The following is a 57,502-nucleotide window of genomic DNA, read 5'->3' on the forward strand; positions in this document are numbered from 1 at the left end:
TGCTGCGCGCCACCGTCGAGACGTTCCGGCTCGTCCCCGTCGTGGTCACGTTCGCCATCGGGGTGGCCGTTCTGCTGTCCGTCCAAGCCGTGGTGCTGACCGCCGGCTGGATCTGGGCCGCGCTGGCCACCGGGGTTATCCTGCTGGCCGCCGGGGCGGTGGCCGGCGGCATCGCGGTGGCTGCCAAATGGATTGTGGTGGGCCGGATCACCGCCATCGAACATCCGCTGTGGTCGTCGTTCGTGTGGCGCAACGAGGTGTCGGACACATTCGTCGAGACCGTGGCGGCGCCGTGGTTCGCCCGTGGGGCAGCGGGTACACCGGTGATGAATCTGTGGCTGCGGGCGCTGGGCGCGAAGATCGGACGGTGGTGTGAGAGCTACTGGCTCCCAGGCCGACCTGGTGACGCTCGAGGACGGCTGCACTGTCAACCGTGGGTGCGTGGTGCAGACCCATCTGTTCCACGATCGCATCATGCGGATGGACACCGTCGTGCTCGAGCAGGGCGCGACGCTGGGACCACTGCGTGGCGTTGCCCGCGGCGCGCATCGGGTCAGGAGCCACGGTCGGACCGGCATCGCTGGTGATGCGCGGCGACGTGGTTCCACCGTCGACTCGATGGCAGGGCAACCCGATCGCCTCGTGGAACCCGCCACGCAAGAAGCGTGACTCGTCGAGTCCCAAGCCCAAGAAGCCGGCGGCCGTGAGCGCAAACGAAGTGGCCAAGAAGAACGGGTCACCGGTCATCGACCCGTACCTTCCCGGCTCCGGCAACTTCGGCTACCGGGTGTCGCGCTACGAACTCGAACTCGAATACAAGGTGGCGATCAACCGGCTCGCGGGGGCGGCCACCATCACCGCCGTCACACTGGCCGAACTCGCCACGTTCACCCTGGACCTGTCGGATGCGCTCGCGGTGTCCAAGGTGACGGTGAACGGCAGGCGGCCCTCGCAGTTCCGCACCCAGGCAGGCAAATTGCACGTCACCCTGGCGGAGCGGCTACCCGCCGGCGCGGCGATGGTGGTCGTCGGTGCGTTACGGCGGCACCCCGCGTCCGATCCGGTCCCATTGGGGCGAAGTCGGTTTCGAGGAACTGACCGAAGGCGTGCTGGTCGCGGGCCAGCCCAACGGTGCCGTCGTGGTTCCCGTGTGACGACCACCCCAGCGCCAAGGCCAGCTTCCGGGTCCAGATCAGCACGGAGAGCCCGTATTTCGCGCTCTCCAACGGCTGCTGTCCCGGCGCGCCCGTGCCGGCATGACCACCTGGGTCTACGAGCAGGCCGAGCCCACCTCGACCTATCTGGTCACGCTGCAGATCGGCGTCTACAGCAGGCAGCGGATGTCGAAGAACGGCGTCGAGATCTTCTCGGTCCTGCCCGACCGGCTACGCACGAACTTCGAAACCGACTTCGGCCGTCAGTCGCAGATGATGAAGCTGTTCGTGAAGCTGTTCGGTCCCTATCCTCTGGCCGGCGGATACACCGTGGTGGTGACCGACGACGACCTCGAGATCCCCCTCGAGGCGCAGGGAATCTCCATCTTCGGCGCCAACCACTGTGACGGGCAGCGGAATTCGGAACGGCTGATCGCACACGAGCTGGCGCACCAGTGGTTCGGCAACTCCGTCACCGTCCAGCGCTGGCGCCACATCTGGCTGCACGAAGGTTTCGCCTGCTACGCGGAGTGGCTGTGGTCCGAGCACTGCGGAGAGCGCACCGCAGACGAGCACGCCCGCCACCCACCAGAAACTGCTCAACTCGGCGCAGGACCTGGTCCTCGCCGACCCCGGCCCGCGCGACATGTTCGACGACCGGGTGTACAAGCGCAGGCGCTCACGCTGCACGCCCTGCGCAGCCAGATCGACACAACTTCTTTGCGCTGCTCAAGGATTGGACGGACCGCTACCGGCACAGCAGCGCGGTGACCGACGATTTCACCGACCTGGCGGCCCACCACAGCGAGGATTCGCTGCGGGAGCTGTGGGCCGCGTGGCTCTACACCGAAGGTGCCATCGCTGGACGTGTGGGTGTGACAGACGCGGCGGCGGCGCCCTCAGGCGCGGTGACCCGCAGCAGCGTGGTCCGCGTCGGCGCGGCGACAGCGCTGACCGCGCGCGTTGCGGGTACGCGGTGCTCTACCTGGCCGCGCGGGATCTCGAGCCCGCAGGCTTCTCCGTCTTCGGGGTGTTCTGGGGGGCGTTCGGTCTGGTCAGCGGGGCGGCCTTCGGCCTGCTTCAGGAGACCACCCGGGAGATCCGGTCCGCCGCCGCCGATCCACCGGCCGCGCGCACCCACCCGTTGCGGGTCGGGGCGGGTGTCGGGGTGACCGCCGCGCTGTTGATCGCCGCGACCTCGCCGCTGTGGTCACAGCACGTCTTCGTCGAGGACAGGGCGCTCAGCGTCGCGCTGCTGTGCGGCGGGCTGGCCGGGTTCTGTCTGCACACCACGCTGCTCGGCGCGCTCGCCGGGGTGAACCGGTGGTCGCAGTACGGCGCGCTGATGGTCACCGACGCCGTGCTGCGGGTCGCGGTGGCGGTGGCCACCTTCGCGGTGGGCTGGGGCTCGGCGGCTATCTGTGGGCGACGGTCGCCGGCGCGATCGCGTGGCTGTTGCTGCTTGTCACCTCGCCGACGACCAGGGCGGCCGCCCGGCTCACTGCGGTCGACACCGCCACTTTCCTGCGCGGCACCGGGCACTCGATCGCCGCGGCCGGTGCCAGCGCGGTCCTGGTGATGGGTTTTCCGGTGCTGTTGAAGGCCACCTCGGGTGACGATCTCGGTGCCACGGGCGGCGTGGTCCTCGCGGTGACGTTGACGCGGGCCCCTGCTGGTGCCGCTGACCGCGATGCAGGGCAACCTGATCGCGCACTTCGTCGACCAGCGCACCCACCGGCTCAAAGCGCTGGTGGCGCCCGCGGCGCTGGTCGGTGCGGTGGGCGCGGCGGGGATCGCCCTCGCGGCGGCGTTCGGGCCGTGGCTGCTGCGGGAGGGCTTCGGTGACGAGTACCTCGCCGACGGTGCGCTGCTGGCCTGGTTCACGGCCGCGGCCGTAGCGATCGCACTGTTGACACTGACCGGCGCGGCGACGGTGGCCGCCGCGCTGCACCGGGCATACGCGGTCGGCTGGCTGAGTGCCACGGTGGCCTCCACGCTGCTGTTGCTGCTGCCGTTGGAACTCGAACTGCGCACCGTCATCGCGCTGCTGTGCGGGCCGCTGCTGGGGATGGCGGTGCACCTGGCCTCGCCCGCCTGCACACCGCCGGGTAGCCGACGAATACGCTGCCCGCAGGACGGCGACCGAGAGCAGAGGAGACGACATGGGCTGGCTGGTGACCGGCGGCGCTGGGTACATCGGTTCCCACGTGGTCCGCGCCCTGCTCGAGGCAGTCCTCCCGGTGGTGGTGATCGACGACCTGTCCACCGGATTCGAGCAGTTCGTCCCGAGTCGGCCACCTTCGTCCGCGGCACCCTGCTCGACCGGGACCTGATCCAGGACACCCTGCAGCGCTTCGCGGTCCGCGGTGTCATCCACATCGCGGGCTACAAGTACGCGGGCGAGTCGGTCAAGCGTCCACTACACACCTACGAGCAGAACGTGACGACCACGGTCAACCTGCTGCAGGCGATGGAAGCCGCAGGGGTGGACCGGATCGTGTTCTCGTCGAGCGCCGCGACCTTCGGCACGCCCGATGTCGAGATCGTCGACGAGACCACCCCGACAACCCCCGAATCGCCCTACGGGGAAACAAAGCTGATCGGTGAGTGGCTGCTGCGCGACGCCTCGCCACCGGGCTGCGGCACACCAGCCTGCGGTACTTCAACGTCGTCGGATCGGGTTCGCAGCAGCTGTTCGACGCCAGCCCGCACAACCTGTTCCCGAAAGTGTTCGACATGCTCTACCGCGGGGCGACACCGAGCATCAACGGCGACGACTATCCGACCCCGACGGCACCTGCGTGCGCGACTACATCCACGTCTGCGACCTGGCCGCGGCTCATGTGGCGGCGGCCCGACGACTCGACGACGGGCTGACGGTCGAGCCGGTGTACAACCTGGCAGCGGCGCGGGCACGTCGGTGAGAGATCATGACCGCGGTGCGGACCGTCACCGGCGTCGACTTCGAACCGCAGATCCTGCCCCGTCGGCCGGGTGACCCGGCCCGGATCGTGGCGGCCGGTGATCTCGCCGCGCGGGACCTCGGTTGGCAGATGCGGCATTCGCTCGAGCAGATGGTCGCCTCGGCGTGGAAGGCCCGCCAGAGCGCCGGAGACGCCTACCCGCGCTCGTGAGGTCCTGGTCGCCCGCTCCGCGCTCGCGCTGATCGCACTGCACCTGGTCGTTCGGGCCGTGCTGGCGTTCGGCGGGTACTTCTACTGGGACGACCTGATCCTGGTCGGACGCGCAGGCACCCAGAGCCTGCTGTCTCCGGAGTATCTCTTCGACGACCACGACGGCCACGTCATGCCGGGGCCTTCCTGGTCGCCGGTGCCATCACCCGGCTGTCCCCCTGGACTGGTGGGTCCCGCGATCAGCCTGCTGATCCTGGCGGCGCTCGCGTCGTTGGCGCTGCTGGGCATTGCACGTGATCCTGGGCTGGCGCCCGGTGTTGTTGGCGCCCTTGATGTTCGCGTTGTTCACGCCGCTGGCCGTGCCCGGCTTCGCGTGGTGGGCGGCGGCGTTGAACTCGCTGCCGATGCTGGCCGCGCTGGCCTGGGTGTGCGCGGACGCGATCCTGCTGGTGCGCACCGGTGGCCGGCGCTATGCGCTCACCGGCGCGCTGGCGTACTTCGGCGGGCTGCTGTTCTTCGAGAAGTCGGCGATCATCCCGTTCGTCGCGTTCACCGTGGCCGCGCTCTGCTACGTCACCGGCACCGGCACCGTGCGGGAGGTCTGGCACCGGGGTGCGGCTGTGGACGGTGTGTCTGGCGCTGACGGCCGCCTGGGTCGGGGTCTATCTGCTGGTGGTCGACCAGCAACGCTGGAGTTTCGATCTGGCGATGACGTGGGATCTGTTGTGGCGCTCGGTCACCCACGGCATCGTGCCGGGTCTGGTCGGTGGGCCGTGGGACTGGCAGCGGTGGGCGCCGGCGTCGCCGTGGGCCACCCCGGCGACGACGGTGATGATCCTGGGCTGGGCGGTGCTGGCCGGTGTGGTCGCGGTGACGATGGTCCGGAAGCAGCGGCTCGGACCGGTGTGGCTGGCGGCCCTCGGGTACGCGGTGGCCTGCCAGGTGCCGATCTATCTGATGAGGTCGTCGCGTTTCACCGCGCTGGAGTTGGCCCAGACGTTGCGTTACCTGCCCGACCTCGTCGTCGTGCTTGCGCTGCTGGCCGCCGTCGGGCTGTGCGCACCCAACCGGCCCCGCTCGGGATGGCTTGATGCCTCGGCTGTCAGATCAGCCGCGGCGGTCGTGCTCGCGGTGGCCTTCGCGGCCAGCTCGCTGTACTCGACGGCGACGTTTCTGACCAGTTGGCGCAACAACCCCGCACAGTCTTATCTGCAGAACGCCCGGACCGCGCTGGCGCAGGCGCACGCGTCCTCGGACGCGCCGATGCTCGACCAGGAGGTCGACCCGCTGGTGCTGCAACGGGTGGCGTGGCCGGAGAACTTGGCCAGCCACATGTTCGCACTCCTCGACGACCGGCCCGAATTCTCGCCTGCCACAACCGAGTTACGCATGCTCGATGCCGAAGGCCGCCTCGTCGAGGCGAACGTGAGTTGGGTGCGCTCCATTCGACCCGGCCCGGCGCCGCAGTGCGGGTATCTGGTGCAACCCGACTTCCCGGCGCAGCTGCCGCTGGACGGGCCGCTGCTGCCGGCCGACTGGACCGTCGAGATCAACTATCTGGCCAACAGCAACGGATCGATGATGCTGTCGCTGTCGCAGGGCGACGAGGTCAAGGTGCCGGTCCGCCCCGGCCTCAACCGGGTGTGCGATGCCCGGCGCCGGTGATGCCATCACCGTGCGGGCGGTCACCGCGGCGCTGTCGGTGTGTGTGGCCTCGGGGCCGGTCGGCTTTGTGACACCCCGATAGCGATGCGACGCTGTCCCGATGACCGATATGCGTGCGACGGGTTACCACGTTTTCCGTGAGTTGTTGCCGGGCGTCCTGCCCGACGGTGCCGACAGCATCGGAGACGGCGGGTTCGGCGACGAGTTGCTCGAGATCGGCGTCGAGAGCGTGTTCGGCCGGCTGTGGGGCCGTGACGGCCTGAGCCGCCGCGACCGCAGCCTGGTGACACTGGGGATCCTGATCGCGTTGCGCGCCACCGATGAACTGCAGTTCCACGTCCAGATCGCCCGCAACAACGGGCTGACCGAAGACGAGATCGCCGAAGTGATCTACCACTCCAGCGGTTACGCCGGGTTCCCGGCAGCCAACTCCGCGTGCAAGGTGGCCCGGAAGTGCTGCAGGGGAATGAGCTCCCTGCGCCTGTGGAGCCGCCTGGGGGAATCGAACCCCCGACCTTCTCATTACGAGTGAGACGCTCTACCGACTGAGCTAAGGCGGCGTGCCGTCGGGCGGCCTGAGTCTACGGCAGGGTCCGCCGGCCTCCCAAGTCAGCCGCGCAGCGCCTGCCCGACGGTGCCGACCATGGCGTCGACCGCGAACTTCGGTTTGACGTTCACCGCCAGCGCCTCGCGGCATTCCAGCACCGCCTCGATGCAGCGCAGCAGCTTGTCCGGGGGCGCGTGGGCGGCCATCGCGGCGACCTTCTCGGCCATGTCGGGATGGTAGGGCGCCACCGTCGCCACCCCCGACGACACCAGCAGGGCGTCGCGGAAGTACGTGGCGAGGTCGATCAGCGCCCGGTCGAGCGCATCGCGCGATGCGCGGGTCTGACGTGACTTCTGGCGCCGCTCGAGGTCCTTGATCGCGCCGGTGGCGCCGCGCATGGTCCCGGCCGTGCCCTTTCCGGTGCCTCCGGCGCCCAGCGCCGTGCGCAGCTCTTCCGCCTCGGACTCGTTGCGGTCCCCGGTCAGCGCCTTGGCCTCGGCCTCCGCGGTGGCCACCAGCTCCTCGGCGGCCGCGTACGCCCGTGACGGGGTGGCCGCGTCCCGGGCCAGGCTCAGCGCCCGCAGCCGGCGCTCCCTGGCCGTCGGTGGCCAGCCGGCGGGCCCCGACATGGCCGCCGCTGACCGATGCGGCCCACGCGGCGTCTGCCTCCGGTAGCCCGTCGGACTCCACCAGCACCCGGGCGATCGCATCCACCGGCGGGTGACCAAGGCGATGTGCCGGCACCGCGACCGCAGCGTGATCGCGATGTCCTCGGGGTCCACCGACGGCGCGCACAACAGGAACACCGTCGACGGCGGCGGCTCCTCCACGACCTTCAGCAGTGCGTTGGCCGCGCCCTCGGTGAGCCGGTCGGCGTCTTCGACCACCACGATCTGCCAGCGGCCGGTGCCCGGGCGCCGCGAGGCGATCTGCACGATGTTGCGCATCGCGTCGACACCGATGGACAGCCCTTCCGGGATGATCCGGCGCACGTCGGCGTGGGTGCCCGCCATCGTGGTCGTGCACGCCCGGCACTCCGCCGCCCCCGGGCCACCGGAGGTGCACTGCAGCGCGGCGGCGAAACACAGCGCCGCCACCGAGCGGCCCGAGCCGGGTGGACCGGTGATCAGCCACGCGTGGGTCATCGAGCCGGCTGCGGCGTCCGTCTCGTCACCGGGGGCATCAGCGGGGCGTCATCGGGGCACTGTGAGCCGAATCACCGCGTGCGGCGCGCCGCCGCGATCAGCTCCGACTCCACTGCGTCTTGGCCCACAAGACGCGAAAACACCTGTCATCGCCGATAACAGTAATGCTGCGAACCGACACGTCCGTCCCAGACGCCCCGTCACGGTCAGCTGCGCCCGATACGGTAAGCGGGTGGCCGCCGAACCGATCGAGATCGGACGAATCAGCGCATTCGTCCGTTGGGTCGCGCGTACCCCGTGGCCGGTGTTCACGCTGGGCATGCTGCAGGCCGACATCATCGGCGCCCTGCTGGTCCTCGGGTTCCTGCGGTTCGGTCTGCCGCCCGAGGACCGCATCCAACTGCAGGATCTGCCCGCCTACAACCTGGCGATCTTCCTCGGCTACCTGTTCGTCTCGTTCACCGTCGCGTCGTACCTGACGCTGCGGATGCTCATCCCCGTGATGCGCTGGCAGCGGCGCGACATGCTGCTCGGTGACCGCGACCCGGCTGACACCGCGGTGGCCCGGATCCGGGCGCTGAAGATGCCGTTCTACCGCTCGCTGATCAGCGCCACCAACTGGCTGCTGGGCTCGGTGGTGTTCATCGTCGCCAGCTGGCCGGTGGCCAGCAAATCCGCGCCTGTGGTGGCCGTCGCCACCGGCCTGGGCGCCACGGCGACCGCGATCATCGGGTACCTGCAGTCCGAACGTGTCCTGCGGCCGGTGGCGGTCGCAGCGCTGCGCGGTGGGGTTCCAGAGAGTTTCCACGCCCCGGGCGTCATCCTGCGCCAGGTGCTGACCTGGGTGCTGTCCACCGGGGTGCCCGTGCTGGCGATCGTCCTCGCGCTGGTGGCCAGCAAGTTCGCCATCCTCACCGCCCCGCCGAACGCCTGACCACGACGATCCTTCTGCTGGCGATCGCGGCGCTGGTGATCGGGCTGTCGAGCACCGTGCTGGTGGCGATGTCGATCGCCGACCCGCTGCGTCAGCTGCGCTGGGCGCTGGGTGAGGTACAACGCGGCAACTACAACGCCCACATGCAGATCTACGACGCCAGCGAGCTCGGGCTGCTGCAGGCCGGGTTCAATGACATGGTGCGTGACCTGGCCGAACGGCAACGGCTGCGGGATCTGTTCGGCCGGTACGTCGGCGAGGACGTCGCGCGCCGCGCGCTGGAACGGGGCACCGAACTCGGCGGCCAGGAACGCGACGTGGCCGTGCTCTTCGTCGACCTGGTCGGGTCCACCCAGCTGGCGGCCACCCGCCCGGCCGCCGACGTCGTCAGCCTGCTCAACGACTTCTTCCGGGTGGTCGTCGACACCGTCAACCGCCACGGTGGTTTCGTCAACAAGTTCCAGGGCGACGCGGCGCTGGCCATCTTCGGCGCCCCGATCGAGCATCCCGACGCCTCAGGCGCGGCGCTGGCCGCCTCCCGCGAGCTGCACGACGAGCTCATCGACGTCCTCGGCGAAACGGACTTCGGCATCGGGGTGTCGGCGGGGCGGGCGATCGCCGGCCACATCGGCGCCCAGGCCCGGTTCGAGTACACCGTCATCGGCGACCCGGTCAACGAAGCCGCGAGGCTGACCGAGCTGGCGAAACACGAGAAGGGCCACGTGCTGGCATCGGCGATCGCGGTCAGCGACGCTCTGGACTCCGAGGCGCTGTGCTGGGACGTCGGCGAGATCGTCGAGTTGCGCGGCCGCACCGCGCCGACCCAACTCGCCCGGCCGGCACACCTGGTGTCGGTCGACGGCGCCAGCGCCTCCCGCTAGTACTACGAGTCCGGCTAGCTCTTCTTCGCGGCTTTTTTGGCCGCTTTTTTGGCGGGCGCTTTCTTGGCCGCCCTTGGGGTCTTCTTCGCGGCCTTCTTCACCGGGCCGCGGGCCCGGCGGTCGGCGAGCAGCTCCGAGGCCCGTTCGTCGGTGATCGACAGCACGTCGTCACCCTTGCGCAGGCTCGCGTTGGTCTCCCCGTCGGTCACATACGGGCCGAACCGGCCGTCCTTGATCACCATCGGGTTGCCGCTGGCCGAGTCGTTGCCCAGCTCACGCAGCGGCGGAGCGGCCACGCCCTGCCTGCCGCGCCGCTTGGGCTCGGAATAGATCTTGAGCGCCTCGTCGAGGGTGATGGTGAACATCTGCTCTTCGGTCGCCAGCGAACGAGAGTCGGTGCCGCGCTTGAGGTATGGCCCATATCGGCCGTTCTGCGCGGTGATCTCCTCGTTGGTGGCCGGGTCGACACCGACCACCCGCGGCAACGACAGCAGTTTCAGCGCGTCCTCGAGGGTCACTGTTTCCAGATCCATCGTGCGCAGCAGCGAGCCGGTACGCGGCTTCGGTCCGGTCGGCTTCTTGCCCTTCTTCGCCGGGGTTCCGGCGGAGCCGTCGTCGTCCTCCGGCGGTTCGGGCAATACCTCGGTGACGTACGGGCCGTAGCGCCCGTCCTTGGCGACGATCTCGTGACCGGTCTCCGGATCGACGCCCAGCGATCGGCCCTCTTGCGGTGTGGCGAAAGCCTTTCGGCCAGCTCCAGGGTCAGCTCGTCGGGCGTCAGCTCGTCCTGAGGTTGGCCCGCTGCGGCTTGAGCTCGCCGGGGTTGTCCGGATCGGCGATCATCCGCTCGAGATACGGCCCGTTGCGCCCGACTCGGACGTTGACCGCGCGTCCTCGGCGTCGTCGAAGAGCTTGATGGAGTTGACCAGCCGGGCGTCGATCTCTTCGAGATTGCCACCGACGAGCTTCTTGAGACCACCCGCGCGGGCGATCGAGCCCTCGACGCCGTGGTCACCACCGAAGTAGAAGTTGTTGAGCCAGTTGGACCTTCGCTCGTTTCCGGATGCGATCTCGTCGAGCTCATCTTCCATCGCGGCGGTGAAGTCGTAGTCCACCAGGCGAGCGAAGTGCTGCTCGAGCAGTCCGATGACCGCGAACGCCACCCACGACGGGACCAGCGCACTGCCCTTCTTGTGCACGTAGCCGCGGTCCTGGATGGTTTTGATGATCGACGAGTAGGTCGACGGGCGACCGATGCCGAAGTCTTCCAGCGTCTTGATCAGCGAGGCCTCGGTGTAGCGGGCCGGCGGACTGGTGGTGTGCCCGTCGGCGGTCAGGTCCTTGGCGTCGACCCGCTGGCCCTGGGTGAGGTTGGGCAGCCTGCTCTCGGCATCGTCGGCCTCACCGCCGGCCTGATCGTCGAGGCTCTCCACATAGGCCTTCAGGAAGCCCGCGAACGTGATGGTGCGGCCGCTGGCATTGAACACGACCTGCTCGCCCGAGCTGGCGGCGCCGGCGATGCGCAGCGACAGCGTGGTGCCGCGGGCGTCGGCCATCTGCGAGGCGACGGTGCGCTGCCAGATGAGCTCGTAGAGCCGGAACTCGTCGGTGTCGAGCGAAGCGTGCAACTGGCCCGGCGTCTGGAACACATCGCCGGCAGGGCGGATGGCCTCGTGGGCCTCCTGGGCGTTCTTGACCTTGCGGGTGTACTGCCGCGGCGACGGTGCACGTACTCCTCGCCGTAGAGCTGCCTGGCCTGGTTGCGGGCGGCATCAATGGCCGACTGCGACAGCGTCGTCGAGTCGGTACGCATGTAGGTGATGTAGCCGTTTTCGTAGAGCCGCTGCGCGATGCTCATGGTGCGTTCCGAGGAGAAGCGCAGCTTGCGGCCGGCCTCCTGCTGCAGCGTCGAGGTCATGAACGGCGCGTAGGCCGCGCCGGGTGTAGGGCTTCTGTTCGACCGACGACACGGCCAGCTGCGCGCCGCGCAGCCCCTGGGCCAGCGCGCCGGCACCCGCCTCGTCGAGAACGAGCACCTCGTCGGGCTTCTTGACCGCCCCGAGGGAAGTCGCGGCCACTGGCCACCCGCCGGCCGTCGACTGTGTTGAGCTTGGCGGTGAACCTGGGAGGAGATGCGGCGGCATCGGAAACGCTGGCGTCCAGTTCGGCGGTGACGTCCCAGTAGCCGGCGCTGCGGAACGCCATCCGTTCGCGTTCGCGCTGCACGATGATGCGGGTCGCGACGGACTGGACCCGCCCGGCCGACAGCTTCGGCGCCACCTTCTTCCACAGCACCGGGCTGACCTCGTAGCCGTACAGCCGGTCGAGGATGCGCCGGGTCTCCTGCGCGTCCACCAGGTCGTTGTCCAGGTCCCGGGGATCCTCGGCCGCGGCGCGGATCGCCGGCTCGGTGATCTCGTGGAACACCATCCTCTTGACCGGGATGCGCGGTTTCAGCGTTTCCAGGAGGTGCCAGGCGATGGCCTCGCCCTCCCGGTCACCGTCGGTGGCGAGGTAGAGCTCGTCGACGTTCTTGAGCAGATCCTTCAGCTCGGCGACGGTGCTCTTCTTGTCCGGGCTGACGATGTAGAGCGGCTCGAAGTCGGCGTCGACGTTGACCCCGAGGCGCGCCCACGGCTCGGACTTGTACTTGGCAGGGACGTCGGCGGCGGCCCGGGGCAGGTCGCGGATGTGCCCGCGGGACGACTCGACGACGTAGTTGGACCCCAGGTAGCCGGCTATTTTGCGCGCCTTTGTAGGCGACTCGACAATGACAAGTCGTCGAACAGCACCATTGCGCCCGCTGCTGCGGTCCTCGTCAGCCACCTTTGACTAGCTCCACTTCTCCGTTTGCACGCGAGCATCGCATACATGTGCGACCGCCGCGGCAAGTGACAATTTCGCACCCTCGGCCTGCCGACGCAAACTGGCCCCTGTCCCCCCGCGTGCCCGAAGGCGGCTACGTCCGCGGCCACTGCGACAACGCCTCGGCGTTGTCGGGTGGTTCCCCTACATTCTCTACCAGGCGCGATAGCCGACGGCGCCCGCTGATCCGCAATGCCGGATGCGTCCCGCGGGTGCCGATCAGCGTCGGCGCAATCCCCACCCTCATCATCGCCGACGCGAGCGGCGAATGCGTTTCCGGCGCGTGCGGGTCCAAACCGAGCAGATATCGATCCGAATCGGGGGTCCCCGCCGCCAGCGTCCACGCCCGCAGCTCCCGTGGCCCCGGTAGCCACTGCGGTGGCACCGTCTTCACCGCCCCCCTCGTCCAGTCCACGGCGATCTCGACCAAGCGGTTGTCCACCGCCGTCCGAACCAGCGGGGTGTCCTCATCGGTGCGGGCGATCTCCGCCTCCAATCCGGCCTCGACGATCATCTCGGCCAGCGCTTGCGCCCGCCACAACTCGTCCACCACCACCGACAACCGGGCACCCCGCTGCGGGCCGCCTCCGACCAGCACCACCTGCCCGGGCGCAGCCAGGATCCCCGTCAGGTCGGCGATGGCCGGTGGCACCGACTCCGCCGAGAAGAAGGACAGCTGGCTCACAGAAGTGACACTAGGGCAGCCCGAGCGTCCGGAGGTGTTGCCGGGCCGGGGCCCGGTCGCAGGCTCACTGACAGAAGCACCCCCGCGTCTTCCGTGACGGAGGACGCGGGGGTGATTGGAGGTTTTGGTTGGTCCGCTTCGCTCAGACGGCCCGAACGCCGGTGGCCTGCGGCCCCTTGGGGCTCTGACCGACCTCGAACTCGACCTTCTGATTCTCTTCCAGGGTGCGGAAGCCGCTACCCTGGATCTCCGTGTAGTGGACGAACACATCGGCAGAGCCGTCTTCGGGAGCAATGAAGCCGAAGCCCTTCTCCGCGTTGAACCACTTCACAGTTCCCTGTGGCATCTCTCGTACTTTCCTTCTCTTCTTACCGGGAGCGGTCCACCGACTTCCGGTGTACCGGGCCCGTTCCGACCGCCATACCTTCGTGGAGTGCTCGGAACTCGACCCGACCTACAACCCTCGCAGGAACCGCGGCCGCAACGACGATCCTGCGAGTGCGAATACACGAACACAGAAGCTGCGACCGCAAGTAGTCAATCACGTTCGGGGCTGCTGCGACAGTCACGGAGGAATCACGTAGTGAACAATTCACATGCGGGGGGATTTCGGCGACATCCGGGAGGGGCCGAGGTGACGGATCCGGGGTCGGATTTCGGCCGCGAGCTGCTGGCTTGCGCGGTCGACGGCACGGCGGCCGACGAGCACCCGCTGCGCCACGTCGCCGACCTGCCGCCGCGCCGGGCACGGACCCGACCGTGGCCGCACTGGGCGGATCCGGACCTGGTGCAGGCTTTCCGCGATCGGGGTGTGGTGACCCCGTGGTCGCATCAGGTGGCGGCGGCCGAACTCGCGCGCGACGGCCGCCATGTCGTGCTGAGCACGGGCACCGCGTCGGGCAAGTCGCTGGCCTACCAGCTGCCCATCCTGACGCGGCTGACCGACAATCCGCGGTCCCGGGCGCTGTATCTGTCGCCGACCAAGGCGCTAGGGCACGATCAGTTGCGGTCGGTGGCCGCGCTCACCTCCGCGGTGCCCGGACTCATCGATGTCGCCCCGACCCCCTATGACGGTGACAGTCCCGCCGAGGTGCGGCGCTTCGCCAGGGAACGGTCCCGGTGGATCTTCTCCAACCCCGACATGATCCACCTGTCGATGCTGCGCAACCACGCCCGCTGGGCGGTGTTCCTGCGAAATCTCGACTACCTCGTGGTGGACGAATGTCATTACTACCGGGGCGTTTTCGGATCCAACGTGGCGATGGTGCTGCGTCGGCTGTTGCGGCTGTGCGCCCGCTACTCGGCAACAGGCACTGACTCTTCCGGGCCAACGGTGATCTTCGCCAGTGCGACGACCGCGCAGCCCGCGATCACCGCCTCGGAGTTGATCGGGCAGACGGTGGTGGAGGTGACCGACGACGGGTCGCCCCAGGGGGCGCGCACGGTCGCGCTGTGGGAACCGGCGCTGATGGACGATCTGTTGGGGGAGAACGGCGCTCCGGTGCGTCGGTCGGCCGGTGCCGAGGCGGCACGCGTGATGGCGGACCTGGTCGCCGAGGGCGCGCGCATGCTGACGTTCGTGCGCTCCCGCCGGGGCGCCGAACTCACCGCGCTCGGGGCCCGGGCGCGGCTCGCCGAGACGGCCCCGGATGTGGCCGATCAAGTGGCCTCCTACCGGGCCGGATACCTCGCCGAGGACCGGCGCGGGCTGGAGCGCGCGCTGGCCGACGGCGAACTGCGCGGTGTGGCGACGACGAACGCGCTGGAGCTGGGGGTGGACATCGCGGGCCTCGATGCAGTGGTGCTCGCCGGTTTCCCCGGCACTGTCGCGTCGTTCTGGCAGCAGGCCGGTAGGGCAGGACGGCGCGGCCAGGGGGCACTGGTGGTGATGATCGCCCGCGACGACCCGCTCGACACCTACCTGGTACACCACCCCGCGGCCCTGCTCGACAAGCCCATCGAACGCGTCGTGATCGACCCGGAGAACCCCTATGTCCTTGGGCCCCAGCTCCTCTGCGCTGCCACCGAGCAGCCGCTGACGGATTCGGAGGTGCGGATGTGGAACGCAGAGGCGGTGGCCGGCGACCTCGTCGACGACGGCCTGCTGCGCCGCCGGCCCAGCGGCTACTTCCCCACCCCCGGGGTTGATCCGCATCCGGCCGTGGACATCCGAGGGTCCATAGGTGGACAGATCGCGATCCTGGAGGCCGGTACCGGCCGGATGCTGGGCAGCACCGGGGCCGGGCAGGCGGCGTCGTCGGTCCATCCCGGTGCGGTGTACCTGCATCAGGGCGAGAGCTACGTCGTCGATTCCCTCGACTTCGAAGACGGCGTCGCGTTCGTGCACGCTGAGGATCCCGGTTACACGACGTTCGCCCGGGAGCTGACCGACATCGGTGTCACCGGGCAGGGTGAGCGCCGTGACCACGGACCGGTGACCGTCGGCCTGGTGCCTGTCTCGGTCAGCAACACCGTCACCGGCTATCTGCGTCGCCGTCGCGACGGCGAGGTCATCGATTTCGTCGATCTCGACATGCCCACCCGCACCTTGGAGACGATGGCCGTGATGTGCACCGTCACCCCAGAAGCTCTGCAGCGCAGTGGAATCGATCTGCTGCGCGTACCGGGATCACTGCACGCGGCCGAACACGCCGCAATCGGATTGCTGCCGTTGGTCGCCAGCTGTGATCGTGGCGACATCGGTGGGGTCTCCACAGCCGTCGGACCGGTGGACGGGCTGCCGTCGATCTTCGTCTACGACGGACATCCCGGCGGAGCGGGATTCGCCGCGCGCGGATTCCGCACCATCGCCATCTGGTGGTCCGCCACCGCGGCGGCGATCGCGGCCTGCGAGTGCCCCACGGGCTGTCCGTCCTGCGTGCAATCACCGAAGTGCGGAAACGGCAACGACCCGCTGGACAAGGCCGGCGCAATCAACGTGTTGCGCCTGGTGATCGGCTCACTGGGCGTTGAAGTCGGGTGAATCCGGTGGCGATCGACCCCTCGACGGCCGCCTGTGGTGCAGGACATCCGACAAGCCCGCTGAAACGGCGCGGCAACAACAACGTTTACGGCGACGAACAGTCCGGACAACGGGTTTCGATTTCCGATCCCGACTCTCAGGTTGGTGCGAAACTACCTCGTCAGGGGGTTGATTGCAACACCGGCCGGGATCAGCCGGTGGTACTCGGAGGTACTCCGCACGGCCGGCTACACGAAATTCGTCGCGTCATCGTCGAAAGCGCCGTTCTACCCCTCGGTAAGCTGTCGGCATGACCCACGACTGGTTGCTCGTGGAAACACTGGGCAGCGAGCCTGCCGTCGTCGCAGAAGGCGCCCACACCAAGGACATGGTGCCGATCAGCACGTTCCTGAGACGAAGTCCCCACCTGATGGCGATCCAGTCCGCCATCGGGGAGACGGTGCGTGCCGGCAAAGCCCTGAGGAGCATCACGCCGAAGAACGATCGGGTGATCTGCACCGAGGTCGTGCAGATGTCCGACGGTCGGATCCACGGGGTCCAGATATGGCTGGGACCGCCCGACGAGGAACCACCACCGCGTCCGGCGGTCGGACCGCTGATCTGGGACCTGAGCCGCGGAACTGCCACCGACACCCCGGAGTCGCTGCGGATAGGCGGTTGGGATCCCGCCAAGGAGTTCACTCACGGGCGGGCGTTCGCCGACGACCTGCCGCGCCGCGACCTCAACCCCAACGAAGCCGAGATCCTCAGCATGGTGATCAGGCCGGAGGTCGGCCTGACGATGTGCAACACCTGGGATGTCACCGACTACCGGGGTGAACGAATCACCGTCGGATTCGTCGCCAGGTCGTTGCCGGAAGTGCAGGACGACGGCAAAGAGCGGCTGATCTGCCGGGCGATGAACTGGCGCAGTCTGCGGGAGCGGCCGAGCATCCAGGAGGACATCCTGGGCCAACGGATTCTCGACAGCCTCGCCGAACCGGGCGTGCACCGCGCACTGGTCGATCCACGGCACTGGTCTCTGTTGAAGTGGCTCGACGACCCGGCACCGTTCTTCGACTGGCGAGCCGGGATCGTCGAGGGGCAGGCCTTCCATCCGGACGACGAGGAGACGCTGGCGGCGATGGCCGTGGAATTCGAGACCGGCGGCACCTCGGGTGTGCTGCGGATGGCCGCCCACCACGGCGGCTGGATTGCGGTGCACATCGCGGTGCACCGGGTCGAACTCGACAAGGGCGTCTACGCCGGCCTGGCGGCGCTGCGCCTGCCCACAGACGCCGAACGGGCAGCAGCCGGATTCCCCGAAAGCGATGAGCCGGCAGCCGGTACCCGGAAGTCGCGCTCCCGCAGGCAGAAAGCCACCAAGGCCTAGCCTGCCGGCCCCGCCCTGGCGACTGCCCGAGCCGGGCCCGATGCCGCGACCCTGACCGGCGCCTCGCCCCTGACCGGCGCCTCGACCACGACGACGACATCGAGATCGTGCACCGAGCACTCCACCGCCGTCGTACCCATCATGGCCGCCAACGCCGAGGCCTGCGCGCAGGCCCGCTGCACACCGGTGGGCAGGTAGGCCGCCGCCGCCAACGCGGCGAGGTCCGCGGCCGCCTGCGCACGGTGTCTGGCGATGACGGCCCCGCCGATGTGGGCGCCGCCCGCGGTGATCACCACCAGTGCCGCGATCATCGCGGCGGCCACGATCGAGGCCGACCCACGCTCACCGGCCGATGGGTTCAGTTGCGGCGACCGCACCGGCGCTGATCGAAACCCCGGGTAGCAGAGTCGATCTCGCGGTGACAGTCGCCACCACGTAGTGGCCGTCGCGGCGCAGGTGCAGCGCCGCTCCCGGTGGCGCGACCTGGCGTGCTGCCCGGTCAGCGGCTGCGTCGTCGCCGCGCGCGGCCAGCCGTGCCGCCTCCCGGGCAGCATCAACGCAACGCACCTGCATGGACACCGCAGTGAGGCCGGCCAGGCAGACGACCAGGATCGCCACCAGCGCGAGTATCGCGAAAGCGGCCTCGGCAGTGGCGGTTCCGGATTCGCCACCTAGACGCTGGTGTTCAACGCCCGGCTGATGATGTTGGTCAGGGCACCGACGATCGAGTCCCCGGTGACGACGGTATAGAGAATGGCCCCGAACGCGGCCGCGGCGATCGTACCGATGGCGTACTCGACGGTGGACATGCCGTCGTCGTCGACGGCCAGCACGATCAGGCGGGCACGCAGGTCCCGAAAGCGTTCTCTGGTCATGGATGTCTCCTTCATCTCTGGTCACAACACTCCTGATTGCAGGATTTCGCCGGCCAATCCGGCGATGACGGGCACAATGCCCAGACACAGGAAGGCCGGCAGATAGCACAGCCCCAGCGGCGCCGCGATCATCACCGAGGCGCGCTCGGCGTTCGCCCCGGCGCTGTCAGCGGCGTCACCGCGCAATGCGGCAGCAAGGTCCTCGGTACCCTGTGCCAGCGCGACACCCGATGCCGCGGACCTACGCGCCATCCTCAGGAACGCCTCGGCGTGTTTGTCCACCGGCCCTGACGGATTCGCCCACGCCACGGCAGGGTCTGCTCCCAGGGCCAGCAGATCGGCGGCCCGCCTCAGCAGCACCGCGAGGGCCGCGGGAGCGGACTCGGCGACGCCCGCCGCCGCACTCGACACCGCCATCCCGGAGCGCAAACACGCCGCAAGGACATCCAGGCTGGACGCGGTTGCGAGCGCGTCGTCACCGGACGCCTCATTGCGACGAATCCCGTCGTGTTGCAGACCGATCCGCAGCCGAGCGCCGGGAGCCCGGGGAGACAACAACAGCGCCGTCGCGAGAAGGGCTGCAGCCCAGGTCATCTGCTCACGCTCGCGGTTATTCGGTCCGACCAGAGCAGACCACAGCACACCAATCCACTACCGATGATCAGCAACCAGCCGCCCGCCCCTCCGGAGAGCAGGAACCGCAACGGCTCGGCCCCGATCGACTGCCCCAACAGCACGCCGAGGACCGGCAGCCCCGCGAGGATCGCGGCGGTGGCGCGGGCACCGGCCATGCCGGCTTCCACGCGCCCCACGAAGCGTGCGCGTTCGGTGATGTCACGCTGCGCGGTCTGCATCAGGCTGGCGATCGCTAACCCATGGGACTGGGCGAGCTCCCAGCACACCGCCAACCGTTCCCAGTGGCCGGGTGATGCCGAGCGGAACGCCTCGGCCCTCAGGCCCGCGGCCACATCGGCTCCCAGCGCGGCCCGCGCGGCAACCGAGCCCAACGACCGGGCGACGCGGCCGTGCGACTCCCTGGCCGCGACACCCATCGCGGCGACCGGATGCGCACCGACACGCAACTCCCCCACCAGGACGTCGAGGGCGGCCTGCAGCGCGGACTCTTCCTGTGTGCGTGCCCGCCTGCGGCGGGTGGCGCGTGCGCGGGCGAGCAGGGTGGCGCCCAGCAGACCGGCCGCCAGGACGGCAGTCCACGGGATCAGCAGCAGCAACGCCGCCCACCCGGCCACCGCGCACGGCACCACGGGAAGGCGCCGGCGGCTCGATACCGTCGGCGTCAGCGCTCGGGCACGCCGCCGCGACGAGACCGGGGCGATCATCACGGCCAGCGCCAGGGCCAGGGCCGCGCCGGTCACATCCGGGCCCGCACGCGGATCAGATGGTCCAGTGCCTGCGCGCCGCAACCGAAGCCGGTCTCAGCGCTCCAGCAGGGAAGTACCGTCACCCGGCCGTCGTCGGCGCGCTGCAACATCCCCACCTCGCTGAGGTGGCGGCGTCCCGCCTGATCGCGCGCCACATGCAGAACGACCTGGATCGCCGCCGCGAGCTGGCTGTGCAGCGCGGCTCGGTCGAGACCGCCGAGTGCGGCAAGCGCCTCGAAGCGGGCGGGTACCTCGGCCGGGCTGTTCGCGTGCACCGTGCCGGCACCGCCGTCGTGGCCGGTGTTCAGCGCTGCGAGCAGGTCGACGACCTCGGCGCCGCGCACCTCACCGACGACGATGCGGTCGGGACGCATCCTCAGCGCCTGTTTGACCAGGTCACGGACCGTCACCTCGCCGACGCCCTCGACGTTGGCGCAGCGGGCGACGAGCTTCACCAGATGAGGGTGCCGGGGCGCGAGCTCGGAGGCGTCTTCCACGCACACGATTCGCTCGTCGGTGGCGACGGCGCCCAGCATCGCAGCCAACAGCGTGGTCTTGCCCGCGCCGGTTCCCCCGGAGACCACGAACGCCAGCCGGGCGTCGATGATGCCCCGCAGTAGTTCGGCTGCCTCGGCGGCGACGGCTCCCACCCCGGCGAGCGCATCGAGATCCTGACTGGCGGGCCGCAGCACCCGCAGCGACAGGCACGTACCCGCGGCGGCGACCGGTGGCAGCACCGCGTGCAACCGGATCCTGAGCAGCTGGCCGGGGTGGGCGGGGTCCAGATGATCGATCTGACCGTCCACCCAGGGTTGGGCGTCGTCGAGGCGGCGCCCGGCGGTCAGCGCCAGCCGCTGCGCCAACCGGCGCACGGCGGTCTCGTCAGCGAATCGCACCGAGGTCTGTCGCAAACCCCCGCCGTCGTCGACCCAGACAGCATCGGGAGATGTCACGAGTACGTCGGTGGTCCCGGGGGCACACAACAGCGGTTCCAGGATCCCCGCACCGACCAGCTCGGTCTGCAACTCACGCAGGCTGCTGAGCACCTCGGTGTCGCCCAGCACACCACCGGACTCGGCCCGGATGGCGGCGGCCACGACGCTGGGCCGCAGTGGTGCCCGCTCGGCGGCGAGTCGCTCGCGGACCCGATCGACCAGCGGCGTGTTCATGCCGCGGATTCCGTCAGATGCCCCAGATGCGGGTTCTGGCTGAGGATTCCGAGAACCGCGCGGACCGCCGCGGCAAGTGGTGATCGGCGGCGAAGCACCAGGCCACCGCGTTCCAGTCGAGGTGCCAGACCCGGCTCCGGTCGCATCGAGGCCAGCACGGGGAACCCCACGATCCGCGCGACGTCGACCGACCGGAGGCCGCCGGGCGACGGCCCGCGCACCACCACGCCGGTGTTCGGGTTGCCTGCCGATGCCCATCGGGCGGTGGCAGCGGCGGCGGCACACGAGCGCACATCCGCCGTGGTGACCACCACCACGAGGTCCGCAGCGGCCAGCGCCGTCTCCGCAGTGGCCGTCGGTTGGCGGGCGACATCGCAGACGACCGGTACCCCGGCCCTGCTGCCGGCGTCGATCACCGCGGCCAGGGCCGAAGAGCCGATGTGGTTGCTGGCAGCGTCCTCAGACAACACCCGACTTCCCGACAACACACCGACTCCGCGGCACCTCGGCAGCGCGTCACGCAGGGCCGGATAGCTCAGGCGTCCGCCCGCCAGTGACAGATCGGGCCATCGCAAGCCGGGTTCCGCCTCGTTACCGAGCACCAGATCCAGTCCGCCGCCCCACGGATCGCCGTCCACGAGCAGCGATTCGGCCGCCGCCTGCGCCAGCGCGGTGGCGAAAACCGACGCCCCAGCACCCCCGCGACCTGCCAGAACGGCTATCACCGGCCCGCGGATCCCGCTCTGCCCCGAGGCTTCTGCGGCGTCGGACAGCGATGCCATCAGAGCCCGTTCCTGTGTGGGCAACATCACAACTTGTTGCGCACCAACAGCAACGGCCGCCTCCCATTCGGCCTGACCTGGTTCTGAGCAACTGATCAGCAGCACCCGCGCGCGCCGCGGCAGGCCCCGTTGCACGCAGCGCCGGGCGGCACCGACATCCAGAAGGATCGCCGCGGCACCCGTCCACACGCGCAGACTCGAGGGATCGTCGGCACGCACCACACGCAGGCCCGCAGCTGCGACGATGCGGTCGATGTCGGCGTCGAGCGACCGGTCGTCGAGCACGGCCAGAATTCCCGCTGCTGTCGTCATGAACCCAGCGTCGGATGCGGTCGAGTTCTCGGAAAGAGCGTGGCCAAGATCTGTGGATCAACGCCGTTATTTGGACAGCGGACCGGCCGACAACACACCGAAAACGGTATTCCGCAACCTTTTCAGATTCGGGGACCTGTCCGCTTTGCGAAAACACCCCACAAAAGGGACGACCCCCGCCAGGGGGGGAGGAGGCGGAGGTCGTCGTGTATCAGCCCCGGGGGGTCGGGCTGATGCACACCCGGCATAAGCCGAGTGATGCCCACTATACACACGCGAGAGTGCACCAGCGCAAGTACCGAAACCCGGCGATGTCGGCCGAGACCAGGAAAAATAACAGTCCCAGACACGTGTCGTGAACTGCCAGTTTGTACGATCTGTCACGATCTGTCACGCGCGGCCCCTCTATGCTGGCGTTGTGACCTCATCCGACCCGGCGGCAGGGGTGGGCCCACCCCCCGGGAAGCCGGCCTCATCGGAGCGCCCCATTCGCACCGCGGCGTTCTTCGATCTGGACAAAACCGTGATCGCAAAATCCAGCACTTTGGCTTTCAGCAAACCCTTCTTCAGCCAGGGGCTAATTAATCGACGGGCCGTGCTGAAGTCGTCGTACGCGCAATTCCTTTTCCTGATGTCCGGTGCCGATCATGACCAGATGGACCGGATGCGCTCCTACATCACGAACATGTGCACCGGATGGGACGTCGAACAGATCAAGTCGATCGTCGGCGAGACCCTGCACGACATCGTGGATCCGCTGGTCTTCGCCGAAGCGGCCGAACTCATCGCCGACCACAAACTCTGCGGTCGCGACGTGGTCGTCGTCTCGGCATCCGGCGAGGAGATCGTGGCACCGATCGCCCGCGCCCTGGGCGCCACCCACGCGATGGCGACCCGGATGGTCGTCGAGGACGGCAAGTACACCGGCGAGATCGCGTTCTACTGCTACGGCGAGGGCAAGGTGGAGGCCATTCGCGCCCTCGCCGCCCGCGAGGGTTACGCGCTCGAACATTGCTACGCCTACTCGGACTCGATCACCGACCTGCCGATGCTCGAAGCCGTCGGTCATCCGACGGTGGTCAATCCGGACCGGGCGCTGCGCAAGGAAGCGACTGCGCGCGAGTGGCCCGTGCAGACCTTCACCAAGCCGGTGTCGCTGCGCGACCGCATTCCCGCCCCGTCCGGAGCGGCGGTGGCCACGACGGCTGCCGTCGGGGTCAGCGCACTGGCCGCCGGCGCGCTGACGTACACGCTGCTGCGCAGATTCGCGTTCTGACTTCGCGTTCTGACTTCGCGTTCTGACCCAACCCTGCCGCGCAGTAGCCGGCGTTGCTGTCGTAACGATCCGGATTCCGACCGGTTTTGCCCTTGCTGTGACTGGGGTCACGTAGTACAAAGGAAGCACGGAAGCCGGGTGAGGCCAAGGTCGAGCCGGAAGAGAAGGCTCGTATCTCCCGATCCCAGCTCCCCAGCACGGGTCCCGGAACCCACGCGGAGCACATACCGCGAAATAGGTAAAAGTGTTGCGGGCCTGCGGAATTACGAAGAACGGACGACCACGACAGCCCTTTGGGTGGGGTTGCAGTCGTAGCGCTTCGTGAGAACGCCGAGGCCAACCCACGCAACCCAGACAAGCACGCTTGGTAACCGGAATTCGTGCTCGCGGGCGGCGATCCGAAGTATTTTCGAATTACTTCGGGCGCCGCCCGCCTCGTTTTGCTGGCCCGCCTGCAACCGCGGTATCAGCCCGAGGCCGACTGCGCGATGGACAACGCCTCGCGGGCGCCGGCATGCAGTGCCTCGCTGCTGAGCACCAGCCACGCCGTCAGCCCCTCCGCGGTTCCCGACGCGAAACCTCGGGCAGCTGCCTGGTAGTCGCCCGAGCGGCGCATCCAGTGCACCTCGGGTACCCCGAGGCCGTGCGGGTCGAGCCCGCTGGCGATCGTCACCAGCCTCGACACCGCGCGGGCCACCACGCCGTCGGCGGTGCCGAACGGGCGCAGGGTGAGCAGTTCCCCGTGCCCGACGGCCGCCAGCACCGTGGCGGGTACCCGGGTGGCGCTGGTCATGACGTCGGCGAGCAACTCGAGTCGCCGGCCGATGTCGGCGTCGGCGCGCGGCCGTCCGAGGCGGTCCGCCTCGACCAGATCCGTCGCCGCGAGCGCATGCAGCTTGGCGATGGCCTGCAGCGGCGCCCGCCGCCACACCCCCACCAGCGCTCCTTCACCGCCTTCGAGCGCCTCGGCCACCCGCAATGCGCCGGCGAGCACCGGGTCACTGCCGGCATCGTCCGCCGCTGCGGTGGCGAATTGGAGCGGTCCGCCGTCGAGCACCGACGACGCCCTGGCCGCCCGCAACGACGCCTCGGCTGCCGATTTCGGCCAGCCGCGTAGATTGGTCCGATGCCGGTGAGCCCGACCGAGCGCCTCGCGCGCCTCGTCGCCGGCCTGGACGACGCCGGGGAGCCGGGACAACGGCGCCAGGAGGTCGCCGGCCGCCCCGCCGTCGGCCGTCATCTGTGCTCACCACCGGTCACGCCCGCACACGCTAGTCGACCACTGGACCCGCCAGCCATCACGTTCATCGCACGGCAGGCGCCGTCTACAGCCGTACTTGTGAGTTGCCAACGCTGATGCAACCTTCGGTGACTACCCTCACAGTCATGACCGAGACGCACGCCGAAGTCCAGTCTTCGTACCCCCCGGCCCCCGAGTTCGCCGAGAACGCCAACGCGACAGCGGCGTTGTACGACGCGGCGGAGGCCGACCGGTTGGCATTCTGGGCCGACCAGGCCAACAAGCTGAGCTGGGACACCCCGTTCGACGAAGTGCTCGACTGGTCCGAGGCGCCCTTCGCGAAATGGTTCGTCGGCGGCAAGCTCAACGTCGCCTACAACTGCGTCGACCGTCATGTCGAGGCCGGCAACGGTGACCGAGTCGCGATCCACTGGGAGGGTGAACCGGTCGGCGACGCTCGCGACATCACCTACTCCCAGCTCAAAGACGAAGTGTGCCAAGCGGCCAACACGCTCGCCGAACTCGGCTTGCGATCCGGTGACCGGGTCGCCATCTACATGCCGATGGTGCCCGAGGCCATCATCGCGATGCTGGCCTGCGCGCGCCTGGGCGCGATGCATTCGGTGGTGTTCGCCGGATTCTCCGCCTCGGCGCTGAAGGCCCGGATCGAGGACGCCGAGGCCAAGCTGGTGATCACCAGCGACGGTCAGTTCCGCCGCGGCAAGGCGGCTTCGCTGAAGGCCGGGGTCGACGAGGCGATCGAGGGCCTCGGTGACAACAGTCCCGTCGAGCACGTACTGGTGGTGCGCCGCACCGGAATCGACGTGCCGTGGACCGAGGGCCGCGACCTGTGGTGGGACGAGACCGTCCCGAAGGCCTCCACCGACCACGAGCCGGAGGCGTTCGACTCCGAGCATCCGCTGTTCCTGCTGTACACCTCGGGAACCACCGGCAAGCCCAAGGGCATCATGCACACCTCGGGCGGGTATCTGACGCAGGCGGCGTACACCGTCTACAACGTCTTCGACGTCAAACCGGACTCCGACGTGTACTGGTGCACCGCCGACATCGGCTGGGTCACCGGACACACCTACATCGTGTACGGACCGCTGGCCAACGGTGTCACGCAGGTCGTCTACGAGGGCACACCGGCCTCACCCGACGAGCACCGCCACTTCCAGGTCATCGAAAAGTACGGTGTGACAATCTATTACACCGCTCCCACGGTGGTGCGCACGTTCATGAAGTGGGGCCGCGAGCTCGCCTTCGAACACGATCTGTCAAGCGTCCGGTTGCTGGGCTCGGTGGGTGAGCCGATCAACCCCGAGGCATGGCGGTGGTACCGCCTGGTGTTCGGCAGCGACAAGACGCCGGTCGTGGACACCTGGTGGCAGACCGAGACCGGGGCGGCGATGATCTCACCGCTGCCCGGGGTGACCGACTGCAAGCCGGGATCGGCGATGCGCCCGCTGCCCGGGATCTCCGCCAAGATCGTCGACGACGACGGCAAGGATCTCGAGCCCAGCCCCGACCACGGCGAACACGTCACCGGCTACCTGGTGCTCGACAAGCCGTGGCCGGCGATGCTGCGCGGCATCTGGGGCGATCCGGAGCGGTTCAAGGAGACCTACTGGTCGCGGTTCGCCGAGCAGGGCTGGTACTTCGCGGGTGACGGCGCCCGGTACGGCAGCGACGGCGAGATCTGGGTGCTGGGCCGCATCGACGACGTGATGAACATCTCCGGCCACCGGATCTCCACTGCCGAGGTGGAGTCTGCGCTCGTCGGACACTCCGGGGTGGCCGAGGCGGCCGTCGTCGGCGCCACCGACGAGCACACCGGTCAGGCGATCTGCGCCTTCGTCATCCTCAAGTCCCACCACGCCGAGATGTCACACGAACAGATGGTGGACGAACTGCGTTCCGAGGTGGCCAAGGAGATCTCTCCGATCGCCAAGCCCCGCGAGATCCACGTGGTGCCGGAGTTGCCCAAGACCCGAAGCGGCAAGATCATGCGCCGGTTGTTGCGTGACGTGGCCGAAGGCCGCGAGCTCGGCGACACCTCGACACTGGTCGATCCCAGCGTGTTCGAGGCGATCAGGGAGAGCAAGTAGCCTCAGGCCGCCCCCACCGGCACAAAACCGCTGCCCGGCCGTCCTTTGGCGGTGATGTCGGCGAGTTGGGTGTTGAACGACATCGTGACCGCCGGGGTGTGCAGCGGGATGAACTTGATCACGCAGGTCGGCAGCTCCTCGGAGAACGCCCCGTGAATCATGCCGACGAGCCTGTTGTCGACTGTGACCGGCGCCCCGGAGTCGCCGGGCTGCCCGCAGACCTGGTTGACGATCGTGCCGGGCTCCTCACCCGGCCCCCAGGTGACCCCACACGAATAGCCGGTGGTGCGGCCGAGCTTGCAGGCCACGTCGCCGAACGCGGGATCCGGCCCGAGCCCGTCGATGCGGAACCCGTTGACCGAACTGGTCGGGATGACCTTGGCCCGGTCGAACTCGATCACCGCGTAGTCCAGGCCGTCGTTGCCTGCGACCATCGTGCCGACGACGCCCGCGCTCTCGTCCCCTTCGGCGGCCACCACCGCGCCCGGTCCGCCGCAGTGCGCCGAGGTGAACCCGATCAGGCTGCCGCGATTGTCGGTTCCGATCGTGGTCAGGGTGCACAACGTCTCGCCGTTGACGACGAGCCCGGAGCCGCCCCCGAGCGTCACCGGCGAGTCGGCATGGGCGGGGGCGACGATCCCGGCCGTGAGCATGGCGCCCAGCGCCACGATCACAGCAGAGACTGTCAGCGTCAGGCCGCTGGTCCTCAAGAATCACTCCCCAATCGACGTGCCCGACCCCGTCCCTGAAGGAACCCAGGCAGTCTATCTCCGGTCGGAATCGTTTAGCGCCACGCCACGTGGCAATATTGGTCCCGCCATTGATCCCGATACTTGAACCGCGACCTGACAGCAGATGCGGGAAGGAAGCTTCCGTGAGCGACCGCAAGAACGGCGTGCCGACCACCGTGACCTCGATACCTCTGGTGGACCCGCACGCGGCCAAGCCCGACCCGTCGATCGGTGATCTGGTCAAGGACGCCACCTCCCAGGTGTCGACCCTGGTGCGTGCCGAGGTGGAGTTGGCCAAGGCCGAGATCACCCGCGACGTCAAGAAGGGGTTGACCGGCAGCGTCTTCTTCATCCTGGCGCTGGTGGTGCTGTTCTACTCGACGTTCTTCTTCTTCTTTTTTGTCGCCGAGTTGCTGGACAGCTGGCTGTGGCGCTGGGCCGCCTTCCTGATCGTGTTCGGCATCATGGTGGTGGTGACCGCGGTGCTGGCCCTGGTCGGCTATCTGAAGGTGCGCCGGATCCGTGGACCGCAGCAGACGATCGAGTCGGTCAAGGAGATCCCCGAGGCACTGAACCCGGGCCCTGACAAGGCCGCGAAAGCGGTCGCGTCTCGAGACGGCAAGCAGGCGTCGACCGCCGACCCGTCGGGCTGGTAATGGTCCGACCCGGTCCGTCGGTGGTGCGCATCGCCGGGCCGTGGCGTCATCTGGACGTGCACGCCAACGGGATTCGGTTCCACGTCGTCGAGGCAGAACGGCGGCCGGACACCGAGGACGGGTCGACGGCCCTCACCGATCGGCCGCTGGTCATCCTGTTGCACGGTTTCGGGTCGTTCTGGTGGTCCTGGCGGCACCAACTCAAAGGCCTGACCGGGGCCCGGGTAGTGGCCGTCGACCTGCGCGGTTACGGAGGCAGCGACAAACCACCGCGGGGCTACGACGGCTGGACCCTGGCCGGAGACACCGCAGGTCTGGTGCGCGCACTGGGGCACAAGTCCGCCACGCTCGTCGGGCATGCCGACGGCGGACTGGTCTGCTGGGCCACCGCCGTTCTACATCCCAGGGCGGTGCACGCCATCGCGGTGGTGAGCTCCCCTCACCCGGCCGCGTTGCGGACCTCGGCGCTGACCCGTCGCGATCAGGGCGCCGCGCTGCTGCCGTGGATGCTGCGCTACCAGGTGCCGGTGTGGCCCGAACGCGCGCTGACACGCCACGACGGCGCCGAACTGGAGCGGCTGGTGCGCAGCCGGTCCAGCGCAAAATGGCAAGCAAGCGAAGACTTCTCGGAGACCATCGGCCACCTGCGGCGCGCCATCGGGATCCCGTCGGCAGCGCACTCGGCGCTGGAGTACCAACGCTGGGCGGTGCGAAGCCAACTGCGCAGCGAGGGACGCCGGTTCCTCCGGACGATGAAGCGTCCGCTACCGGTTCCGGTGCTGCATCTGCGCGGCGATGCCGACCCGTACGTGCTGGCCGATCCGGTACACCGGACACAGCGGTACGCTCCACACGGACGGTACGTAACACTGGACGGCGCCGGGCATTTCGGGCACGAAGAGGCGCCCGAGACGGTCAACGAACACCTGTCGCGCTTTCTGGCGCAGGTGTACTCCGCTAACTGATGCAGGTTCCGGTGGGCACCCGGTCGACATTGCCCACCCTGGCCATCTGCCGCGCCACTTCGTCGGCGGTGAGCACGAACCCGGTGTCGACGTCGTCGACCGCCGCGCCGAACACCACGCCGAGGACCTTGCCGCTGCGGTTGATCATGGGGCCGCCCGAATTACCTTGGCGCACAGTTCCCCTGATGGTGTACACCTCGCGGTTGACGGTTGTGGTGCGATAGATGTCGGGGCCGTTGAGCTCGATGACCTCCCGGACGCGCGACGGCGTCGCGAGGAAATCCCCGCCACCGGGATACCCCATCACGATGCCGTCGGTGCCCGGAGGAGCCTCGCCCTCCGCGAACTGCAGCGGCGCGGACGGCAGGTCCGGCACGTCGAGGATCGAGATGTCGGCGTCGGGATCGTAGGAGACCACGCCAGCCTCGTAGGTCTGCCCGTCGATCTCGACGGTGACGCTCTCCGATCCCGCGACCACGTGGGCGTTGGACATCACCCGGTTCGGAGCGACCACGAAGCCGCTACCCTCGAGCACCTTCTGGCAACTCTGTGCCACTCCCTGCACCTTGACCACGCTCGGCCGCGTCGCACCGACCACAGCGGACTCGGCCAGCGACGCGTCGGGCGCGTCGACGGCAGCGACGTCTGTCGGCCCGAACGGTTTGAGCACATCGTGGAGTCCGGCGTTGTCCCACAGCGCCGAGAGCCGGTTGGGCACCGACCTGAGCCAGTTCGGCGCGACGGCGTCGACCTCGGCGATCACCCTCGAATCACGGACGGCCGCGGCCAGATTGGGCTGCGGCGACGACGTCAGCGCGGTGCCGAGCAGCCATGCGGCGGTCAGGACCAGAACCAGCTGCACGGCGACCCCGACGACGGAGTCGAAGATGCGTAGGGTGGGGCTGCGGATCGCGCCGCGCACCGCCCGGCCGAGCACCACGCCGGCGATCTCCCCGATCACCACCAGCGCCAGGATCAGGAACAGGGTCACGAACAACTGGGTGCGCGGGCCGGTGATGTGGCTGACGACGTGTGGCGCGAGCAGCACCCCCGCCACCGCGCCGAGCACGACGCCGACCAGGGCCAGCAGGGAACCCGGCGCCCCGGAACGCCAGCCGGAGATGGCAGCGACGAGCGCGACGGCGAGGATGGCGATGTCCAGCCACTGTGACGATGTCATGGTCAGGCTTCACCGTAGCTGCCCGCGACGCCCAGAAGCGCCATTGCCTCGTCGAGTTCGCGCACGTTGTCGGTGTCCCACGGCGCCGCCCAGCCCGCGACGTCGAGCAGCGCGGAGATCACCTGCCCGGTGAACCCCCACACCAGCATCTCGTTGAGCAGGAACGCCGGACCGGCCGTGCGGCGGGTGTTCTCGCTGCGGTACACCATGATCCGGTTCTCCGGGTTGACGAACGCCCGGACCGGGACCCGCGCGACCACGGCGGTCTCGGCGCGGTCGACAACCGCGACCGGTCCGGGGTCGGGCGAGTACGCGAGCACCGGCACCACGTGGAAACCCGACGGCGGGATGAACATCCGCTCGAGGGTAGCCAGCGGACGCAGCCGGCCGGCGTCGATGCCGGTCTCCTCGGTGGCCTCGCGGAGGGCGGTGTGGACCGGGCCGTCGTCCTCCGGATCAGCCGCACCGCCGGGGAACGCGGCCTGTCCGGCGTGATGGCGCAGCGTCGAGGCACGCACCGTGACGAGCAGGTCGGCGTCGTCGGGAAGGAGCCCGGGTTCGCCGTCGACCGGGCCGGAGAACAACACCAACACCGCGGCGTCGCGGCGGGAGCGGGTCCTGGCGGCGGTGGTGTTGGCTGCAGTGATCGCCGCCAGCACCTCGGCGGGCACGCGGCGGCGGTAGGCGTCCTTCACCGCGTCAGGCCGCGTCACCAGCGGTGTCAACCACTGCGGGGCCGCGTCGGGATTCAGCTCGCCGGCCCGGTTTTCCCAGCTCACCGCCCCGTTCCCGCCATCTCTGCCACTCCCAGCTTCGGATCGACCGCTTCGGCGATTTCGTCGACAGTCGCGAACGACCGAGGCAGAATCTCGGCAACGCTACCGTCAGGCCGCAGGATCACCGTTGCCGGCATGACGTTGGGCACCTGCAGCGCCGCGGCGACGCTGCGGCGTCCGTCCTGAAGGGTCGGCAGGTGCACACCCAGTTCGGCGAGCCGCAGCAACGCCGCACTCTCGTTTTCGTCCTGGTGCACGGTCAGGACCAGCACGTCGGGCCCCACGCGCCGGGCGTACTCGGCCATCGCGGGCAACTCGTCGGCGCACGGACCGCACCAGTACGCCCAGAGATTGAGGACGGTGGGGCGGCCGGCGACGGCGGCGGCGACGTCGACCCGCGAGCCGTCGCCCGCGCACTCGAGCACGAGGCCGCGAAGCGCCTCTGGCCCCTGGGTCGGTCCGGGTGCGGGGCAGGGTTCGAGATCGGCCCGGGCGCGCGGACCCGCGAGCGCCTCGGGGGTGTCGGCGTCGCGGCGGTCCCGGGCAGAGACGGTGTCCTGCGACGAAGAGGCCTGCTCGCCACCGTCGTTTCCGGCGTCGAGCTCCGACCACAGCGCCACGCTGAGCGCGATGACCACCACCAGCGCGACGATGCTCCACCGGACAGAGGTGCTCATCGGTACAAACTCATCGGTACAACGGGGTGCCTAGAGCCCGGCCAGCGCGAGGAGGTGCTCGGTCTCGGGACCTTTGACCAGGGCCGCGGCCGTCAGCGGATCGGTGGGACCGATGCCGAACGACGGACAGTCCTTGGCTAGCACGCAGACCCCGCAGGCCGGCTTGCGGGCATGGCAGACACGGCGGCCGTGGAAGATCACCCGGTGGCTGAGGAGGGTCCACTCACTGCGCTCGATGAGCTCGCCGACAGCGTGCTCGACCTTGACCGGATCCTCCAGGGCCGTCCACCGCCACCGGCGCACCAGCCTGCCGAAGTGGGTGTCGACGGTGATGCCCGGAACCCCGAACGCATTGCCGAGGATGACGTTGGCGGTCTTGCGGCCCACGCCGGGAAGGGTGACCAGTTCCTCGAGGGTCGCAGGTACCTCACCGTCGAAGCGCTCCGTCAGCTCCTGGCCCAGCCTGATGAGCGCGTTGGCCTTGTTCCGGAAGAACCCGGTGGGCCGGACCAACTCCTCGAGCTCGGTCCGGTCGGCGCGCGCGTAGTCGAGGGCGGTCCGGTACTTCGCGAACAACGCCGGCGTGGTCAGGTTGACCCGCTTGTCGGTGCTCTGCGCAGACAGGATGGTGGCCACCGTGAGCTCGAGCGGGTTGGTGAAGTCCAGCTCGCAGTACACGTGCGGAAAGGCCTGGGCCAGAGTGCGGTTCATCCGGCGGGCACGCCGAACCAGACCCAGCCGGGTCTCCTCGTCCCACTTGCCGGCCGACTTGCGGGCCGCCGCGCGCCGCACCGGCGCTTCACCGTCCGCTCCGCGCGCCGGCGTCTCACCCACAGTCACCTGACCAGCCTACTGAGACGGTGCGACGCGCCGAGGATCGGATCAGTCTTTACCGACGACTGTTCGTGATCCTGCCGAGACATTGGCCGTGTTTACTTCACCCTTGTGTCCTGGTTGCTCGTTGCGCTGATTCCAGGGTTGCTGATGCTGGCAACCCTTGGTCTCGAGCGTCTCGAGTCGAGCCTGCACCGCGACGTCCTCTCGCCGTCAGACGTGGCCGCGTTTCTCGACCAAGCCGAGGCCAGCGATGTGGACACGCTCGCACGCGACGGCATGGACCGCGCCCTGCACGGCCTGCACCGCCACCTCGACGAGCGGGATTCGGCGACGGGCGGACTCGCCGTCCACAACCAGGCCCCGGGTTTGCCGACGCGTCAGTACTTCGAGCACGCCGCCAATCCTGAGTTTCAGCAGACCCGACATGCCAATCCTGTGTAGCGTGGGCTGGTCACGCTGAAGGCTCAATTGCCGACACCGTCGGCAGGGCCTACCTCTAGACTGATCCCACGATCCGCACTCGAGGTCGGCATGCGTATTTCTGATCACCGAACAGCTTAAGAGGGGCAACGTGGACGAGATCCTGGCCAGGGCCGGAATCTTCCAGGGGGTGGAACCCAGCGCCGTTTCCGCGCTGACCAAGCAGCTACAGCCAGTCGACTTCCCGCGCGGACACACGGTGTTCGCCGAGGGTGAGCCCGGGGACCGGCTGTACATCATCATCTCCGGGAAGGTGAAGATCGGCCGTCGCTCACCGGACGGCCGGGAGAACCTGCTGACGATCATGGGCCCGTCCGACATGTTCGGCGAGCTGTCGATCTTCGATCCGGGGCCCCGCACATCGAGCGCCACCACGATCACCGAGGTGCGCGCCGTGTCGATGGACCGCGAGGCCTTGCGCGCGTGGATCGCCGACCGGCCCGAGATCGCCGAGCAGCTGCTGCGGGTGCTGGCACGTCGCCTGCGCCGCACCAACAACAACCTCGCCGACCTGATCTTCACCGACGTGCCCGGCCGGGTGGCCAAGCAGCTGCTGCAGCTCGCTCAGCGGTTCGGCACGCAGGAGGGCGGGGCGCTGCGGGTGACCCACGACCTGACCCAGGAAGAGATCGCCCAGCTGGTCGGGGCGTCCCGCGAGACGGTCAACAAGGCGCTCGCTGATTTCGCCCACCGCGGCTGGATCCGCCTGGAGGGTAAGAGCGTGCTGATCTCCGACTCCGAGCGGCTGGCTCGCCGAGCGAGGTAACGAGCGAGAATCCAGCACCGAGCGAGAATCCAGCGCCGAGCGAGGTAACTTTTCCGCCGGAACGGTATTCCGGCAGCAAAAGTGCGAGAGCACCCCTGCTGGAATACAGTTCCGGCGGGTTCAGCGGCGCAGGTAGTTCAGCTGTGCTTGAACGCTCCATTGGGCTGCGTCCCAGAGCTTTTCGTCGACGTCGGTGTACACGTGCTCCACCACGGCACGGCTGCCGGCGTCCTCGCCGAGAGTCCGCAGCGCAGCTCGGACCTGATCGAGTCGCTCCTCACGGTGCGCGAGGTAGCTGTCGCTGACGGCGACCATGTCGTCGAGTTCAGGGCCGTGCCCGGGCAACACGGTGCGGTGTCCCAGCCCGCGCAGCCGGTGCAGCGACTCCAGATAGTCGCCCAGGTCACCGTCCTCGTGATCGATCACCGAGGTGCCGCGGCCCAGGATGGTGTCCGCGGTCAACACTGCAGCGTCGTCGACGAGGAAGCACACCGAGTCGGCGGTGTGGCCGGGTGTGGCCATCACGGTGATCCGCAGGCCCGCTGCGTCGATCACCTCACCGTCGGTGAGCGGACCGCCCAGGCCTCGCAGGAAACCGCTGCCCACCGACCGCACGACGGCGCCGGTGAGATCGACGATCCGGTCGATTCCGCCGGTGTGGTCGGTGTGACGGTGACTGATCAGCACCAGCGGAATCGGTCCGAGGGCGGCGAGCCGCTCGATGTGCTCATCAGCAGCGCCGGAGCCATCGGGTCCGGGATCCACCACCACCATCTCGTCGCTGCCCGACCCGCGCAGCACCCAGGTGTTGGTGCCCTCGAGCGTCATCAACCCCGGGTTGTCGCACAGCAGCACCGACGCGTTGTCGGTCACCGGCCGTAGCAGGCCGTAGGCGGGATGCTCCGACGAGCTCACGCCACCTCTACGACGACCTCGACCTCGACGGGGGAATCGAGCGGCAACTCAGAAACCCCCACCGCGGACCGGGCGTGCGCGCCCGCGTCCCCGAAAACCTCACCGAACAGCTCCGAGGCGCCGTTGATGACGCCGGGCTGCCCGCCGAAACCGGGAGCCGAGGCGACGAACCCGACGACCTTCACGACCCGCACCACCGCGTCGACGCCGACCAGCGAGTCGACGGCGGCCAACGCGTTCAGTGCGCACTGGCGGGCCAGGCTTTTTGCCTGCTCTGCGGACACCTCGGCCCCGACCTTGCCGGTCATCGGCAGCTGCCCGGACGTCATTGGCAGCTGCCCCGAGGTGTAGACGAGGTTCCCGGTGCGGACCGCGGGCACGTAGGCCGCCACCGGTGCGACGACCTGTGGGAGCTCGATGCCCTGATCTGCCATCCGGGCCGACCAGGAGGTCACTTGGGCCGCTTGAGGTAGGCGACGTGCTGCTCGCCGGTGGGGCCGGGCAGCACCGACACCAACTCCCAGCCGTCCTCGCCCCACTGGTCGAGGATCTGTTTGGTGGCGTGTGTCAGCAGGGGCACGGTCGAGTACTCCCAGCGGGTCGGTTCGCTCATGCGCCCGAGCTTATCCGGCGCCGCACCCCCTGTGGCTAGCATGCAGTGGTGGCTACCACAACAACCGGGACAACGGCTGGTCCCAAGCCCGTCGGCTGGCCGGCTCGCCTGACCGAGGCACGCCTGCACTTCGTCACGGGCAAAGGCGGCACCGGCAAGTCGACGATCGCCGCCTCGCTGGCACTGGCGCTGGCGTCCGGTGGCCGCCGGGTTCTTCTGGTGGAAGTCGAAGGACGCCAGGGCATCGCGCAGCTCTTCGACGTACCGCCGCTGCCCTACGAAGAGGTCAAGATCGCCACGGCTGAGGGTGGCGGCCAGGTCAACGCGCTGGCGATCGACACCGAGGCGGCGTTTCTGGAGTACCTCGACATGTTCTACAACCTGGGTCTGGCCGGGCGGGCGATGCGCCGGATCGGCGCCGTGGAGTTCGCGACGACGATCGCGCCGGGTCTGCGCGATGTGCTGCTCACCGGCAAGGTCAAGGAGATCGTGACCCGCACCAAGGGCGACGCGAAGGCCAAGCAGAGCGTCTACGACGCCGTCGTCGTCGACGCCCCACCGACGGGGCGCATCGCCCGGTTCCTCGATGTCACCAAGGCGGTGTCGGATCTGGCCAAGGGCGGCCCGGTGCATTCGCAGGCCGAGGGCGTGGTCAAGCTCCTGCATTCCGACCTGACGGCCATCCATCTGGTGACCCTGCTGGAGGCACTGCCGATCCAGGAGACGATCGAGGCGATCGAGGAACTGCGGCAGATGCAGCTGCCCATCGGCAGCGTGATCGTCAACCGCAACATCCCGGCGTATCTGCCGCCCGACGACCTGGCCAAGGCCGCCGAGGGCGACATCGACGCCGACGCGGTGCGGGCCGGGCTGCAGAAGGCCGGGATCACGCTGTCCGACCAGGACTTCGCCGGGCTGCTCACCGAGACCATCCAGCACGCGACCCGGATCGCGGCGCGCACCGAGAGTTCCGAAGAGCTCGTCGAGATCGACGTGGCGCGGCTGGAACTTCCCTCGCTACCCGACGGTGTCGACCTGGGAAGTCTGTACGAACTGGCAGAAGCACTCGCCCAGCAGGGCGTCCGGTGAGCGGAGGAAACCCATGAGCACCACCCCGCCGACCCTGGACATGGCCTCGATCCTGCTCGACAGGTCCAACCGGGTGGTCGTGTGCTGCGGCGCGGGTGGCGTCGGCAAGACCACGACCGCCGCCGCGATGGCGTTGCGCGCGGCCGAGTACGGCCGCACCGTCGTCGTGCTGACCATCGACCCCGCCAAACGGCTCGCCCAGGCGCTGGGGATCAAGGATCTGGGGAACAACCCGCAACGGGTGCCGCTGGCGCCCGAGGTGCCCGGTGAGCTGCACGCGATGATGCTCGACATGCGCCGCACCTTCGACGAGATGGTGGTCCAGTACTCCGGATCCGGGGCTGCGGACGCCATTCTGGACAACCAGTTCTATCAGACGGTCGCGACGTCGCTTGCCGGCACACAGGAATACATGGCCATGGAGAAGCTGGGTCAGCTTCTGGCAGAAGACAAATGGGACCTGATCGTGGTCGACACCCCGCCGTCGCGCAACGCGCTCGATTTCCTGGACGCACCGAAGCGGTTGGGCAGCTTCATGGACAGCAGGTTGTGGCGTCTGCTCCTGGCGCCCGGCCGCGGCATCGGCCGTCTGGTGACCGGCGCGGTCGGTCTGGCGATGAAGGGGATGTCGACGATCCTGGGATCGCAGATGCTCTCCGACGCGGCGGGCTTCGTGCAGTCACTGGACGCGACGTTCGGCGGCTTCCGGGAGAAGGCGGACCGCACCTATGAACTGCTCAAGCGGCGCGGCACCCAGTTCGTCGTGGTTTCGGCCGCCGAGCCCGACGCATTGCGCGAGGCGTCGTTTTTTGTCGACCGGCTCTCCACCGAGCACATGCCGCTGGCGGGGTTGGTCCTCAACCGCACGCATCCCACGCTGTGCAACCTGCACGCCGACAAAGCCGCCGAGGCGGCAGACGAGTTGGAGAAGGCAGGTTCTGACGCGTTGACCGTGGCGGCCTTGCGTATCCATGCAGCCCGAGCGTCCACGGCCAAGCGGGAAATCCGGCTGCTGTCCAGATTCACCGGCGCGAACCCGCACGTGGCGATCGTAGGAGTGCCGTCACTGCCGTTCGACGTATCCGATCTGGAGGCCCTGCGGGCCATCGCCGATCAGATCACCGGCGAGCTCCCCGCCGCCTGAGGAGGTGCGGGCCGGATCAGCCCGCGCTGCGGTGCTTGCGCTGCGCAGCAAAGAACTCGGCCCAGGACACCACTTCGGGGTGCTGCTTGAGCAGGGCGCGGCGCTGGCGCTCGGTCATGCCGCCCCACACCCCGAACTCCACCCGGTTGTCCAGGGCGTCGGCACCGCATTCGGCGATGACGGGGCAATGCCGGCAGATCACGGCGGCTTTTCGCTGGGCAGCGCCGCGGACGAAAAGTTCGTCCGGGTCGGCCTGGCGACACCGGGCTTGCGAAACCCACGCAATACGCGCCTCAGCCTCTGCGCCATGCACAATGGACTGGCCGGTCGGATTCACGGTGGTCTTGCGAGCGGCGGGCTTGGTACCTAACACCTGCGATCCCCTTCGTTCTGGCCGCGCCCCGACAACGCAGACGACTTCCTAAACCGGCGTCGATCGCTAGTGCGATCTGCGCCACACCGCGAGTGGCAGGTGTGACCTGCATCGCACTGTCTGCTCAACTTAGGTGGTCAGGGGCGTTCTGCGCAATACGTTCGTGACCACTTTTTTGGGACGACCGTGCCGTCAGGCCGGTACAGTGCCGGACCTCGGCTTTCGACACCGGCGGCGCTGCATTCGTCTCGGTCGCTCGATGGATTCCGGGCCCGGATTCGTCGCTACTCTGTAACCCATGCCGGAGGACCACCCGACTCGACCGCCGGTTGCGGTCACGATCATCAAGCTCGCCTGGTGTTGCCTCCTGGCCAGCGTGGTAGCCGCCGCGCTGATGTTCCCGGCCGTCGGCGGGTTCGGGCTGATGTCCAACCGCGCCTCCGACGTCGTGGCAAACGGATCGGCCCAGCTCGTCGAGGGTGAAGTGCCTCAGGTGTCGACGATGGTCGACGCCAGGGGAAATGTCATCGCGTGGCTGTACACCCAGCGACGTTTCGAGGTGTCCAGCGATGAGATCGCCAACGCGATGAAGCTGGCGATCGTGTCGATCGAGGACAAGCGGTTCGCCGATCACAACGGCGTGGACTGGCAGGGCACCCTGACGGGGCTTTCCGGATATCTGTCGGGCAATCTCGACACCCGCGGCGGTTCGACGATCGAGCAGCAGTACGTGAAGAACTACCAGCTGTTGGTGGTCGCCCAGACCGACGCCGAGAGGCGCGCGGCGATCGAGACCACCCCGGCGCGCAAGCTGCGCGAGATCCGGATGGCGCTCACTCTGGACAAGACGTTCACCAAACCGGAGATCCTGACCCGCTATCTGAACCTGGTGTCCTTCGGCAACGGCGCGTTCGGGGTGCAGGACGCCGCCCAGACCTACTTCGGCATCAACGCCTCGGAACTGAACTGGCAGCAGGCCGCGCTGCTGGCCGGCATGGTCCAGTCGACCAGCACCCTGAATCCCTACACCAACCCCGACGGCGCGCTGGCGCGCCGCAACGTGGTGCTGGACACCATGATCGAGAACCTGCCCGAATACGCCGATGAGCTGCGGGAAGCCAGCCAGCAGCCGCTGGGGATCCTGCCGCAGCCCCAGGAACTGCCCCGGGGCTGCATCGCGGCCGGAGACCGCGCGTTCTTCTGTGACTACGCGCTGGAGTACCTGGCGCGCGCCGGCATCAGCAAGGATCAGGTCGCCAAGGGCGGCTATCTGATCAGGACAACGCTGGACCCCGACGTGCAGGCCTCGGTGAAGTCGGCGATCAACGAGTTCGCCAGCCCCGATCTCGACGGTGTCGCCAGCGTGATGAGCGTGGTCCGCCCGGGCAAGGAGTCCCACCCGGTGCTCGCGATGGCGAGCAACCGCACCTACGGCCTGAACCTCGACGCCGGCGAGACGATGCAGCCGCAGCCGTTCTCGCTGGCCGGTAACGGCGCGGGATCGGTGTTCAAAGTCTTCACCACGGCGGCCGCCATGGAGATGGGCATGGGCATCAACGCCCAGCTGGACGCCCCGTCCCGGTTCGAAGCCAAGGGTCTGGGCAGCGGTGGCGCGCGCGGCTGCCCGCCGGCGACGTGGTGCGTGCAGAACGCCGGCAACTACCGAGGGTCGATGAACGTCACCGACGCGCTCGCGACGTCGCCGAACACCGCCTTCGCCAAGCTGATCGCGCAGGTCGGGGTGCAGCGCGCCGTGGACATGGCGGTGCGGCTGGGGCTGCGGTCCTACGCGCTGCCGGGCACCGCCCGGGATTACGACCCGGACAGCAACGAAAGCCTCGCCGACTTCGTCAAGCGCCAGAATCTGGGATCGTTCACGCTGGGGCCGATCGAGGTGGACGCGTTGGAGCTGTCCAACGTGGCGGCGACGATCGCCTCCGGTGGCACGTGGTGCCCACCGAACCCGATCGAGCAGGTCGTCGACCGCAACGGCGAAGAGGTCTCGGTGACCACCGAGACCTGCGAGCAGGCAGTTCCGGAAGGCCTCGCCAACACCCTGGCGGTCGCGATGAGCAAGGACGACACCGGTGCGGGCACCGCGGCCGGCGCCGCGGGTTCGGCCGGCTGGACCCTGCCGGTGTCCGGCAAGACCGGTACCACCGAAGCCAACAGGTCGTCGGCATTCCTCGGGTTCACCAACCAGCTCGCCGCGGCCAGCTACATCTACGACGATTCCACCAATCCCAGCGAGTTGTGCTCGTTCCCGTTGCGGCAGTGCGGCAGCGGCAACCTGTTCGGCGGCAATGAGCCGGCCCGCACGTGGTTCACCGCGATGTTGCCGATCGCGACCAACTTCGGCGAGGTCACGCTGCCCCCGACCGACCCCCGCTACGTCGACGGCGCACCCGGCTCGCGGGTGCCCAGCGTCGCCGGGATGAACCAGAGCACCGCACGGCAGCGGCTGCGTGACGCCGGGTTCCAGGTCGCCGATCAATCGACGCCGGTCAACAGCACCGCGCCGTACGGCTCGGTCGTCGGGACGTCCCCGAGCGGGCAGACGGTTCCGGGGTCGATCGTGACGATCCAGACTTCCAATGGCGTCGCGCCGGCACCACCGCCGCCGCCGCCGGGCGCACCGCCACCCGGGGGTCCACCACCTCCAGTGGGGCAGACGGTCATCGAGATACCGGGCTTGCCGCCCATCACGGTGCCGGTACTGGGTCCGCCGCCGCCTCCGCCGCCCCCACCGGGGTAGCACCGACGATGCTGACGGCCGGGCGACGGTGGGTGGCGTCCGGCCGGTGGCAGTAGGCTGCGGGTATGGCTGCTGTGCCCTCTGGTTCACCCGGGTCCATCCTCAAGACCACCGCCGCCGCCTCCATCGGCACCCTCGCGGCAGGTATCGGTTACGCCTCGTTGATCGAGCGCAACGCGTTCGTCGTGCGTGAGGCGACGATGCCGGTGCTCTCACCGGGATCGTCGCCGCTGAAGGTCCTGCACATCAGTGACATCCACATGCGGCCGAGTCAGCGGCGCAAGCAGGCGTGGCTGCGCGAGCTCGCCGGCTGGAATCCGGACTTCGTCGTCAACACCGGCGACAATCTCTCCCACCCCAAGGCCGTGCCCGCGGTGGTGCAGGCCCTCGGTGATCTGCTGTCGGTGCCCGGCGTGTTCGTCTTCGGCAGCAACGACTACTTCGCGCCGAAAATGAAGAACCCGGCGAACTACCTGACCAATCCGAGCCACCGGATCCACGGGGAACCGCTGCCGTGGCAGGACCTGCGCGCCGCGTTCACCGAGCGCGGCTGGCTGGACATGACGCACACCCGCCGCGAGTTCGAGGTGGCCGGCCTGTACATCGCCGCCGCCGGGGTCGACGACCCGCACCTGTCCCGGGATCGTTACGCCACCATCGCCGGGCCGGCGAACGCCACCGCGAACCTGACGTTGGGCCTGACCCACTCCCCCGAGCCGCGGGTGCTGGACCGCTTCGCCGCCGACGGCTACCAGCTGGTGATGGCGGGCCACACCCACGGCGGCCAGCTGTGTGTGCCGTTCTACGGCGCGATCGTCACCAACTGTGAACTCGACCGGTCACGGGCCAAGGGTCCGTCCCGGTGGGGCGCACACACCCAGTTGCACGTCTCGGCGGGAATCGGCACGTCACCGTTCGCGCCGCTGCGGTTCTGCTGCCGCCCGGAGGCGACGCTGCTGACGCTGATCGCGGCCCCCACCGGAGGCTCGGACGCCCGGTCACGGGCAGGACAGTCGTATCCGACCGTCGCGGCACGGTGAGCGCGTCGGCCCTGTCCGCCCGCTGCAGCCGCTCACGTTCCTGGGTGGACAGCGCAGTGCGGCTCATCGGGGCCGACACCAGGCGCAGTGCTGACACCCACCTACTGCGCTACCCGCTGCCGTCGAGCTGGACCAAGGACGTCGACGTCTCGCTCTATCTCAAGGACGAGACCACCCACATCACCGGCAGCCTCAAGCACCGGCTGGCCCGGTCACTGTTCCTCTACGGGCTGTGCAACGGCTGGATCGACCAGAACACCACCGTCATCGAGGCCTCGTCGGGCTCCACGGCGGTCTCAGAGGCGTACTTTGCGGCGCTGCTGGGGTTGCCATTTATCGCGGTGATGCCGGCGTCGACGAGTGCGACGAAAATTGCCCTGATCGAGTCTCAAGGCGGCCGTTGCCATTTCGTCGCCGAGTCGACACAGATGTATGCCGAGGCACAGCGGCTGGCCGCCGAGACCGGCGGGCACTACCTCGACCAGTTCACCAACGCCGAACGTGCCACCGACTGGCGTGGCAACAACAACATCGCCGAGTCGATCTTCGAGCAGTTGGGCGAGGAGACACATCCGGTACCGGAGTGGATCGTGGTGGGTGCGGGCACCGGCGGGACGAGCGCCACGATCGGTCGCTACATCCGGTACCGCTGCCATCCCACCCGGCTGTGTGTCGTGGATCCGGAGAACTCCGCGTTCTTCCCCTCCTACGAGAGCGGCGACGCCGACGTCGTCACCGGGGTGTCGTCCCGCATCGAAGGCATCGGGCGACCGCGCGTGGAGCCGTCGTTCCTACCGCATGTCGTGGACCGGATGTTGGCGGTGCCCGACGCTGCGTCGGTGGCCGCCGCCCATCACGTCAGTCGGGTGCTCGGCCGCCGGGTCGGGCCGTCCACGGGAACCAACATCTGGGGTGCTTTCGAACTGCTGGCCGAGATGGCGGCCGAGGGCCGCAACGGCTCGGTGGTCACGCTTCTGGCCGACAGCGGCGACCGGTACGCCGACACCTACTTCTGTGACGAATGGCTGACCAGCCACGGGCTCGACCCGTCCGCCTCGGCCGATGTGCTGGCCGAGTTCGAACGATCGGGACGGTGGCCGCGGTCGTCGGCGCCGCGCGACAGTGGTCCGTCCGACGTCAGGAACAGCCACAGCGCCGCGAACGCGAAGAAGCCCAGGTAGATCGATGCGCCTAACCCCGTCATCGCACGCCTCGTTTCGTTCGGTTCTGTCTGTCAGTGTGCATAACGCCACCGACAACCCGAATCCATCCCTCGGCGTGTCGCACCGGCGATAGGCGTTTGGCTTGAACCCTGGCCAGTGCGATACGCTGTCGTGGCTTCACGCGGGGTGTGGCGCAGCTTGGTAGCGTGCTTCGTTCGGGACGAAGAGGTCGTGGGTTCGAATCCCGCCACCCCGACTCGTGTGATCGCAGGTAGAGGCCCTGACCGGGAATTCCGGTCGGGGCCTTCTTACTTCCCAGTCCGCAGCTGGTCCGCAGTGGCTGCCAGAGACCGCATTCGCGCGGCATCTAGTGCAACTGAAACTTGCTCCAGGTCGTCGGGGAACAGGTCGGCATACGTATCCAGGGTCAAGACCGCAGAAGCGTGTCCCAGCATCGTCTGAACAGCCTTGACGTTGGCCCCGGCGCTGATCGACAAGGACGCTGCCGTATGACGAAGGTCGTGAGGCGTGACGGTGGGATACGCCGGGTCTGCTTCCTGAAGCCGTTGGACAGCCATGTTGAACACCCGCGGCCGCCACGTCGACACTCGCAACAATGCTCCGCCGGGTGACGTGAACACCAAATCGTCTCGTCGCTTGCCGATCATGATCGCGGCCAGCGGATCAGCAAGGAACGCAGGGAAGGGCACCGAGCGACGCTCGTGGGATTTGGGTGACGACCACACCACACGTCCCTTGACCTCGGCGACCGCCTCACGGATATTTACCCTCCGGCGGAGCATGTCGAAGGACTCCACCCGTAGCGCTGCCATCTCGCCCCAGCGCAGCCCGGTGTAGGCCAGGAATCGAACAACAACGGCGTACTCGCCGACCTCGCGGGCCAGAAGCTCCACCTGCTGGTGTGTCAGGTAGCCCCGCGCTCGGTGCTGTCGTCGCGGCGACTTCACTCCTGTGCACGGATTGCGGGGGATCCGTCGATCGTCGACGGCCATCTCCAAGATCTGCCTCAGGACGCTGAGCGCGTTCTCGATGGTGGCCGGTTTGGCTCCGCCCGCCGCCAATTGCTGCACCCACGCCCTGATATCCGACGATTGCACGTCGGCTACAGCGACCGCGGCCCACCGGCCTTCGACGTAGCCCGACCAGGCGAATGCGCGTGTCGCAACCGTCGTCTCCTTCAAATGACCCTGTGTGCCAAGCCATTTCCCATGCAGCTCACGGACGGTGATGCGCCCGGCTTTCGGCGCGACATAGGTGCCGATCGTCTGAGCGGCCGTGATCTCATTGAGAAAGGCCTGAGCGTCCACCTTGCGGTCGAACGAACGCGTGTTCTCCCCGCCTTGATCGTCGACGTAACGGGCCAACCAGCGGCGGCCCATACCGCTACGTGCGGTGGGGCTCCCGTCTGATCGACGCCACCGGTCCTCGACACCAGCCCGACGGTTTCGTCGCTGCAAGTCGACCACCTCCTCTACCGCCAGTTTCACACCGACCACCGACAGCCGACGAAAGCGTTCGGCTGGAGTCAATTTGTAGGCGAAGTTGAGGGTACTGGTGGACAAATGCAGGGCGCCACCACCACCGTTGGATTCGTTGACAGAACCCACCATTGAGGAGCAGCTACATGGATCTACTGAGCGCCAAACAGGTTTCGGACATCATCGGCGTCCCCGTTGGAACTCTCCGCTACTGGCGCCACTGCGATATCGGGCCGGCCAGTTTCACCTTGGGCCGCCGGGTCGTGTACCGGCGCGACGAGGTACTGCGATGGATCGCGGAACAAGAAACCGCGACCCGGCGGGGAGGCGGAGACGCCGCGTGAACCGCGCCCACGAAAGAGACCCCGGGGCCTAGCCGAGGTCTTTGTTCGAACCACCTGATCATCCGACACGGAAGTTCCACATGAGAATAGCTCGTCAACGCAGCCTGCATAAGCACGGTGTGCAGGAAATCCTATGAGCGACAACACCGAGACGGACAAGAAGTCGGTGGCCGCGCGCTTGGTCGGCATGGCACAGGAACGCTACCTGCTCGGACTCTCCGATGAGGGTGAGCCGTTCGGAGCTGACCGCGATCGCCCGCACTTGGTCATGCTCCTCCGCGCCGGCAAGGCCGGTCTACGCGCCGACCTAGCCGCACGGTACTTCGCCGAGACCGGCGCGGTCGCCGGCGGCCAGGCCCTGACTGACGCCACGCTGATCCTTGAAGGATTGGCTGCCACGAAGCCGCCCGAACGCCTGAACCTCCGCGTCGCTGACGATGACGGCACGATCTACATCGATACCGGACTACCCAACGGCCAGGTGATTCGTATCCGACAGGGCCGGTGGACGCTGACCGAGCGGGCACCTGTGCGCTTTCTACGCACCAAGTTGACCGGAGCGATGCCGCTGCCGGCTCAGGGCGGGGATATCGAGAAGCTCTGGGATTTCGTCAACGTCGACTTCGAAGACCGACCGGTCCTCCTCGCTGCCCTCATTGCCGCTCTTGTCCAGACCGACGTCCCACACCCGATCTTGGCGCTGTTCGCCGAGCAGGGCAGCGCCAAGAGCACAACCACCCGCATGCTGGTCGATCTCATCGACCCGTCACCGGTTCCCCTACGGCAGGCACCGCGTGATTCCGATTCGTGGGTCACTGCGGCGTCCGGGTCGTGGGTTGTTGCCTTGGACAATCTGTCGACGATTCCGCCCTGGTTGTCGGATTCCCTGTGCCGTGCCGCCACAGGCGACGGCAACGTCAAACGGGCGTTGTACACGGACTCCGATCTCGCGGTGATCAAATTTCGGCGGTGCGTCATCATCAACGGCATCGACGTCGGCGCAGTGCGACCCGACCTCGCGGAGCGACTGGCGACAGTCGACCTGCGACGCATTGATCGCCACATGCGACAACCGGAAGCCACGATGCGACAACAGTGGCGCACGGCTCTACCAGGCATTTTGGGCGGGCTTCTTGATCTGGCCGCCGTGGTTCATCAACGGCTGGAAACCATTTCGGTCGACGTGTCGCCACGGATGGCGGACTTCAGTCGCACGCTGGCGGCCGTTGACGAGATTCTGTCGACCCATGGCTTCCGGCGTTACTTGTCACGCGCCAGTCAACTCTCCGAGGACAGCCTGTCCGCCGACCCGTTCATCGAACAGCTAAGGCTGCACATCCGGGAACCGCTCATCGGAAAGTCCGGCGGCGACCTGCTGGCGACAGTCACGCCGACCGGCGACACCTGGCGCAGACCAAAGGAGTGGCCTCGGAACGGCCGGGATGTCACAGCCGTCCTGCGACGGCACGCACCTGCGCTCCGGAGTCTGGGTTGGGCGATCGAAGACGATGGCGCTCGAAATCATCGGAACGTGCTGCTGTGGACCATCTATCCGCCCTACAAAGATGTGTCGGCCAAACAACCCTCGCAATCCTCGCGTCCCTCACGCATTTCGGCTCCGCGTGAGCTGTCGTCCTTTGTTCAAGATCTGCCGGCGCCCCGCCAGACCATCCCGAACAAGCATTCGGGCGACAATCTCGACGTCGAGGCCTCATGACCGCGCTCGTCGTCACGGCTGCGCCGGACCTTTCGGGCACAATCAGCACCACGTCCCTCTACGTGAGGAGTTGGTGTCCGTGAGCGCGCAATTCGAGGCGATCGCCCAGGCGGTCATCCACGACTGGCCTGACTACGGGTGGTCCGGCCGATTGGAGGCGGCCATCAAGCAGCTGTATCTGTCAGAACTTACTTATCCGGCAACATGGTCCAGCGACCGTTGCGAGGAGTTCGCAGAGAGCCACGCCGGCGACGACGCGCTCCTTCTCACCAGCTCACTGGACGACCTCATCGATACCGTCACAGATTGCTATGTGCGCGATCACGGAGTTCTCCCCCATCGTGACGATTCAGCTCTGTTACTTACAGCGGCGCGTCGGGACGTGCTCGACGAGCTGGAGCTCCGGTTCGCGGCTGACCTACCTGCCGAGATCGCCGCGTTGACAGCCCACGGTGTTGGAAGGGCAAATGGCTCTCTGACGGCGTGCGGGCCGGCCCAACGGCGGCAGAGCAGCACACTGCGCCTAAGCCGTCCTTAGGTAGGTTCCGTTTTGCGGCGGCACCATCCGCTTCGAAATGGCCTTTTCCACTCCCGTGTCGACAGACGAGATGCGATCGAGCGGCGCATAGATCCCTTGAAGCCGCGTTCGCTATTTCCGGACCGGGGGCGCTGCCTCTCCTGCTCCTCATCTCTGACGATAGCGCCTACACTTGTCGGTAGGTGCATCTAAGGTGCATCTCTATGGACAGGACAGTATGACCATCGATCCACACACACTTCGCCCAGCTGAGGACGTTCCATTGGGGGGGCTGCCCTCGGCCGATCCGACCCTGCTCGGAAACGCTCCCCTCGAAGTCGCAGTGATCGAGATCCGGTATACCGCCCGTACCGACGAGATCACACCGGAGGTCGCCGCTGCTTTCCGGGACGACCTTGTGGAGAACACGGGGGTGGACTTCCCGAGCATTCAACCCACCGTCCAACAGCAGATGAGGATCGACTTCGGGGCCAACGGCGTTTCCCAGGTGGCAGCGGAGTCCAGTGGGTGGCAAATTGCTTCCGCGGACGGAGCACACGTCACGCTCATGCCCGACATCCTGATCATGCAGGTCAACCGCTACGAGCGATGGCGTACCAGCATGAAGGCTCCGCTAACCGTTCTGGTCGAATCTCTCGGACGGTTAGTCAAGCCATCGTTGGTGCACCGCATCGGTCTGCGGTACGTCGACCGCTTCCATGACAGTGGGTTCAACTCTGCAGAGGCTTGGCGTGGCCGGATCGACGACACCCTTCTGGGCCCTGTGCTTAACCCAGTGTTCGGCGGCAGTGTTCGAGGTGCTCAACAGCAGGTGGAGATCCGGCTTGATGATCATCACGGCGCGTTGCTGCGGCATGGACCAGTTCGCGATGATTCGGGCAAGTGCGTGCAGTATCTACTCGATACGGACGTGTTCCGCCACTCCTCATTCACGTTCGACGTGCGAGAGGTCGTCATCTCAGCGGAGCGGCTGAACCGCACTTCGTTGTCACTTTTTCAGGCGTCGGTTACCGATACCTACCTGAAAGAGCTTCGAGAAGGGAGCGCGAAATGACGATCATGGAGCAGCAGCCGACCGGCTCCCGCGTGCTCCGGTCACCTTCCTGGGCCCGAGCACAAAAGGGCCTGTACCCGGCCCCTTGCGAGGACGGACTCTGGTCCAGCACGTTCGTGGAGATGAGTTCATCGCCGGGGTTGCGGGATGTCGTCGCGCATTTCTCTGGAGCCCTCGACCCGTGCGGATGGGATCAGGTTCGCGTCGAAGTTTTCAAGAGTCTCGACGGGCAGATGAACCTTCCGGGCTCGGCGCTGTGGTTGACGATGCCGTATACATTCATCGATACGGTGCTGTCCGACGAGCAACAGATCGACGAGACGGTCGACGTTCTTGATGCCTTCGAACGAATCCGAGCCGAACTGGGCCTAACGCAGAAGGAGATGTTCAAGGCCACCGGCATCAACAAGCGCACGTTCCACTCGTGGGCGGCAAAGCCCCCCGCCAGCCGGCCCCGTGTAGCCAGCTTGGGTGGACTGTGGGAGTTGGCGGACGCCGTCGACGACCTCCGCAGCACACTGGACCAGCCGATGAACAGGTGGCTGCGTGCCGACAAGAAGCGAGCCTCCGCACTACTCGACGGCCGGTTCGACGACCTCGTTGACCTGGCTGTGGATCGGACGCCGTTCCCTCGGCGAGAGATCGGCACTTCGGTATACGAGGGGATCGCCGAACACGTCGAGACACCGATCATTCGAACCGGTGGTCCGGTGGTGACCGAGAACGTCGAGGACGGATTCGCCCGGTGACTATTGATCGACTCCTGCCGGAGCGATGGCCCCCGCACACGCTTCTCGCTCTGGAGCGGTGGCGGCAAGGGCATCTTCTCCCGATGGATCGCGGCGCATGGATCGTCCCAGCGTGGGTAGATGACCCTGTAACCGGAGAACCCGCTGCCGATGGAGCGTTGGGTGAGGTGCGTGCTCGGTCAGCACCATTGAGCGACAGCGGGTATGCCGCGGTGGTGTCACAGACCTGCGACATTGCGGGCGGTCCCGGGATGCGGCATCCGCTGGTGCAGGCATGCCCGGTACGCGACATCTCAGTCTTTTCGACGGAGAAGGTCCAGCAGATCAAAGACCATCAGCTCTCCGACTACGTCTGGCTAAGTGAGCCTCCAGTTCCTGGAGCGGTTTGGGCCGTGGACCTGCGCGCGATCGTTCCGGTCAGCAAGGGTTTGCTCGCTGCGCAGGAACCGGTCGTGGGGCTCGCCTCGATTGAGGACGAGCTCATTCTCGGACAGCGCCTTGCCAGCAAACTTGGCCGGCCTGCTGTGCACGATGCGCTTGCCGGTCCGGTATTCGAAGCTCTGCGCAAACTCATTTCGAAGGCGAAGAAGTCGCAGGACTGGTGCGATGACGTCGAACAGCTTCGTTTGGAGATCGTCGAGGGGACCACACTGTATCCGAAGCGTGTGCGACTACTCGTGCTGACAGACGTCCGCTTCGGACCGTCGGAGAAGAAACCGCTTCGCGACGAATGGAAGTCCCATCGGAAGTCATTGAACGCCGCCGGGATTACTTGGGAACCAATCCATTTCCTCACGGTCGACAAATGGCCCCGTGCGACTCTATCGCGCGTCGGTACCCATCGAAGCGCCGACTCTCGAGCGCGGACGGTTTGCATAGACCCACTCGGGGTGTCCGCCTCACCAATCGCACAGCTGATTTCGGACAGGGTGGCCCCACGTACCTATCGAAGCACGCCGCGGTCCGCTCCCGGCCGGATCGCGGAGTCAGAAGGCAGGTTACGAGCGACTGCGCTCACTGGCGACGGATCCGCCCTAGGGCGCTCGGCAACGCCGATGCCGATGTTGCGCAGGACGCACATCGATTGCCTGGCGGGTTATCTGCCACGTGACCCAGGTTACGCAGCGCGCATCACGCGGGCACAACGGGCGTTGACGACCAGATGATCGATACGGTTGCTGAGCCGTTCAGGCGCGATACGGATAAACAGCTTTGGCGAGATCACGCGCCGCCGTCAGAGTCGCTCGGTCGAGGTCCTTGTGCCGTGCCCGTTCCGTGAGCCTCGCTAGCAGCGTGCACAGCGCCCGCTCGTCCCGGGAGGCAATGTCTGCGGCGTCGAGCGCGCTGACAGGGACAGGAGCCGGTGAATCTTCAGGCGTCAGGGCGAGGTCGGTCGCGGAACCGGCCCTCGGCACCTCGACGACGCGGATCGGCGTTCCATGGCGCTCGGCAGCCATGCGTGCAGCAGATGAGTCGCGCCGACACGTGTCCGAGCAGTAGAGCCGGCGGCGTCCGCGACGTGGCCTGTCTTCAGGATCCATCATCAACACATCGCATCGCACGCACCGCGGCCACTCCGTGTCCACACGAGCGTCGCGCCATGCATCAGCGCGCGCAGCCGGTTGCTTCTTAACGGTTTTCGCCGCCTTGCTGCGCAGCAGCGCGCGTATCTCTCTGACATCAACACCGACCAGCTCGGCGATAGCCGCCAACGTCGCGCCACGTTCCCGCATGTCCTTGATCGATGCACAGGCTTCCGCGTAATAGCGGCTGCGCCTGCGCTGCGCCTCCGCCTCCGCTTGCTGGCGAGACTGCGCGACGCGACGGGCCTGCCATTCGTCCACATCCTGCAGGCGTCCGATCAACGCCCGAACGGCGGTCGCGTCATCGGCGTTGGCACGGTCCTGCTGCGCTCGCACTTCGTTCGCTCGGCGTTGCGCCTCGACGGCGCGACGACGCGCCTCCAGTTTCGACACAGCAGTCATGTCGACAACCTACGAAGCAACGCGAGGTTTGGTCCACGACCACAGCCACATTCGTCTCAGTTCCGCGCGTCGCTCAGCGTCACTTCCGATGGCGCGCCCCGGCCGCTGTCGTCACTGCCGAGTAACCCGCCCCGCTTGCCACCAAGCCATCCCTGCCAGCCAGTTCCTCCAATTCCGACACACCTCTTGCACTCTGGGGCCAGCACGATCACTTTTCGTCGGACGATAAACACGCATCGATCCGCAATGCCATTGACGAAAGTGCTACGGGGTCTCAACGCGAGCAACCGCACTGCGAACGCTGAGGCGGTTCACGTCGCCTGGCCCGACATAGTCGTCGTGGGCATGCCTGCGATCTGCGTGCACGGCCCCTAGCGAGTGACGGCGAACATTTCGCCGGTGCCATCGCCGACGTGACTGGAGTGCAGAGGAAAGTTCGAAGACCAGCCAGACTGGGCGCAGTGAAACTCGTTGTGCTAGAGGGCTATGCGAGCGGTCGCCCTGCATGCAGACTGGCGGCCTTCACGCGCTTGGTCTCGCCATCGTCGCTCTTGCAGTGGGCGGTGAGAAAGCCATCGACGAGGTTCACGCAGTCGTCGTGAGTGATGGCGCGAATGCCGGTCATCCGGGCAAACGCCAGTGGGCCGACCAGTTGGCACAGCGCCAGTTCCCGGTCGAAGTCGTCGAGTTGGGCTTGTGCTCTCGGGCTAGAGAGTATGGCGTCGAACGGTTGCCGGTACTGGTCGACGACTCGGGCCCGCAACGCTCCGGATGTGTGTCGATCATCGGCTTCGTTCGTCGGGCCGGTGGGACCAAGGGACAGCCATGCCAGCGTCGTGACATGCAGTGGCGCGTCGTTGAAAAGAGCGGCTTGGCGGCTTAGCAATTCGATCAACTGGTCACGCAGAGGGCCGCTGGTCGGTGTTGGAGTTGCCACCTGTGGAAGCAGTCGCTCGAACGTGGCTGCGAGCAGGTGCGACGAACTTTGGAAATGGCGGTAAAGCGTGGTTCTGGCCACTTTGGACGCTTTGGTGACGGCATCGATCGTGACGGCTTCCACGCCGCCAGTGCTCAGAAGGGTCGCGGCTGCATCCAGCAGTCGATTTCGGGACCGGATTCGCCGCGGGTCCACGTCATCGTCAGGGACCGGCGCTGGCTGACTGTCGCTCACTCAATTCACCTCGGCGGTCGATTTCACGCGATGCTGTCCTGTCAGTCTAGCATTGTGGTACTAACGGTATCGAAGCGAAACCGATAGTATTGGAGCGTGATGGTGCCCGGAAGCGCGTCGCTGCCGGAGCGGTTACCTTCGCACACGACAACGTGCATGGGTTGCGGCCCCGACAATCCCCACGGACTGCAGTTGGTGGTGCACCGCAGCGGCGACGCGGTGTACTCCGATGTGACTTTCGACGAGCGCCACATCGGGGCTCCTGGGCTGGCCCATGGCGGAGCAGTTGCGGCGGCGTGCGATGACGTCTTGGGATTCACATTGTGGATCGCCGGCACCCCGGCGGTGACTCGCAGCCTGACGGTGGAGTATCTGCGGCCGGTGCCGCTGCATCAACCCCACAGGATCACCGCCCACATCCGGTCCCGCGAAGGACGGGCGCTGCACGTCACGGCGACAGGCACTGGTGAGCGTGGGATCACCCGCTTCACCGCCAATGCAGTGTTCGTCGCCGTCAGCCCCGAACACTTCGCCGCACACGGCGATGTCAGCGCTTTCGGCGATCTCCTGGAGCAGTTCGCGCGCCGCGGCGGTCTCGACCCGGAGCCGTCATGACTTTCCCCCAGGCTCGCAGCCACGGGACAACCCTGCCTTCGGAAGCGAACTCGGTCGCTGCAGAGAAGCGGGCCGCTAACGCGTCGCGTTCGCGCGCCTCCGCACGGCGCCGGGAAGCGATTCTGGATGCAGCTTTGGCCGTGGCCGCGGCGGGTGGTTACGAGGCGGTTCAGATGCGGTCGGTCGCCGAGCGGGCCGGCATCGCCGTCGGCACGCTTTACCGCTATTTCCCGGCGAAAACCAACTTGTTGGTGGCGGCGCTGACGCGCGAGTTTCGCCGACTCAACTCGGCTGACGACTGGGCTAGCGGGGAGGGCACGCCGCTGGAACGGCTCGAACGTCTCACCGCACATCTGCATGACCGCTGGCAGCGCGACCCCTGGCTGACATCAGCCATGACACGGGCCTTCGCCGTTGCAGACACCCGCGCCGCCGCGGAACTAGACCGCGCGGCCGATGAGATCCAGATCCTGCTGGCCCGCACGCTCAGGGGCGGCGAGCCCACCCCTACCGATCTGCACGTCGCTGGGGTCATCTCCGACATCTGGTTGGCCAACCTCGTGGCCTTCAGCGGCCACCGCGCGACAGCCGCCGACACCCGCAACCGCATTGACCGAGCCACCAGGCGCGTCGTGACCAGTGCTGCTAGGCCCACCGCCAACCGGTAACGATACTACTGGTATCGCAGCGCTACTTAGCGTACTCTTTGGGGATACGGCTCAACGATGCGTCGAAAAGAGACTGCCATGTACACCCAATGGATCGAAAACCTTGTCGTACAACGCCTCTCGCTGCATGGCGGCCTCGTTCTGGATTTCGATGACTACAACGAAATCGTCATCTCCTGCCCCCTGCTATTGACCCTTCCTGCCGTCAGCACCTATCCCATCGAGGCGGTGCGTATTGACCCCCTCCGGATCGCGACCCACGAACGCCCGTTGTTGAACCTCGCCGGCGCGGTGTGCACCCAGGCCTGGTCCGGCGACGATGGAGGGCTACACCTGGGGTTCTCGCGCGGACACCGCATCGATGTCGATCCCGACGCTGAACAGACAGCATGGGAGCTCTATGGCATGCGCCACGGCTACATGGCCTGCCTGCCTCAAGGACGGGTACGCGTGGTCCGCCATGACCTCCCCGACACCGACGACGCCAACATCGTCAACAGCGCCACGCAATCATCGGCGGGGTCGGCGCGGCAGACCGACTAATGCGGAGGCGGCGACGGGTCGACGTGGGCGGCAATGCGTGGATCAGATTGGACGTGGACCGGACTGCCCTGGCGACATCGAGGCGGGCGAGCATTCCCGAATGATGCTGTCGAGGTTTTGCTGCACGCGCTCGGGAGCGATGCCAACCGATGGTGAATACAGCATGATGTGGTCCAGGACGCCGTCGTAGCGGCTCAGTTGTTCACGGACCTCGTCTGCCGTCCCGGCGACACCCATGGTGTCGATCATCTCCTCCGACACCGCGGCGAACATCGCCGGGAAATCGCGCTGGGCGAATGCTTCCCGGATGGTTCGGCCTTCGCTGGCGAAGCCGTTTACATCGAGTACCGTCTCGTACGATTTGACCGAGGAGTAGAACGCAATCTGCTGCGCCAGTTCGCGCCTCGCAACCTCGGCGTCGTCGTGAATGGCGCACATCACCATGGAAATGATTTCCACGTCATTGGGGTCGCGGCCCGTGTGCGCGGCACCCCGGCGATAGCGGGCCGGACGATCTCCTCGACGTAGGTGGTCGTGAACAGGGGATGTCCGGCCAGGCCGTCGGCCACCCGCCCGGCCGCCTCGCACATCCGGGGCCGAACACCGGCAGTGACGATCGGGATCGCCCGGCTGGAGGGTCCCACGTCGCCGGTCGGGGTGAGATTCATTCTGTAGAAACGGCCCTCGTGATGGATCGGGCCTTGATGCAGGTTCCATATCCGGCGCAGCAGCATCACGAGTTCTTCCATCCGCAGTGCGGGTGCGGAGGTGTCGGGCACGCCGTGCCAGTCGCTCATCATCCGTTTGGTGCCGTTGCCGATGCCCAGCACCAGTCGTCCGTTGGAGAGTTCGTCGAGGTCGCGCGCCTCGGTGGCCAGCACCAGGGGGCTTCGGCCGACGCCGTAGAGAATGGAGGAACCGATCCGGCAGTTCTGTGTGCGGTTGGCCATCGCGGCCATGGAGATCGATCCCGACCGAGAGTAGAACTCCGAGGCCCATACGGCGTCGAACCCGGCCGCATCAGCGGCCTGGGCGGTCTGGGCCAGTGACTTCAAATCCGCGCCGAGAACCGACAGGCCGTAGGTGCTCATGACCGGTCTCCTGTGCGCGGGCGCGGCCCGTCGAATATGACGGTGCTGACCCGTGGCCGCCGTCTGGTGGAGGTGATCCTCGGCGACCAGGTACATGAGTGCGTTGATGGTGTTTGCGTCGAGCGGGGTAAGAGACGTGGAACGCGCGCGGCCAGCCGTGCGCCACCTCCAAGGCTGGTGCTCAGCATCTTCCATCCCTGGTGATTGCACAATGGAGGGTGTCGAAGCCGCCTGCTGTACGGAGTTGGTGAAGTGCGCCAGTGTGACGACGACGAACAGCCCGGACGCGGACGCGACCAACTGACTAGTGGTTTCGTCGCGTAATTCTGTCCGGACTTCGAGTTTCCGGCCGGTCTTGGACACCAGCTCGGCGCTGACCTCGTAGGGGACCCCCAGCAATACCGGCGCGTAGAACTCGGTATCGAACTTGCGGGTGACGGCCATCTCACCGACGACGTACAGCAACATGCCCACCATGTCGTCGAGTACGGTCATGACTGCGCCGCCATGTGCGATACCGGGTGCGCCGCGATGTCTGCCGTCGAAGATATGCCTGGCACCCACCCCGTCGCCATGCCGACGCGCTCGCAGGCGATGACCGTGCGGATTGTCTGTGCCGCAACCAAGGCACCACGGGTGGTGCGCATCAAGGTAGTCGCCGTCGGCGGCGACAGCACGATTCTGAAAGCTATGCCACCATGCGATGGCCGAATCTTCTTCCGCTTGCTCTTCGATGACGAAACCCTCCTAAATAGACCCACGTAGCGCGTGATTCACCAAATACGACTGAAGAATTGCGCCGGCGTCGACGCTGGTCGACCGCAAGAAGGACATGATCATCTCGGGCGGGGAAAATGTCTACCCCATCGAGGTCGAGCAGGTCCTGTTCCGCCACCCCGGTGTGCTCGACGCCGCGGTCGTCGGCGGTCCCGACGACAAGTGGGGTGAACGCGTCGTCGCCGTGGTGGTGGCCGACCCCGCCGCCGAACAGGAACCCGGCGCCGACGAACTGATCGCCTGGTGCCGCGAACGGCTGGCGCATTTCAAGTGTCCGCGCGAAGTGCACCTCATTGCCGAGCTGCCCCGCAACGCCACCGGCAAGCTCCTCAAGACCGAGCTGCGCAAGCGATTCACCGGCGTCGAGGGCGGTGTCGTCCAGCGCTGAGGCACGACACCGGAGGCGGAGCGCGGGTTTGGGAAGTGTTGTCGCGACGAGTAGCCACGGTCACCGCTGCAAATAGCTGAAGATGTTATTTGTCGCTAACGTTTAGAGGCGCAGGTTGGGACTTGTCGGCTGAGACAACCGGGAGGTATACGACATCCGGCAAGTGTTGCGGGTGGGTCTTGCCATGCGCTCGCCTGTCACCTTGCGCGATAGGTGCTTGAGCGTCCCTGACCTGACGCCGATGAGCTTCGGCGAAAGGGGTGCTTCAGTGTCGTACGCGGCGGCCGACGACTCCACCCGATCAGCCTTCCCGCAGTAGAGCCCCGTGGCAGCGTCGAAACATGAATCGGACTCGGACCACGAGGCCCGAGACATCTGGATCGCCGTCGGTCACCACACCCATCCGTCCGAGATTATCGGTGTTACTACGCTGCGAGGAGTACCGCGGTCGACTGCGGCCAAGCCCACGCTCTGGCGTGGCGCACCCAGCTGAGATCCACCGTCACCGATTACGCGTTGGTTCGCGCATCGGTTTCTCGGACAGTCCTCGTTCATCACCGCGCGGGTGTCAGCCGGATCGGCAGGTAGGTGGTGCCCCGAAGTGAGCTGTTGGTTGACCAGGTGGCCGAACCGGCCGCTGCGATGGCCGAGGCTTGGGAAGTGAGTTCGCGGAGCACCGCCTGGCCCTCCATGCGACTGAGGGTTGCTCCGATGCACATGTGAACGCCGTAGCCGAATGCGATGTGGTTGCGTGGATTTCGGTCAGCGCGGTAGGTATCGGGATCCTCGAAGACCTCAGGGTCGCGATTGGCCGCGCCGAATGCCAACAAGAGCCGCGACCCGCTCGGGATAGTCACCTCACCGACCCTGTAGTCGGTGCGAGTGTAGCGGTACAGGTTTTGGATCGGCGCCGAGTACCGCAGCTGTTCCTCGACAGCGCTGGGGATCAGGTCGGGATCGTCTCGGATCATGGCGAACTGATCGGGGGCGTGGGCAAGAGTGTCGAACATCCCGCCGATGAGGTTGGTGGTGGTTTCATTCCCAGCGAATAACAGGAGCATCGCGATGAAGAAGAGCTCGTCGTCGGAGAGCTCGCCGTCCTCGTTGTTATCGACGAGCCGACCCAGTACGGTATCTGACCCCTTGAGCTTGCCCGAGGCCAACTGATCCTTGAAGTACCGGCGCAGTGCCGCAATCGCCCGAACCCCCTTGAACCCCTGCCGCAGCCCGGCGGGGCTCACGCCGGCATTGATGACGCCGACACCGTCTTCGGACCATGATCGAAAGTTCTGGACATCTTCGGGCGGAATCCCGATGATGTGCGCGATCATTCGGATGGGCAAAGGCACGGCGAGGCGCTCCATCACGTCGCAACCGGGGTTGGCGACGACGTCGGCGACGAGTTCTTTGGCGAGTTGGTCTGCCATCCCCTGCCAGTCGCTCATCGCTCCCTTGGTGAATCCGGGTTGAACCTGTTTGCGAAGCCGGGTGTGGTCATCGCCGTCGGTGAGCACCAAGATCGGTGCCGAGATCTTCATTCGGGTGACGCCCTGGCTACTTGTGACGGCCTCGGTGTCGCGTAGGGCTGCTCGGATGTCTTCGTGCCGGCTCAGAATGAAGGTCGCACGTTTGGGGTTGTAGTGCACCCGCCCTCCGGCGTGCAGCGCGCGATAGGCATCGAATGGCTGCGC

General features: G+C 67.4%; 48 protein-coding genes, 2 tRNA genes and 11 pseudogenes (1 of these 61 cut by a window edge). 33 read left to right on the forward strand and 28 right to left on the reverse strand.

Annotated features, from left to right (window positions below; genetic code table 11):
• The 6 genes and pseudogenes from G6N53_RS00870 to G6N53_RS00900 form a co-directional block, all read left to right on the forward strand.
• A pseudogene (locus G6N53_RS00870) lies at window positions 1-703 on the forward strand (amino acid adenylation protein); the annotation flags it as partial.
• A pseudogene (locus G6N53_RS29760) lies at window positions 704-1,999 on the forward strand (M1 family metallopeptidase); the annotation flags it as partial. It lies immediately after the preceding pseudogene.
• Window positions 2,000-2,029: 30 nt separating this feature from the next.
• Window positions 2,030-3,249 (forward strand): annotated as a pseudogene (locus G6N53_RS00885) (hypothetical protein); the annotation flags it as partial.
• 67 nt (window positions 3,250-3,316) lie between these two features.
• A pseudogene (galE, locus tag G6N53_RS00890) lies at window positions 3,317-4,288 on the forward strand (UDP-glucose 4-epimerase GalE).
• Window positions 4,289-4,292: 4 nt separating this feature from the next.
• Window positions 4,293-6,035, forward strand: a pseudogene (locus tag G6N53_RS00895) (hypothetical protein).
• Window positions 6,036-6,053: 18 nt separating this feature from the next.
• Window positions 6,054-6,485 (forward strand): carboxymuconolactone decarboxylase family protein, encoded by a 432-nt coding sequence (locus G6N53_RS00900; protein WP_205390499.1) that lies wholly within the window; start codon window positions 6,054-6,056, stop codon window positions 6,483-6,485.
• On the opposite strand, the gene G6N53_RS00905 is transcribed toward G6N53_RS00900, so the two are convergent.
• Window positions 6,438-6,513: transfer RNA gene (locus G6N53_RS00905), tRNA-Thr, on the reverse strand. The two genes, G6N53_RS00900 and G6N53_RS00905, sit on opposite strands and share 48 nt — an antisense overlap.
• Window positions 6,514-6,562: 49 nt before the next feature.
• Complete coding sequence (locus G6N53_RS00910; RefSeq protein ID WP_237166299.1) at window positions 6,563-7,645, reverse strand: DNA polymerase III subunit delta'; 1,083 nt, start codon at window positions 7,643-7,645, stop codon at window positions 6,563-6,565.
• A gap of 232 nt (window positions 7,646-7,877) precedes the next feature.
• On the opposite strand from G6N53_RS00910, the pseudogene G6N53_RS00915 reads away from it, so the two are divergent.
• Window positions 7,878-9,460: pseudogene (locus tag G6N53_RS00915) on the forward strand (adenylate/guanylate cyclase domain-containing protein).
• 14 nt (window positions 9,461-9,474) lie between these two features.
• Here G6N53_RS00915 and topA read toward each other — a convergent pair.
• The 3 genes and pseudogenes from topA to G6N53_RS00930 form a co-directional block, all read right to left on the reverse strand.
• Window positions 9,475-12,286 (reverse strand): annotated as a pseudogene (gene topA / locus G6N53_RS30385) (type I DNA topoisomerase).
• 133 nt (window positions 12,287-12,419) lie between these two features.
• Window positions 12,420-13,010 carry a hypothetical protein gene (locus G6N53_RS00925; RefSeq protein ID WP_163886483.1) on the reverse strand — a complete coding sequence of 197 codons (591 nt, stop codon included), beginning with the start codon at window positions 13,008-13,010 and terminating at the stop codon, window positions 12,420-12,422.
• A 142-nt stretch (window positions 13,011-13,152) separates the two neighbouring features.
• On the reverse strand, window positions 13,153-13,356 hold the full coding sequence (locus G6N53_RS00930; RefSeq protein WP_006243848.1) for a cold-shock protein: 204 nt from the start codon (window positions 13,354-13,356) through the stop codon (window positions 13,153-13,155).
• Window positions 13,357-13,644: 288 nt separating this feature from the next.
• On the opposite strand from G6N53_RS00930, the gene G6N53_RS00935 reads away from it, so the two are divergent.
• The 3 genes from G6N53_RS00935 to G6N53_RS00945 are packed head-to-tail and all read left to right on the forward strand — an operon-like array spanning window position 13,645 to window position 17,365.
• Window positions 13,645-15,993, forward strand: coding sequence for a DNA 3'-5' helicase SftH (locus tag G6N53_RS00935; RefSeq protein ID WP_163886484.1), 2,349 nt, complete (start codon window positions 13,645-13,647; stop codon window positions 15,991-15,993).
• A 5-nt stretch (window positions 15,994-15,998) separates the two neighbouring features.
• Window positions 15,999-16,286, forward strand: a complete 288-nt coding sequence (locus G6N53_RS00940) for a hypothetical protein (RefSeq protein ID WP_163886485.1) — start codon at window positions 15,999-16,001, stop codon at window positions 16,284-16,286.
• Entirely contained in the window at window positions 16,283-17,365 is a 1,083-nt protein-coding gene (locus G6N53_RS00945) for a PAS domain-containing protein (protein ID WP_163886486.1), read from the forward strand. Before G6N53_RS00940 ends, G6N53_RS00945 begins: the two co-directional genes overlap by 4 nt.
• Here the strand turns inward: G6N53_RS00945 and G6N53_RS29765 are convergent.
• Genes G6N53_RS29765 through ssd form a run of 7 tightly spaced genes read right to left on the reverse strand, consistent with a single transcriptional unit; the run spans window position 17,362 to window position 21,885 of the window.
• Window positions 17,362-17,742, reverse strand: coding sequence for an Rv3654c family TadE-like protein (locus G6N53_RS29765; RefSeq protein WP_237166304.1), 381 nt, complete (start codon window positions 17,740-17,742; stop codon window positions 17,362-17,364). The genes G6N53_RS00945 and G6N53_RS29765 overlap by 4 nt on opposite strands.
• Window positions 17,708-17,995 (reverse strand): TadE family type IV pilus minor pilin, encoded by a 288-nt coding sequence (locus G6N53_RS29770; protein WP_205390501.1) that lies wholly within the window; start codon window positions 17,993-17,995, stop codon window positions 17,708-17,710. Before G6N53_RS29770 ends, G6N53_RS29765 begins: the two co-directional genes overlap by 35 nt.
• A gap of 41 nt (window positions 17,996-18,036) precedes the next feature.
• Entirely contained in the window at window positions 18,037-18,240 is a 204-nt protein-coding gene (locus G6N53_RS00955) for a DUF4244 domain-containing protein (protein ID WP_163886488.1), read from the reverse strand.
• A gap of 21 nt (window positions 18,241-18,261) precedes the next feature.
• Window positions 18,262-18,834, reverse strand: coding sequence for a type II secretion system F family protein (locus G6N53_RS00960; RefSeq protein WP_163886489.1), 573 nt, complete (start codon window positions 18,832-18,834; stop codon window positions 18,262-18,264).
• Window positions 18,831-19,616, reverse strand: coding sequence for a type II secretion system F family protein (locus tag G6N53_RS00965; protein ID WP_163886490.1), 786 nt, complete (start codon window positions 19,614-19,616; stop codon window positions 18,831-18,833). The genes G6N53_RS00960 and G6N53_RS00965 overlap by 4 nt, the downstream gene beginning before the upstream one ends.
• On the reverse strand, window positions 19,613-20,791 hold the full coding sequence (locus G6N53_RS00970) for a TadA family conjugal transfer-associated ATPase (RefSeq protein ID WP_163886491.1): 1,179 nt from the start codon (window positions 20,789-20,791) through the stop codon (window positions 19,613-19,615). The genes G6N53_RS00965 and G6N53_RS00970 overlap by 4 nt, the downstream gene beginning before the upstream one ends.
• On the reverse strand, window positions 20,788-21,885 hold the full coding sequence (ssd, locus tag G6N53_RS00975; protein WP_163886492.1) for a septum site-determining protein Ssd: 1,098 nt from the start codon (window positions 21,883-21,885) through the stop codon (window positions 20,788-20,790). Before ssd ends, G6N53_RS00970 begins: the two co-directional genes overlap by 4 nt.
• A 418-nt stretch (window positions 21,886-22,303) precedes the next feature.
• On the opposite strand from ssd, the gene G6N53_RS00980 reads away from it, so the two are divergent.
• Window positions 22,304-23,161 carry an HAD-IB family hydrolase gene (locus tag G6N53_RS00980; protein ID WP_205390244.1) on the forward strand — a complete coding sequence of 286 codons (858 nt, stop codon included), beginning with the start codon at window positions 22,304-22,306 and terminating at the stop codon, window positions 23,159-23,161.
• Window positions 23,162-23,627: 466 nt separating this feature from the next.
• Here the strand turns inward: G6N53_RS00980 and G6N53_RS00985 are convergent, their stop codons facing one another.
• A complete protein-coding gene (locus G6N53_RS00985) occupies window positions 23,628-24,401 on the reverse strand; it encodes a Fic family protein (protein ID WP_163886493.1) in 774 nt (257 codons plus the stop codon).
• A gap of 146 nt (window positions 24,402-24,547) precedes the next feature.
• Between G6N53_RS00985 and acs the strand changes: the two genes are divergently transcribed.
• Window positions 24,548-26,512 (forward strand): acetate--CoA ligase, encoded by a 1,965-nt coding sequence (acs, locus tag G6N53_RS00990; RefSeq protein WP_163886494.1) that lies wholly within the window; start codon window positions 24,548-24,550, stop codon window positions 26,510-26,512.
• 2 nt (window positions 26,513-26,514) lie between these two features.
• On the opposite strand, the gene G6N53_RS00995 is transcribed toward acs, so the two are convergent.
• Window positions 26,515-27,222 (reverse strand): chymotrypsin family serine protease, encoded by a 708-nt coding sequence (locus tag G6N53_RS00995; RefSeq protein ID WP_371870781.1) that lies wholly within the window; start codon window positions 27,220-27,222, stop codon window positions 26,515-26,517.
• A gap of 164 nt (window positions 27,223-27,386) precedes the next feature.
• On the opposite strand from G6N53_RS00995, the gene G6N53_RS01000 reads away from it, so the two are divergent.
• Window positions 27,387-27,899: a phage holin family protein gene (locus tag G6N53_RS01000; protein WP_163886495.1), complete on the forward strand. Its 513-nt coding sequence runs from the start codon at window positions 27,387-27,389 to the stop codon at window positions 27,897-27,899.
• Entirely contained in the window at window positions 27,899-28,864 is a 966-nt protein-coding gene (locus G6N53_RS01005) for an alpha/beta fold hydrolase (RefSeq protein ID WP_163886496.1), read from the forward strand. The genes G6N53_RS01000 and G6N53_RS01005 overlap by 1 nt, the downstream gene beginning before the upstream one ends.
• On the opposite strand, the gene marP is transcribed toward G6N53_RS01005, so the two are convergent.
• The 4 genes from marP to nth are packed head-to-tail and all read right to left on the reverse strand — an operon-like array spanning window position 28,857 to window position 32,337.
• Window positions 28,857-30,044, reverse strand: coding sequence for an acid resistance serine protease MarP (gene marP, locus G6N53_RS01010; protein WP_163886497.1), 1,188 nt, complete (start codon window positions 30,042-30,044; stop codon window positions 28,857-28,859). The genes G6N53_RS01005 and marP overlap by 8 nt on opposite strands.
• A 2-nt stretch (window positions 30,045-30,046) precedes the next feature.
• Complete coding sequence (locus G6N53_RS01015) at window positions 30,047-30,823, reverse strand: NUDIX hydrolase (protein ID WP_163886498.1); 777 nt, start codon at window positions 30,821-30,823, stop codon at window positions 30,047-30,049.
• Complete coding sequence (locus G6N53_RS01020) at window positions 30,820-31,497, reverse strand: TlpA family protein disulfide reductase (RefSeq protein ID WP_163886499.1); 678 nt, start codon at window positions 31,495-31,497, stop codon at window positions 30,820-30,822. Before G6N53_RS01020 ends, G6N53_RS01015 begins: the two co-directional genes overlap by 4 nt.
• Window positions 31,498-31,527: 30 nt before the next feature.
• On the reverse strand, window positions 31,528-32,337 hold the full coding sequence (nth, locus tag G6N53_RS01025; RefSeq protein ID WP_371870782.1) for an endonuclease III: 810 nt from the start codon (window positions 32,335-32,337) through the stop codon (window positions 31,528-31,530).
• A 144-nt stretch (window positions 32,338-32,481) separates the two neighbouring features.
• Here nth and G6N53_RS01030 point away from each other — a divergent pair, with 144 nt between their 5' ends.
• Together G6N53_RS01030 and crp are read left to right on the forward strand one after the other, a co-directional pair.
• Window positions 32,482-32,775 (forward strand): hypothetical protein, encoded by a 294-nt coding sequence (locus G6N53_RS01030; RefSeq protein WP_237166307.1) that lies wholly within the window; start codon window positions 32,482-32,484, stop codon window positions 32,773-32,775.
• A gap of 130 nt (window positions 32,776-32,905) precedes the next feature.
• Window positions 32,906-33,580 (forward strand): cAMP-activated global transcriptional regulator CRP, encoded by a 675-nt coding sequence (gene crp, locus G6N53_RS01035; protein WP_003931718.1) that lies wholly within the window; start codon window positions 32,906-32,908, stop codon window positions 33,578-33,580.
• Between the two features lie 120 nt (window positions 33,581-33,700).
• Here the strand turns inward: crp and G6N53_RS01040 are convergent, their stop codons facing one another.
• From G6N53_RS01040 to sp36, 3 genes are read right to left on the reverse strand one after another with little or no spacing between them, the layout of a single operon-like run.
• The gene (locus tag G6N53_RS01040) at window positions 33,701-34,495 is read right to left on the reverse strand and encodes an MBL fold metallo-hydrolase (RefSeq protein ID WP_163886501.1); all 795 of its coding nucleotides are present in this window, start codon (window positions 34,493-34,495) and stop codon (window positions 33,701-33,703) included.
• Window positions 34,492-34,929 (reverse strand): RidA family protein, encoded by a 438-nt coding sequence (locus G6N53_RS01045; protein WP_163895268.1) that lies wholly within the window; start codon window positions 34,927-34,929, stop codon window positions 34,492-34,494. Before G6N53_RS01045 ends, G6N53_RS01040 begins: the two co-directional genes overlap by 4 nt.
• A 17-nt stretch (window positions 34,930-34,946) precedes the next feature.
• Window positions 34,947-35,108: a Sp36 family protein gene (gene sp36 / locus G6N53_RS01050; RefSeq protein WP_159228721.1), complete on the reverse strand. Its 162-nt coding sequence runs from the start codon at window positions 35,106-35,108 to the stop codon at window positions 34,947-34,949.
• Window positions 35,109-35,156: 48 nt separating this feature from the next.
• Here sp36 and bagA point away from each other — a divergent pair, with 48 nt between their 5' ends.
• Both bagA and bagB read left to right on the forward strand, forming a co-directional pair.
• On the forward strand, window positions 35,157-36,197 hold the full coding sequence (gene bagA, locus G6N53_RS01055; RefSeq protein WP_163886502.1) for an ATPase BagA: 1,041 nt from the start codon (window positions 35,157-35,159) through the stop codon (window positions 36,195-36,197).
• Between the two features lie 13 nt (window positions 36,198-36,210).
• Window positions 36,211-37,341 carry an ATPase BagB gene (bagB, locus tag G6N53_RS01060; protein ID WP_163886503.1) on the forward strand — a complete coding sequence of 377 codons (1,131 nt, stop codon included), beginning with the start codon at window positions 36,211-36,213 and terminating at the stop codon, window positions 37,339-37,341.
• A gap of 16 nt (window positions 37,342-37,357) precedes the next feature.
• On the opposite strand, the gene G6N53_RS01065 is transcribed toward bagB, so the two are convergent.
• Window positions 37,358-37,714, reverse strand: coding sequence for a WhiB family transcriptional regulator (locus G6N53_RS01065; RefSeq protein ID WP_163886504.1), 357 nt, complete (start codon window positions 37,712-37,714; stop codon window positions 37,358-37,360).
• A gap of 298 nt (window positions 37,715-38,012) precedes the next feature.
• Here G6N53_RS01065 and ponA2 point away from each other — a divergent pair, with 298 nt between their 5' ends.
• From ponA2 to G6N53_RS01085, 4 genes and pseudogenes are all read left to right on the forward strand, one after another.
• The gene (ponA2, locus tag G6N53_RS01070) at window positions 38,013-40,469 is read left to right on the forward strand and encodes a transglycosylase/D,D-transpeptidase PonA2 (RefSeq protein ID WP_163886505.1); all 2,457 of its coding nucleotides are present in this window, start codon (window positions 38,013-38,015) and stop codon (window positions 40,467-40,469) included.
• 65 nt (window positions 40,470-40,534) lie between these two features.
• Complete coding sequence (locus tag G6N53_RS01075; RefSeq protein ID WP_163886506.1) at window positions 40,535-41,509, forward strand: metallophosphoesterase; 975 nt, start codon at window positions 40,535-40,537, stop codon at window positions 41,507-41,509.
• Window positions 41,506-42,606: pseudogene (gene cds1 / locus G6N53_RS01080) on the forward strand (L-cysteine desulfhydrase Cds1); the annotation flags it as partial. The gene G6N53_RS01075 and the pseudogene cds1, both read left to right, overlap by 4 nt.
• Window positions 42,607-42,854: 248 nt before the next feature.
• Window positions 42,855-42,928: transfer RNA gene (locus tag G6N53_RS01085), tRNA-Pro, on the forward strand.
• 52 nt (window positions 42,929-42,980) lie between these two features.
• Here G6N53_RS01085 and G6N53_RS01090 read toward each other — a convergent pair.
• Complete coding sequence (locus tag G6N53_RS01090) at window positions 42,981-44,180, reverse strand: tyrosine-type recombinase/integrase (protein WP_234806100.1); 1,200 nt, start codon at window positions 44,178-44,180, stop codon at window positions 42,981-42,983.
• Window positions 44,181-44,317: 137 nt separating this feature from the next.
• Between G6N53_RS01090 and G6N53_RS01095 the strand changes: the two genes are divergently transcribed.
• The 6 genes from G6N53_RS01095 to G6N53_RS01120 all read left to right on the forward strand — a co-directional run bounded on the left by G6N53_RS01095 (window position 44,318) and on the right by G6N53_RS01120 (window position 49,739).
• On the forward strand, window positions 44,318-44,515 hold the full coding sequence (locus G6N53_RS01095) for a helix-turn-helix transcriptional regulator (RefSeq protein WP_043985064.1): 198 nt from the start codon (window positions 44,318-44,320) through the stop codon (window positions 44,513-44,515).
• Between the two features lie 133 nt (window positions 44,516-44,648).
• Window positions 44,649-46,232, forward strand: a complete 1,584-nt coding sequence (locus tag G6N53_RS01100; protein ID WP_043985063.1) for an AICE element replication initiation protein — start codon at window positions 44,649-44,651, stop codon at window positions 46,230-46,232.
• Between the two features lie 79 nt (window positions 46,233-46,311).
• Complete coding sequence (locus G6N53_RS01105) at window positions 46,312-46,770, forward strand: transposase (protein ID WP_163886508.1); 459 nt, start codon at window positions 46,312-46,314, stop codon at window positions 46,768-46,770.
• Window positions 46,771-46,987: 217 nt separating this feature from the next.
• Complete coding sequence (locus G6N53_RS01110; protein ID WP_070953156.1) at window positions 46,988-47,824, forward strand: TIGR04255 family protein; 837 nt, start codon at window positions 46,988-46,990, stop codon at window positions 47,822-47,824.
• A 122-nt stretch (window positions 47,825-47,946) separates the two neighbouring features.
• The gene (locus G6N53_RS01115) at window positions 47,947-48,573 is read left to right on the forward strand and encodes a helix-turn-helix domain-containing protein (RefSeq protein WP_131830098.1); all 627 of its coding nucleotides are present in this window, start codon (window positions 47,947-47,949) and stop codon (window positions 48,571-48,573) included.
• A gap of 83 nt (window positions 48,574-48,656) precedes the next feature.
• Window positions 48,657-49,739 (forward strand): hypothetical protein, encoded by a 1,083-nt coding sequence (locus G6N53_RS01120; protein WP_163886509.1) that lies wholly within the window; start codon window positions 48,657-48,659, stop codon window positions 49,737-49,739.
• Between the two features lie 21 nt (window positions 49,740-49,760).
• On the opposite strand, the gene G6N53_RS01125 is transcribed toward G6N53_RS01120, so the two are convergent.
• Together G6N53_RS01125 and G6N53_RS01130 are read right to left on the reverse strand one after the other, a co-directional pair.
• Window positions 49,761-50,558, reverse strand: coding sequence for a hypothetical protein (locus G6N53_RS01125; protein WP_043985058.1), 798 nt, complete (start codon window positions 50,556-50,558; stop codon window positions 49,761-49,763).
• Window positions 50,559-51,042: 484 nt separating this feature from the next.
• Window positions 51,043-51,729 carry a TetR/AcrR family transcriptional regulator gene (locus G6N53_RS01130; RefSeq protein ID WP_163886510.1) on the reverse strand — a complete coding sequence of 229 codons (687 nt, stop codon included), beginning with the start codon at window positions 51,727-51,729 and terminating at the stop codon, window positions 51,043-51,045.
• Window positions 51,730-51,828: 99 nt separating this feature from the next.
• Between G6N53_RS01130 and G6N53_RS01135 the strand changes: the two genes are divergently transcribed.
• The 3 genes from G6N53_RS01135 to G6N53_RS01145 all read left to right on the forward strand — a co-directional run bounded on the left by G6N53_RS01135 (window position 51,829) and on the right by G6N53_RS01145 (window position 53,555).
• Window positions 51,829-52,344: a PaaI family thioesterase gene (locus G6N53_RS01135; protein WP_163895270.1), complete on the forward strand. Its 516-nt coding sequence runs from the start codon at window positions 51,829-51,831 to the stop codon at window positions 52,342-52,344.
• Complete coding sequence (locus G6N53_RS01140; RefSeq protein ID WP_163886511.1) at window positions 52,341-53,012, forward strand: TetR family transcriptional regulator; 672 nt, start codon at window positions 52,341-52,343, stop codon at window positions 53,010-53,012. The genes G6N53_RS01135 and G6N53_RS01140 overlap by 4 nt, the downstream gene beginning before the upstream one ends.
• A 78-nt stretch (window positions 53,013-53,090) precedes the next feature.
• Window positions 53,091-53,555, forward strand: coding sequence for a DUF6188 family protein (locus G6N53_RS01145; protein ID WP_205390246.1), 465 nt, complete (start codon window positions 53,091-53,093; stop codon window positions 53,553-53,555).
• Window positions 53,556-53,597: 42 nt separating this feature from the next.
• Here the strand turns inward: G6N53_RS01145 and G6N53_RS01150 are convergent.
• Together G6N53_RS01150 and G6N53_RS30760 are read right to left on the reverse strand one after the other, a co-directional pair.
• Window positions 53,598-54,646: pseudogene (locus tag G6N53_RS01150) on the reverse strand (LLM class flavin-dependent oxidoreductase).
• A gap of 363 nt (window positions 54,647-55,009) precedes the next feature.
• Window positions 55,010-55,141, reverse strand: a pseudogene (locus tag G6N53_RS30760) (PaaI family thioesterase); the annotation flags it as partial.
• 36 nt (window positions 55,142-55,177) lie between these two features.
• Here G6N53_RS30760 and G6N53_RS30035 point away from each other — a divergent pair.
• Entirely contained in the window at window positions 55,178-55,411 is a 234-nt protein-coding gene (locus tag G6N53_RS30035) for a hypothetical protein (RefSeq protein WP_163886470.1), read from the forward strand.
• Between the two features lie 43 nt (window positions 55,412-55,454).
• Window positions 55,455-55,811 (forward strand): annotated as a pseudogene (locus G6N53_RS01165) (class I adenylate-forming enzyme family protein); the annotation flags it as partial.
• Window positions 55,812-56,365: 554 nt separating this feature from the next.
• On the opposite strand, the gene G6N53_RS01170 reads toward G6N53_RS01165, so the two are convergent.
• Window positions 56,366-57,502, reverse strand: the 3' portion of a protein-coding gene (locus G6N53_RS01170; RefSeq protein WP_163886513.1) for a cytochrome P450. Its footprint extends 99 nt past the window's final position; the window shows 1,137 of its 1,236 coding nt (coding positions 100-1,236); the start codon falls outside the window, past its right edge — the gene reads right to left on this strand; its stop codon occupies window positions 56,366-56,368.

It is taken from the genome of Mycolicibacterium hippocampi (assembly GCF_010723735.1).
GTDB lineage: Bacteria > Actinomycetota > Actinomycetes > Mycobacteriales > Mycobacteriaceae > Mycobacterium > Mycobacterium hippocampi.

Coding starts and splice junctions, on each gene's coding strand:
- G6N53_RS00900 (WP_205390499.1), top strand. CDS start 6,054: ATGACCGATATGCGTGCGACGGGTTACCACGTTTTCCGTGAGTTGTTG.
- G6N53_RS00910 (WP_237166299.1), bottom strand. CDS start 7,645: ATGACCCACGCGTGGCTGATCACCGGTCCACCCGGCTCGGGCCGCTCG.
- G6N53_RS00930 (WP_006243848.1), bottom strand. CDS start 13,356: ATGCCACAGGGAACTGTGAAGTGGTTCAACGCGGAGAAGGGCTTCGGC.
- G6N53_RS00945 (WP_163886486.1), top strand. CDS start 16,283: ATGACCCACGACTGGTTGCTCGTGGAAACACTGGGCAGCGAGCCTGCC.
- G6N53_RS00955 (WP_163886488.1), bottom strand. CDS start 18,240: ATGACCAGAGAACGCTTTCGGGACCTGCGTGCCCGCCTGATCGTGCTG.
- G6N53_RS00960 (WP_163886489.1), bottom strand. CDS start 18,834: ATGACCTGGGCTGCAGCCCTTCTCGCGACGGCGCTGTTGTTGTCTCCC.
- G6N53_RS00970 (WP_163886491.1), bottom strand. CDS start 20,791: ATGAACACGCCGCTGGTCGATCGGGTCCGCGAGCGACTCGCCGCCGAG.
- ssd (WP_163886492.1), bottom strand. CDS start 21,885: ATGACGACAGCAGCGGGAATTCTGGCCGTGCTCGACGACCGGTCGCTC.
- G6N53_RS00985 (WP_163886493.1), bottom strand. CDS start 24,401: ATGACGGCCGACGGCGGGGCGGCCGGCGACCTCCTGGCGCCGTTGTCC.
- acs (WP_163886494.1), top strand. CDS start 24,548: ATGACCGAGACGCACGCCGAAGTCCAGTCTTCGTACCCCCCGGCCCCC.
- G6N53_RS01005 (WP_163886496.1), top strand. CDS start 27,899: ATGGTCCGACCCGGTCCGTCGGTGGTGCGCATCGCCGGGCCGTGGCGT.
- marP (WP_163886497.1), bottom strand. CDS start 30,044: ATGACATCGTCACAGTGGCTGGACATCGCCATCCTCGCCGTCGCGCTC.
- G6N53_RS01020 (WP_163886499.1), bottom strand. CDS start 31,497: ATGAGCACCTCTGTCCGGTGGAGCATCGTCGCGCTGGTGGTGGTCATC.
- G6N53_RS01030 (WP_237166307.1), top strand. CDS start 32,482: ATGCTGGCAACCCTTGGTCTCGAGCGTCTCGAGTCGAGCCTGCACCGC.
- G6N53_RS01045 (WP_163895268.1), bottom strand. CDS start 34,929: ATGGCAGATCAGGGCATCGAGCTCCCACAGGTCGTCGCACCGGTGGCG.
- sp36 (WP_159228721.1), bottom strand. CDS start 35,108: ATGAGCGAACCGACCCGCTGGGAGTACTCGACCGTGCCCCTGCTGACA.
- bagB (WP_163886503.1), top strand. CDS start 36,211: ATGAGCACCACCCCGCCGACCCTGGACATGGCCTCGATCCTGCTCGAC.
- ponA2 (WP_163886505.1), top strand. CDS start 38,013: ATGCCGGAGGACCACCCGACTCGACCGCCGGTTGCGGTCACGATCATC.
- G6N53_RS01075 (WP_163886506.1), top strand. CDS start 40,535: ATGGCTGCTGTGCCCTCTGGTTCACCCGGGTCCATCCTCAAGACCACC.
- G6N53_RS01095 (WP_043985064.1), top strand. CDS start 44,318: ATGGATCTACTGAGCGCCAAACAGGTTTCGGACATCATCGGCGTCCCC.
- G6N53_RS01100 (WP_043985063.1), top strand. CDS start 44,649: ATGAGCGACAACACCGAGACGGACAAGAAGTCGGTGGCCGCGCGCTTG.
- G6N53_RS01110 (WP_070953156.1), top strand. CDS start 46,988: ATGACCATCGATCCACACACACTTCGCCCAGCTGAGGACGTTCCATTG.
- G6N53_RS01115 (WP_131830098.1), top strand. CDS start 47,947: ATGAGTTCATCGCCGGGGTTGCGGGATGTCGTCGCGCATTTCTCTGGA.
- G6N53_RS01120 (WP_163886509.1), top strand. CDS start 48,657: ATGGATCGCGGCGCATGGATCGTCCCAGCGTGGGTAGATGACCCTGTA.
- G6N53_RS01125 (WP_043985058.1), bottom strand. CDS start 50,558: ATGACTGCTGTGTCGAAACTGGAGGCGCGTCGTCGCGCCGTCGAGGCG.
- G6N53_RS01135 (WP_163895270.1), top strand. CDS start 51,829: ATGGTGCCCGGAAGCGCGTCGCTGCCGGAGCGGTTACCTTCGCACACG.
- G6N53_RS01140 (WP_163886511.1), top strand. CDS start 52,341: ATGACTTTCCCCCAGGCTCGCAGCCACGGGACAACCCTGCCTTCGGAA.
- G6N53_RS01145 (WP_205390246.1), top strand. CDS start 53,091: ATGTACACCCAATGGATCGAAAACCTTGTCGTACAACGCCTCTCGCTG.
- G6N53_RS30035 (WP_163886470.1), top strand. CDS start 55,178: ATGTCTGCCGTCGAAGATATGCCTGGCACCCACCCCGTCGCCATGCCG.